The 43049-nt window shown below is 72.0% G+C and carries 32 protein-coding genes (1 of these 32 only partly in view); 17 read left to right on the top strand and 15 right to left on the bottom strand.

Translation table 11 applies throughout. The features are described 5' to 3' along the window. Positions 1-114: 114 nt before the first annotated feature. Positions 115-2820, bottom strand: a complete 2706-nt coding sequence (locus AB0I89_RS19270; RefSeq protein WP_357128225.1) for a glucosidase — start codon at positions 2818-2820, stop codon at positions 115-117. A gap of 42 nt (positions 2821-2862) precedes the next feature. On the opposite strand from AB0I89_RS19270, the gene AB0I89_RS19265 reads away from it, so the two are divergent. The 11 genes from AB0I89_RS19265 (at position 2863) to AB0I89_RS19215 (ending at position 19482) form a co-directional block, all read left to right on the top strand. Next, the gene (locus AB0I89_RS19265) at positions 2863-4806 is read left to right on the top strand and encodes an amylo-alpha-1,6-glucosidase (protein WP_357128222.1); all 1944 of its coding nucleotides are present in this window, start codon (positions 2863-2865) and stop codon (positions 4804-4806) included. Positions 4807-4943: 137 nt separating this feature from the next. After that, a complete protein-coding gene (locus tag AB0I89_RS19260; protein WP_357128219.1) occupies positions 4944-6278 on the top strand; it encodes a glycosyltransferase family 4 protein in 1335 nt (444 codons plus the stop codon). 83 nt (positions 6279-6361) lie between these two features. Next, positions 6362-8095: a serine/threonine-protein kinase gene (locus tag AB0I89_RS19255; protein WP_357128216.1), complete on the top strand. Its 1734-nt coding sequence runs from the start codon at positions 6362-6364 to the stop codon at positions 8093-8095. Between the two features lie 118 nt (positions 8096-8213). Then, the gene (locus AB0I89_RS19250) at positions 8214-9851 is read left to right on the top strand and encodes a serine/threonine-protein kinase (RefSeq protein ID WP_357128213.1); all 1638 of its coding nucleotides are present in this window, start codon (positions 8214-8216) and stop codon (positions 9849-9851) included. A 103-nt stretch (positions 9852-9954) separates the two neighbouring features. Further along, positions 9955-10764 (top strand): metal-dependent hydrolase, encoded by an 810-nt coding sequence (locus tag AB0I89_RS19245; RefSeq protein WP_357128210.1) that lies wholly within the window; start codon positions 9955-9957, stop codon positions 10762-10764. Between the two features lie 754 nt (positions 10765-11518). Beyond that, positions 11519-12544 carry a LacI family DNA-binding transcriptional regulator gene (locus tag AB0I89_RS19240; RefSeq protein WP_357128595.1) on the top strand — a complete coding sequence of 342 codons (1026 nt, stop codon included), beginning with the start codon at positions 11519-11521 and terminating at the stop codon, positions 12542-12544. 86 nt (positions 12545-12630) lie between these two features. Next, positions 12631-13935: an extracellular solute-binding protein gene (locus tag AB0I89_RS19235; protein ID WP_357128207.1), complete on the top strand. Its 1305-nt coding sequence runs from the start codon at positions 12631-12633 to the stop codon at positions 13933-13935. A gap of 67 nt (positions 13936-14002) precedes the next feature. Then, positions 14003-14971, top strand: coding sequence for a sugar ABC transporter permease (locus tag AB0I89_RS19230; RefSeq protein ID WP_357128204.1), 969 nt, complete (start codon positions 14003-14005; stop codon positions 14969-14971). A gap of 1 nt (position 14972) precedes the next feature. Next, positions 14973-15860, top strand: coding sequence for a carbohydrate ABC transporter permease (locus AB0I89_RS19225; protein WP_357128201.1), 888 nt, complete (start codon positions 14973-14975; stop codon positions 15858-15860). Next, a complete protein-coding gene (gene yicI / locus AB0I89_RS19220) occupies positions 15857-18082 on the top strand; it encodes an alpha-xylosidase (RefSeq protein WP_357128198.1) in 2226 nt (741 codons plus the stop codon). The genes AB0I89_RS19225 and yicI overlap by 4 nt, the downstream gene beginning before the upstream one ends. Beyond that, positions 18079-19482, top strand: a complete 1404-nt coding sequence (locus AB0I89_RS19215) for a GH1 family beta-glucosidase (protein ID WP_357128195.1) — start codon at positions 18079-18081, stop codon at positions 19480-19482. The genes yicI and AB0I89_RS19215 overlap by 4 nt, the downstream gene beginning before the upstream one ends. Positions 19483-19488: 6 nt before the next feature. Here AB0I89_RS19215 and AB0I89_RS19210 read toward each other — a convergent pair whose 3' ends face one another. Together AB0I89_RS19210 and AB0I89_RS19205 are read right to left on the bottom strand one after the other, a co-directional pair. Continuing rightward, positions 19489-20082, bottom strand: coding sequence for an NTP transferase domain-containing protein (locus tag AB0I89_RS19210; protein WP_357128592.1), 594 nt, complete (start codon positions 20080-20082; stop codon positions 19489-19491). A gap of 241 nt (positions 20083-20323) precedes the next feature. After that, a complete protein-coding gene (locus AB0I89_RS19205; protein WP_357128589.1) occupies positions 20324-22033 on the bottom strand; it encodes a bifunctional 3'-5' exonuclease/DNA polymerase in 1710 nt (569 codons plus the stop codon). A gap of 99 nt (positions 22034-22132) precedes the next feature. Between AB0I89_RS19205 and AB0I89_RS19200 the strand changes: the two genes are divergently transcribed. Both AB0I89_RS19200 and AB0I89_RS19195 read left to right on the top strand, forming a co-directional pair. Next, positions 22133-23857, top strand: coding sequence for an ABC transporter ATP-binding protein (locus tag AB0I89_RS19200; protein ID WP_357128586.1), 1725 nt, complete (start codon positions 22133-22135; stop codon positions 23855-23857). 50 nt (positions 23858-23907) lie between these two features. Next, positions 23908-25599, top strand: coding sequence for an ABC transporter ATP-binding protein (locus tag AB0I89_RS19195; protein WP_357128583.1), 1692 nt, complete (start codon positions 23908-23910; stop codon positions 25597-25599). Between the two features lie 6 nt (positions 25600-25605). Here AB0I89_RS19195 and AB0I89_RS19190 read toward each other — a convergent pair whose 3' ends face one another. The 5 genes from AB0I89_RS19190 to AB0I89_RS19170 are packed head-to-tail and all read right to left on the bottom strand — an operon-like array spanning position 25606 to position 30627. Further along, the gene (locus AB0I89_RS19190) at positions 25606-26535 is read right to left on the bottom strand and encodes a carbohydrate ABC transporter permease (RefSeq protein WP_357128193.1); all 930 of its coding nucleotides are present in this window, start codon (positions 26533-26535) and stop codon (positions 25606-25608) included. Continuing rightward, positions 26535-27443, bottom strand: a complete 909-nt coding sequence (locus tag AB0I89_RS19185) for a sugar ABC transporter permease (protein WP_357128190.1) — start codon at positions 27441-27443, stop codon at positions 26535-26537. The genes AB0I89_RS19190 and AB0I89_RS19185 overlap by 1 nt, the downstream gene beginning before the upstream one ends. 18 nt (positions 27444-27461) lie before the next feature. Further along, positions 27462-28901, bottom strand: coding sequence for an N-acetylglucosamine/diacetylchitobiose ABC transporter substrate-binding protein (ngcE, locus tag AB0I89_RS19180; RefSeq protein WP_357128186.1), 1440 nt, complete (start codon positions 28899-28901; stop codon positions 27462-27464). Positions 28902-28927: 26 nt separating this feature from the next. Further along, positions 28928-29677 carry an SIS domain-containing protein gene (locus AB0I89_RS19175; protein ID WP_355052754.1) on the bottom strand — a complete coding sequence of 250 codons (750 nt, stop codon included), beginning with the start codon at positions 29675-29677 and terminating at the stop codon, positions 28928-28930. Then, positions 29674-30627 carry a MurR/RpiR family transcriptional regulator gene (locus AB0I89_RS19170; protein WP_357128182.1) on the bottom strand — a complete coding sequence of 318 codons (954 nt, stop codon included), beginning with the start codon at positions 30625-30627 and terminating at the stop codon, positions 29674-29676. The genes AB0I89_RS19175 and AB0I89_RS19170 overlap by 4 nt, the downstream gene beginning before the upstream one ends. A 205-nt stretch (positions 30628-30832) precedes the next feature. Between AB0I89_RS19170 and AB0I89_RS19165 the strand changes: the two genes are divergently transcribed. After that, positions 30833-31819: a BadF/BadG/BcrA/BcrD ATPase family protein gene (locus tag AB0I89_RS19165; RefSeq protein WP_357128179.1), complete on the top strand. Its 987-nt coding sequence runs from the start codon at positions 30833-30835 to the stop codon at positions 31817-31819. A 536-nt stretch (positions 31820-32355) separates the two neighbouring features. Here AB0I89_RS19165 and AB0I89_RS19160 read toward each other — a convergent pair. The 4 genes from AB0I89_RS19160 to AB0I89_RS19145 form a co-directional block, all read right to left on the bottom strand. After that, positions 32356-33843 carry a CoA-acylating methylmalonate-semialdehyde dehydrogenase gene (locus tag AB0I89_RS19160; protein ID WP_357128580.1) on the bottom strand — a complete coding sequence of 496 codons (1488 nt, stop codon included), beginning with the start codon at positions 33841-33843 and terminating at the stop codon, positions 32356-32358. 68 nt (positions 33844-33911) lie between these two features. Then, entirely contained in the window at positions 33912-35210 is a 1299-nt protein-coding gene (locus AB0I89_RS19155) for an aspartate aminotransferase family protein (RefSeq protein ID WP_357128176.1), read from the bottom strand. A gap of 150 nt (positions 35211-35360) precedes the next feature. Next, entirely contained in the window at positions 35361-36089 is a 729-nt protein-coding gene (locus tag AB0I89_RS19150) for a hypothetical protein (protein WP_357128174.1), read from the bottom strand. After that, on the bottom strand, positions 36086-36970 hold the full coding sequence (locus AB0I89_RS19145; RefSeq protein ID WP_357128171.1) for a hypothetical protein: 885 nt from the start codon (positions 36968-36970) through the stop codon (positions 36086-36088). Before AB0I89_RS19145 ends, AB0I89_RS19150 begins: the two co-directional genes overlap by 4 nt. A gap of 85 nt (positions 36971-37055) precedes the next feature. Between AB0I89_RS19145 and AB0I89_RS19140 the strand changes: the two genes are divergently transcribed. Further along, on the top strand, positions 37056-38027 hold the full coding sequence (locus tag AB0I89_RS19140; protein WP_357128168.1) for a hypothetical protein: 972 nt from the start codon (positions 37056-37058) through the stop codon (positions 38025-38027). A 38-nt stretch (positions 38028-38065) separates the two neighbouring features. Here AB0I89_RS19140 and AB0I89_RS19135 read toward each other — a convergent pair whose 3' ends face one another. Both AB0I89_RS19135 and AB0I89_RS19130 read right to left on the bottom strand, forming a co-directional pair. Next, positions 38066-39508, bottom strand: a complete 1443-nt coding sequence (locus AB0I89_RS19135; RefSeq protein WP_357128165.1) for an MFS transporter — start codon at positions 39506-39508, stop codon at positions 38066-38068. A gap of 63 nt (positions 39509-39571) precedes the next feature. Beyond that, on the bottom strand, positions 39572-39976 hold the full coding sequence (locus AB0I89_RS19130) for an SgcJ/EcaC family oxidoreductase (protein ID WP_357128162.1): 405 nt from the start codon (positions 39974-39976) through the stop codon (positions 39572-39574). Between the two features lie 221 nt (positions 39977-40197). On the opposite strand from AB0I89_RS19130, the gene AB0I89_RS19125 reads away from it, so the two are divergent. Continuing rightward, positions 40198-41214 carry a sigma-70 family RNA polymerase sigma factor gene (locus AB0I89_RS19125; RefSeq protein ID WP_357128159.1) on the top strand — a complete coding sequence of 339 codons (1017 nt, stop codon included), beginning with the start codon at positions 40198-40200 and terminating at the stop codon, positions 41212-41214. Between the two features lie 43 nt (positions 41215-41257). On the opposite strand, the gene murD is transcribed toward AB0I89_RS19125, so the two are convergent. Next, positions 41258-42607, bottom strand: a complete 1350-nt coding sequence (murD, locus tag AB0I89_RS19120; RefSeq protein ID WP_357128156.1) for a UDP-N-acetylmuramoyl-L-alanine--D-glutamate ligase — start codon at positions 42605-42607, stop codon at positions 41258-41260. Between the two features lie 82 nt (positions 42608-42689). Between murD and AB0I89_RS19115 the strand changes: the two genes are divergently transcribed. Further along, a protein-coding gene (locus tag AB0I89_RS19115; RefSeq protein ID WP_357128153.1) for a hypothetical protein crosses the window boundary here: on the top strand, positions 42690-43049 show its 5' end (the start). Its footprint extends 990 nt past the window's final position; only the first 360 of its 1350 coding nucleotides appear in the window; the start codon lies at positions 42690-42692; its stop codon lies off the right edge, out of view.

Genomic DNA, 43049 nt, shown 5'->3' with positions numbered 1-43049 from the left:
GCGTGGGCGTGGGCGTGGGCGTGGGCGTGGGCGTGGGCGTGGGCGTGGGCGTGGGCGTGGGCGTGGGCGTGGGCGTGGGCGTGGGCGTGGGCGTGGGCGTGGGCGTGGGCTGGATCAACGGCGCAGGGTGAGGATCAGGTCGGCGACCAGAGCCGTCCAGCCGGTCTGGTGCCAAGCGCCCAGTCCGGCGCCGTTGTCGCCGTGGAAATACTCGGGGAAGGCGACCAGGTCCCGCCAGTCGGGGTGGGTCTGGAACAGCCGCGCCGCGCCGTAGATCGGTCGGCGACCCCAGTCGTCCTGGGTGAAGAGCGAGATCAGTCTCCTCGACAGGTCGTCGGCGATCTCGTCCAGCGAGAGCTTCACCCCCGAGCGCGTCGGATACTCCACCTGGAGGTAGTCCCCGAAGAACGCGGCGTAGTCGCGCAGCGCGCTGATCAGCAGGAAATTCGTCGGCATCCAGATCGGCCCGCGCCAGTTCGAGTTGCCGCCGAACAGGCCGCTCGTCGACTCGGCCGGCTCGTAGCCCACGGAGAACTCCTGCCCGCCGAGATTGACTGAGAACGGCTTGTCCAGGTGTGCGCGGGACAACGTACGGAGGCCGAAGTCGGAGAGGAACTCGTCGGTGTCGAGCATCCGGGCGAGCAGCCGGACCACCTGCTCCTGACCGACCATGGACAGCAGCCGCTGCTGGCGGCCGTCCGGGCCGATCCGTCGGGTGCCGATGACCTCGGCGTACTCCGGGCGGTTGGTGAGGAACCAGCGCAGCCGCGCGCCCAGCTCCGGCAGGTGGTGCAGGGTCTTGGCGGTGAGGCGGGTGGTGGCGGCCAGCGGCAGCAGCCCGACCACCGAGCGGACCTTCAGCGGCACCTTCGTGCCGTCGGCGAGCCGCAGCACGTCGTAGAAGAACGCGTCCTCGTCGTCCCACAGCCCCTGCTCGTACGCGGCGGCGGCGATGTAGAGGAAGTGCTCGAAGAACTTGGTGGCCGTGTCCACCCAGGTCCGGTCGTGTTCGGCCAGCACGATGGCCATGTCGAGCAGGTTGAGCGCGTACATGGCCATCCAGCCGGTGCCGTCGGACTGCTCCAGCACGCCGGCCACCGGCAGCGCCGCCGAGCGGTCGAACGGTCCGACGTTGTCCAGCCCGAGGAAGCCGCCCTCGAAGACGTTGTTGCCGCCGGTGTCCTTGCGGTTGACCCACCAGGTGAAGTTGAGCAGCAGCTTGTGCATCACCCGGCCCAGGAACTCGAAGTCCTTACCGCCGTCGATCTCGAACACCTTGAGCGCCGCCCAGGCGTGCACCGGCGGGTTCACGTCGCCGAACGCCCACTCGTACGCCGGGATCTGCCCGTTGGGGTGCAGGTACCACTCGCGTAGCAGGAGCAGGATCTGCTCCTTGGCGAAGCCGGGGTCGACCCGGGCGATGCTCACGCAGTGGAAGGCCAGGTCCCAGGCCGCGTACCAGGGGTACTCCCAGGGGTCGGGCATGGAGATCACGTCGAAGCTGGTCATGTGCCACCAGGCGCTGTTGCGCCCGTGCCGACGCCCGGCCGGCGGTGTCGACCCGGGGTCGCCGTCCAGCCAGCGTTTGACGTCGAAGTGGTAGAACTGCTTGCCCCACATCAGTCCCGCGATGGCCTGCCGGGCGACGAGCGCCTCGTCGGCGGTGGCGGCCTCCGGGATCACGTTGGCGAAGAAGCGGTTCGCCTCGGCCCGTCGGGCCCACACCACCGACTCGAAGCCGTCGCGCAGGTCGGCCGGGGGCGGCGGGGCGGCGGCCGGAGGCGACGCGGTACGGGTCAGCCGCAGCCGGATCTGGCGCTGACCGCCGGCCGGCACGTCGAGCACGTAGTGCAGCGCGCCCTTGGTGCCCTCGCGGGCCGGGTTGACGGTGGGCGCGCCGTTGACGACGTGGTCGTTGATGCCGTCCTTCGGGTACGGCGAGCGACCCGCCAGGCCCCAGAGCCGCTCGGCGTTGGTGTCGTTGTCGCAGAGCAGCGGCACCGGGCCGCCGTCGCCTTCGAGCAGCAGTTGCCCGAGCACCCGGTGCTCGCCGACCAGCCGGGTGCCCTCCCCGGTCAGCCGGGGAATCCGGTCGCCGCCGGGCAGCCCCCAGGCCCAGGTGTTGCGGAACCACAAGGTGGGCAGCACGTGCAGGGTCGCCGCCGCGTCGCCCCGGTTGGCGACGGTGATCACCATGCACAGGTCGGTCGGGGACGCCTTGGCGTAGTCGACGGTCACCGCCCAGTACCGGTCGTCGTCGAAGATCCCGGTGTCCACCAGCTCGTACTCGGTGTCGTCCCGGCCGCGCAGCGCGTTCACCGCGACGAGTTCGTCGTACGGGAAGGCGGCCTGCGGGTAGTGGTAGCGCCAGCGCATCCAGGAGTGCGTCGGGGTGCTGTCGAGGTACCACCAGTACTCCTTGGCGTCCTCCCCATGGTTGCCGCTGTCACCACCGAGGCCGAACATCCGCTCCTTGAGGATCGGGTCCTTGCCGTTCCAGAGCGCCAGGGCGAACGCGAACGTCTGTCGGTCGTCGCAGACGCCGGCCATGCCGTCTTCATTCCACCGGTAGGCTCTGGACCGCGCATGGTCGTGTGGGAAGTAGTCCCACGCCGTACCGTGCTCGCTGTAGTCCTCCCGTACCGTCCCCCACGCCCGTTCGGACAGATAGGGACCCCATGCACGCCAGTCCTGCTCCCCCGAGTCGGCCTGGGCGAGCCGAAGCCGCTCAGCGTCGGGTGGCGAGGCGTCGGAGGACGATCCGTCAGTGATCACGTGCACATCTTTGACGTCGCCGCGGTACTTCACCACAGCGGCCATTCTCGCCGTGGCGTGTTACACCTCGACGGCGGTGGAGGAAAGTTGATCGACATTATTTTCGGACCGCAGGTCTGCGGCGACCTGACCAGCGCGTCCAGCCGGGAGTGGCTGGTGCCCGACGGCCTCGGCGGGTACGCGATGGGCACCGTCGGCGGGTTGCGGACCCGTCGCTACCACGGCCTTCTGGTGGTGCCGGGCGATACGCCGGCGTCCCGCCAGGTGGGACTGGTCAGCCTCGACCCGGCCGTCACCCTGCCGTCCGGGGCGCGGGTACGCCTCGGCGCGCACGAGTGGTCCTCCGGCGACGTCGACCCGCGCGGATTCGAGCTGCTGGAGCGCTTCGAGCTGGTCGACGGGCTGCCCCGCTGGCGGTGGCGGATCGGCGCGGTCGTCATCGAACGCGAGCTGGCCATGCTGCCCGGCCGCTCCTGCGTGGCCGTGGTGCACCGGCTGGTCGCCGGCGGTCCGGTACGGCTGGAGCTGTCCGCCGCCTGCACCTGGCGCGACGCGCACGGCGAGCGGCGGGCTGACGGGCCGACGCCGCAGGTCGAGGCGGTGGCCGACGGCGCGGTGGTCGAGGGCGCATATCGGCTGGCCGGCCCCGGCTGGACGCCGGAGGGGCAGTGGTGGCTGGGCGTGCACCACCGCGAGGAGGCCAACCGGGGCCTGCACCCGGACGAGGACGTCTGGTACGCGGGCCGCTTCGCCGGCGATCTGGAACGCCCCGGTGACACGGTGTCGGTGCGGGCCTGGGCCGCTCCGCTGGACGAGGAGCCGCCGCCGGCCGTCGAGATCGTGGCGACGGCCCGGCGACGCAACCGGCAGGTGGTGGCGACGGCGAAGCCGGCCGACGACGTGGACGCGACGCTGGCGCTGGCCGCCGACGCGTTCGTGGTCCGTACCCGGCAGGCGGCGGTCGACGTGGTGGCCGGCTATCCCTGGTTCGGGGCCTGGTCGCGGGACACGATGATCTCGTACGAGGGGCTGTTCCTCTGCACGGGTCGGGCCGCCGAGGGGCGGGAGCTGCTGCGGGCGTACGCGGCGACCCTCTCCGAGGGGATGCTCGCCAACACGGCCGACACCGGCCGGGTGGAGTACAACACCGTCGACGGCACCCTCTGGTTCCTGCACGCGGTGAGCCGGCACGTGACGGTCACCGGCGACACCGATCTCGGCGACGAGCTGCTGCCCGCGCTGCGCGGGGTCATCGACGCGCACGTCGCCGGCACCCGGTACGGGATCGCCGTCGACCCGGCCGACGGGCTGCTCACCCAGGGCGCCCCGGGCACCGCCCTGACCTGGATGGACGCCCGGGTCTACGGCGTGCCGGTCACCCCGCGCACGGGCAAGCCCGTCGAGGTCAACGCGTTGTGGATCAACGGGCTGGCCGGGCTCGCCGAGTTGACCGAGCTGGCCGGGCAGGACGCGGGCGAGCTGTGGCGACTACACGGGCGGGCCACCACCTCGTTCCGGGAGCGGTTCCCCGCCCCGACCGGGTGGCTGCACGACGTGCTGGACGCGCCCGCGCCGGCGTACCCGCTGGGTGGGGCCGCCCTGCACGACGACGACGCGCTGCGGCCCAACCAGTTGCTGGCCTGGTCGTTGCCGTTCGCGCCGCTGGAGCCGGACGAGGCGACGCTGCGCCGGGTCGCGAACGGGCTGCTCACCCCGCTCGGGCCGCGCAGCCTCGCGGAGGATGCGGCCGAGTTCGTGGGTCGCCACCGGGGCGGCCCGGCCGAGCGGGACGGCGGCTACCACCAGGGCACGGTGTGGCCGTGGCTGCTCGGCCCGTACGTGGACGCCACTCGTCGGGGCAAGATGCCAGTCGATGACGCATTGATTGGCATTGAGTCCCATCTGACCGAATATGGGCTAGGATCGGTAAGTGAGACGGCCGACGGTGTCGCGCCGCACTCCGCGACCGGCTGCCCGTTCCAGGCGTGGTCGGTGGCCGAGTTGCTGCGGGTGCGCCGAAAAGGCCAGTAGCGCTTTACATGACCGCAACGGCGGTGTCTCCGCTGGTTATCTCGGCGCCGGCAGGATTGGCCCCGATCCAGACGCGACGGCGACATCGACTCCGGTGTCGGTCGGCGCGCGCCCGGGGACAACTCAAAGGGGGCCGCATGTCACCCGATGCCCACGTGATCGACATCAACCCCGCCCGCCAGCTACGGGTGCTGATGCTGTCGTGGGAGTACCCGCCGGTGCTCGTCGGCGGCCTCGGCCGCCACGTCCACGCCCTGTCCGTGGCCCTGGCCGCCGCCGGGCACGAGGTCACCGTCGTCACCCGCCACGCCGAGGGCGCACCCCTTGAGGAGTACGCCGACGGCGTCCGCATCCTGCGCGCCCCCGAAGACCCCGTCGCCTTCCCCCTGGCCACCGGCTCGCTGCTGGCGTGGACCATGGCCTTCAACCACACCCTCACCCGCACCGCCCTGCGCGCCACCCAGGCCGGCGCCTACGACGTCATCCACGCCCACGACTGGCTCGTCGCCCACACCGCCGTGACGCTGTCCGAACATCTCGACCTGCCGCTGGTCACGACCATGCACGCCACCGAGGCCGGGCGACACCAGGGCTGGCTGCCCGAGGAGATGAACCGCACCATCCACGGCGTCGAACACTGGCTCAGCGGGGCCTCCACCCGCGTGATCACCTGTTCGGGTTACATGCGCGACCAGGTCAGCTCGCTGTTCGACGTACCGGGCGGGCTGGTCGACGTGGTCCCCAACGGGGTCGACGACCGGGCGTGGCGGGCCCGACCACGCGCGGTCGCGTCGGCCCGCGCCCGGTTCGCCGCGGACGGTCCGCTGGTCGGGTACGCCGGCCGGCTGGTCTACGAGAAGGGCGTCCAGCACCTCGTGCACGCGGTACCCCGACTGCGCGAGCGGCACCCCGGGCTGCGCGTGGTGATCGCCGGCGACGGCCCGTACCGCCCCGAGTTGGAGGCCGAAGCCCGTCGCCTGGCGCTCGGCTCGACCGTCCGCTTCACCGGCTTCCTCGACGCCACCCAACTGCCGGCGGTGCTCGGCGCCACCGACGCGACGGTGGTCCCCAGCCTCTACGAGCCGTTCGGCATGGTGGCCCTGGAGGCCGCGGCGGCCGGAGCACCCCTCGCGGTGGCCCGTACCGGCGGCCTCGCCGAGATCGTCGAGCCCGGCGTCACCGGCGTGACGTTCCCGCACAGCGACCCGGTCGCCCTCGCGGGCGCGGTCGACCGACTGCTCGGCGACGAGGTCTTCGCCCGGCGGGTCGCCCGACGGGCCCGGACCATGGTCGGCGAACGCTACGGATGGGCCACCATCGCGGCCCGCACCGCCGCCAGCTACGCCACCGCCCGCCGCGAACACGGCCCGCTACAGGCTCGCCGGGCCGCCGCCCGACTGGCCGGCGGACGGCACCGGATCGCCATTCCGGAGGGCAATCTGCTCGCCGCCGCCGACCACGCCGCCTGCTGAGATTCGTCGGACGACCTATAGGTACCTTCCGATCCGCTGGTTAGGGTGTACACCGGACAGCGGCCGAGGAGGAGCGTGCGCAGGTGCTGATCGCCGGTCGGTACCGGCTGCTCGACCTGGTGGGCCGCGGCGGCATGGGTCGGGTCTGGCGAGCCCGCGACGAGATGCTGCACCGCGAGGTCGCGGTCAAGGAGGTCGTACCGCCGAACTGGCTGGCCGACCACGAGCGGGCCGAGCTGCGCTCGCGCACCCTGCGCGAGGCGCGCACCGCGGCCCGGCTCAACCACCCCGCCGTGGTCCGGCTCTACGACGTCGTCCAGGTCGAGGGCAGTCCGTGGATCGTGATGGAGTACGTCCCGTCGCGCACCCTGCAGGACGTCCTCGACGCCGAAGGACCCCTGGAGCCGGCCCGCGCCGCCCGGATCGGCCTGGCCCTGCTCGACGCCCTGGAGGCCGCGCACACGGCCGGGGTGCTGCACCGCGACATCAAGCCGCAGAACGTGCTGGTCGCCCACGACGGCCGGGTGATGCTCACCGACTTCGGACTGGCCACCTTCGACGGCGGGGACGGCGCGATGACCCGCCCCGGGATGGTGCTCGGCTCCCCGCAGTACGTCGCGCCGGAGCGGGCCGCGGAGGGAGTGTCCACGGTGGCCGCCGACCTGTGGTCGCTGGGCGCCACCCTGCACGCCGCCGTGGAGGGCCGCTCCCCGTACGCCCGCAGCAACGCGATGGCCACCCTCAGCGCGCTGGCGGCCGGTCCACCGGACCCGGCCCCGCACGCCGGTCCGCTCGCGCCGGTACTCGACGGGCTGCTACGCCGCGACCCCCACGACCGTCTCGACCACGACGAGGCCCGCCGGCTGCTCAGCGCCGCCGCGGGCCCGACCGGCATCTCGTCCACTTCCGGGGAGGTCGCCCACTCCACCGCCCCGCAGCCCGTGCCCGACCCGATCGGCTCCGGCGTCGACCCACCCGGAGACGCTCCTCTCGATGATCGCCCGAGCGACGAGCCGGACGTCCGGTACCCGCCGGACGCCGCCACCGGCACGACGGGGCGAGCGGCCCGCCGGCCAGCGGCCCGGCGGGCCGCGCTGGTCGTCACGGCACTGCTCGTGGCGGCCGCCGCCGGGGTGGGCACCGCGCTGGCCGTGGCCGGCGACGCCCCGACCGGCACCGCCGGGCCGACCACCACCCCGACCACGGGACAGGTGGACGACGGTCGAGGGCCGGACGGGGAGTACGGCGACGACCGGGGCGGCCCGCACCGCGGCGGTCCGGGTCGGCCGCCGCCCGGTGGCCGCGACGTGCCCCCGCCGCCGTTCCCGTGCGTCCGCCCGGACGTCGTCGGCGCGCCGGTCACGGTCGGATCACCCGCCGCGGGCGAGCGGTTCCGGCCGCCACCGGGATGGGTGTGGCATGCCGACACCACCGGCTTCCGGGTCTCCGTCCCGGCGACCTGGTACTACTCCCAGGAGGGCACGGTGGCCTGCTTCCAGGACCCGGCAACCGGCCGGGCGTTGAGCGTCGCCGAGGGCGGCGCGGCCGACCCGATGACCCGATTACGGGCGGCCCGCGACGAGGCCGCTCGGGCCGGCGCGCTGCCCGGCTACGACGAGATCCGGCTCGCCCCCGGCGACACCGGCGCGGAGTGGGAGTGTCGGTGGGACGCCCCGGACGGTCCGCGGATCCACGCCCGGCAACAGATTGTGGGTGAGTCGCGCTGGACGTTGGGTTGGATCACCGACGACCGCGACTGGAACACCGCGGACGGGGACTGGGCCATTCTGCGAAACAGTTTCCGACCACCCCGCTGACCTGCGCCGTATGGCCGTGCCCGGCCCCCCGTCCGGCGTGGATCGAGGCCGCTCAGCGGATGAGAAAATCGGCGACGGTGGCTATCGTGTAACGCAGGGTGACCGAGGGGGAGCGACCGTGCAGCAGTTGCTGATCGCGGGTCGGTACCGGCTGCTCGACCTGGTCGGCACCGGCGGGATGGGCCGGGTGTGGCTGGCCCGCGACGAGATGCTGCACCGGGACGTGGCGGTGAAGGAGGTCGTGCCGCCGGCCTGGCTGGCCGAGGCCGAGCGGGCGGAGCTACGGCTGCGCACGCTCCGCGAGGCGCGCACCGCCGCACGGCTCAACCACCCCAACGTCGTCCGGCTGTACGACGTGGTGCACGACGGCGAGAACCCGTGGATCGTGATGGAGTACGTGGCATCCCGGTCGGTGCAGCAGATCATCAACGCCGAGGGTCCGCTCAACCCCACCCGCACCGCCCAGATCGGGCTTGCGGTGCTCGCCGCGCTGCGGGCCGCGCACACCGCAGGTGTCCTGCACCGCGACGTGAAGCCGCACAACGTGCTGGTCGCCGACGACGGGCGGGTGGTGCTCACCGACTTCGGCCTCGCCACCTTCGACGGTGGTGACGGGGCGATGACCGGACCGGGCCTGGTCCTCGGCTCCCCGCAGTTCGTCGCACCCGAGCGGGCGCGCGACGGTGTGTCGGACCCGCGTACCGACCTGTGGTCGCTGGGCGCGACGCTCTACGCGACGGTCGAGGGGCAGTCCCCGTACGCCCGGTCCAGCGCGATGGCGACGCTCAGCGCGCTGGCCACCGAGCCGCCGGATCCGATGCGCCGGGCCGGCCCCCTGCGCCCGGTGATCAGCGGCCTGTTGCAGCGCGATCCCTGGCGGCGCTTGACCGCCGCCGAGGCCGAGCCGCTGCTGCGCGCGGCGGCAGCGGCGGCCGACCACGACCAGCCCCCGCCGGCACGGTCCACCGCGGTGGCGGCGGTCCGCGGCGCGGCCCGGGCCGCCGCGTCCGCCCCGGTCCGCGCTCCGGATCCCGCGCCGGACCCGGCGACGTCGATCCGTCGCCCGAGGGACCGCGCCGCGGGCCGACGCGGACGGGTCATCGCCTGGGGCGGGGCGGCGACCGCGGTGGCCCTGCTCGTCACCGGTGGCGTCACGGCGGCGCTGCTGCACCGTTCGGACGACCGCACGCCACCGTCCGGCTCCGGCGGCGGCGCGACCGCCACCCGACCGGCCGCGTTCGCCTGCGCCACGCCCCCGCCACCGACGGCCACGCCGGTGCCCTCGACCCCACCACCGAAGGACGCGCGGTACGGGCTACGGGACGGCTGGACCTGGCACACCGACCCGACCGGCTTCCGCATCGCCGCCCCGGTGGGCTGGGCACGCTGGACCGAAGGGGCGGTGACCTGCTTCCGGGAGCCCAGCGGTGCGCGCGTGCTCAGCGTCGAGGCGGGACCGGCACGGACCGATCCGCTGGCGCACCTGAGGGCCCAGGAGGAGCGGCTCGTCGCCGCCGACGCGCTCCCCGGCTACCGCAAGCTGGACATCTCCGCGCTGGACGTGTTCGACGGCGGGGCCCTCTGGGAGTGCAGTTGGGAGAACGCCGCCGGCGAACGGGTGCACAGCATCCGGCTGCTCGCCAACACCTCGGCCGGACACGCCTACACCGTCTCGTGGTTGACAAAGGAGTTCGACTGGCAGGTCAACGCGGCATACTTCGTGATGATCCGGCAGAGCTTCACGCCCACCCTCTGACACTGTCCGCTGTGGACGGGTCAACTGACGCCCCTGCGACACCGGTGCTGGCTACAGTGGCGTAGTTTTGGCGCTCAAGATCCCTGGGGAGGGTGAGCCGAAGATGATGGGACCGTCGCACGCGCTGTCCGGCGCGGCGGTATGGCTGGCCGGGTCCTGGGCGCTGGACCAGTTCGCCGACTACCACCAGTCGCCGCTGGCGCTGGCGGTGGGTACGGCGGTGTGCGCGGGTGGGGCGCTCTTTCCCGACCTCGACCTGTCCGGCAAGGTGACCCGCAACCAGGGTGGCGCTACCGTCGCCCGCACGTTCGGGGTCTTCTCGCTCTTCGTGGCCGAGGTGATGGAGAAGATCTCACTCGGCGTCTACTACGCGACGAAGCTCAGCAAGGACCCGCGTCGCAACAACGGGCACCGCACGCTCACCCACACGCTCCCGTTCACGCTGCTGGTCGGCTGGGGCACCACCGCGCTCTGCGCCGCGTACGGCAAGTGGGCGGTGATCACGATCCTGTTCTTCATGTTCGGCCTGGCCCTGCGCGGGCTCTTCGACGAGTGGGCCGAACGGGCCGGCTGGGTGATCGTGACGCTCGCGTCGGCCGGGGCCGCCTGGTTCACCTTCGCCAACCTGCCGGGCGGACGCGGTTATCCGCTGATCGGCACGGCCGTCGGGGTGGGCTGCCTCGTGCACATCCTCGGCGACATGATCACCAGGGCCGGGGTGCCGATCCTCTGGCCGATTCCGATCCGCCGCCGCATGTGGACGATGATCGGCCTCCCGAACAGCATCGCGCTGCGCACCGGCAGCAAGACCGAGGTCGTCGTCCTGCGCGCCGTGTTGACCGTGATCGTGGTGCTCTCCACCGCCGGCCTGATCGCGCCCTCAGTCCTACAACGCCTCAACATAGACGTATAAAAACCCACCCCGCACCCCACCGCGCTCACCGCGCTCACCGCGCTCACCGCGCTCACCGCGCTCACCGCGCTCACCGCGCTCACCGCGCTCACCGCGCCGATCTTGCACTTGCGGATGCCGATCCGTCCTGCTTCGCGCCCTATGTCGCCGCAGAAAGTGCAAGATCGACGCGATGCGGGGTGCCGCCGACGTCAAGATCGCACTCGATCCAGGATGTAGTGGCCTAACGTCGCGCTGACACCACCAGATCCTGGATCGAGTGCGATCTTGCCGCGCTGTCCGGGCGAGGGCCAGGCAGGACTTAACCGCTCGCGCCGATCTTGCAGTTACGGTCGACGGAGTGTTGAGGTTTGCGCGTTTTGTCGGCGCAGAAAACGCAAGATCGACGCGCCTCGCGCCTCGCGCCTCGCGCCTCGCGCCCCGCGCCCCGCGCCCCGCGCCCCGCGCCCCGCGCCCAAGATCCTCACAACATCACCGAAGTTGCTGCCTCAGCCTCGCCGGAGACAGCAACATCAGTGAAGTTGCTGCCCCGGCACGCCGAGGCGCGCCCAGACACGTGCTCCACACAGCGCAGCCGTGCCCTGGCGGGCATCTGCGGATCGCCGGTGCCAGCTCGCCGACTCCTTTTCGACATCGGCTATTGACGGTGCCGTAACACGTGACCTAGCGTCTGTCGAAACGTTTCGTCGAAACGCTTCGACGATCATCCCGAAGCGGTTCCACTCCGGGCCGGAGGAGGTGGGCGGTGGCCACGATGCACGACGTCGCCCGCCTTGCGCAGGTCTCGGTCAGCACCGTGTCGTACGTGCTCACCGGCGCTCGGCCGATCTCCCAGGCCACTCGCGCCAAGGTGCTCGCGGCGATGGCTGAGCTGGACTACCAGCCCAACGCCATGGCTCGGGGGTTGGCCAGCCGGCGCAGCCGCATCCTGGGTCTGCTGATGCCGATGGACGAGCGTGGTCTGGGCGCCACCGAGACCGCGTTCGTCACCGGTGCCGCCGCCGCGGCCAGCGCGGTCGGCTACCACCTCGTGCTCTCGCCGGTCGGCGGTGGCGACCTCGACGACCTGCGACGGCTGGCCAGTCAGCGGATGCTCGACGGCGTTGTGCTGATGGAGGTGCAGCTCGCCGACGAGCGGGTCACGGTGCTCCAGGAGGCGGGAGTGCCGCTGGTGCTGATCGGGCGTACCGGCGACGCCACCGGGTTGTCCTTCGTCGACATCGACTTCGACCAGACCGTGCGGGAGGCCGTCGCGCACCTGGTCGGCCTGGGGCACCGCCGGATCGTCTACGTCAACCACTCGGCGGCGACGCTGGCCAGCGGTTACGGCCCGGCGTTGCGTACCCGGGACGCGTTTGTCACGGCCATGACCGGCCACGGCCTGGAACCGATCATGATCCCGGCCGAGGACAGCGCCGCCGGCGGGCGGGCGGCCCTGGCCGCCGCGCTCACCCGGGCCCCGGAGCTGACCGCCCTGCTGGCGATGAACGAGACGGCGCTCTTCGGCATCCTCGGTGAGCTGACCGGGCGCGGACTGTCGGTGCCGGACGACGTGTCGGTGGTCTCCATGGTCACCTCGCCGCAGGTCGCCGAGTTGGCCACCCCGGCGTTGACCGCGATGACCTCGCCCGGATCGACCCTGGGCCGGATCGCGATCGAGGCGCTGGTACGCCACCTGGACGGCCCCGGCGACGAGCGCCACCAGCAACTGCTGCCGTGCTCGCTGGAGGTGCGGGGATCGACCGCGGCACCACGACCGGAGCGACCCCATGGGGGCTGACCAGTAAAAACGGCCCGCCGCCGCGCGGCAACGCGACGACGGGCCCAGTGAGATACCGGGCTCGATACTCAACGAGGAGGATAGCAATGCAGCGATTTCGCCGGATCGTCGCGGCGATCGCCCTGGCGGCGACCGCGACGACCACCGTGGCCGCCTGCGGCGGCGGCGAGAGCGAGGACGACAGCGGGGCCAAGACCCTCAAGCTCTGGCACTACGAGAGCGAGAACAGCGCGATGGGGGTCGGCTGGAACAAGGCGATCGAGATCTTCAAGGCCGAGCACCCGGGCGTCGAGGTGCGCTTCGAGCGCAAGGCGTTCGAGCAGATCCAGCAGAACGCCGGGATGATCATCAACTCGTCCGAGGGCCCGGACATCATGGAATACAACAAGGGCAACGCGACGGCCGGCCTGCTGTCGTCGCAGGGTCTGCTCACCGATCTGAGCGCCGAGGCCGACAAGCGTGGCTGGGCCGGCAAGCTCAGCCCCAGTCTGCAGACCACCGCGCGGTACAGCGACAAGGGCGTGATGGGGTCGGGCAACTGGTTCGGCGTGCCGAACTACGGCGAGTACGTCACGGTCTACTACAACAAGGACCTGTTCGACCGCAACGGCGTCAAGGTGCCGACCACGCTGGCCGAGATGACCGCCGCGATGGACACCTTCGTCAGCAAGAAGATCACCCCGCTGGGCATGGCCGGCGCGGAGTACCCGGCCGGGCAGCTCTTCTACCAGTTGGCGCTCTCCAAGGCCGACCGGCAGTTCGTCGACAACTACCAGCTCTACAAGAATCCGGTCGACTTCAAGGCCGACCCGCTCAAGTACGGCGCGGACACGTTCGCCGAGTGGGTGCGCAAGGGCTACGTCGCCAAGAACTCGGCGAGCCTCAAGGCCGAGGACATGGGCACCGCGTTCATCGCCGGCAAGACCCCCATGATCGTCTCGGGTAGCTGGTGGTACGGCCGGTTCAAGACCGAGATGAAGGCCAACTGGGACACGTTCCTCTTCCCCGGCAACACCCTCAACGCCGGGTCGTCGGGCAACATCTGGGTGGTTCCGTCGAACAGCAAGGCCAAGAGCTTGGCGTACGACTTCATCGACATCACCCTGCGCCCGGAGATCCAGGATCTGATCGGCAACAACGGTGGCGTTCCGATCGCCGCCGACGCCTCGAAGATCAGCGACCCGAAGGACCGCAAGCTGATCGAGGACTTCAACACGGTCAGCAAGCAGGACGGTCTGGCCTTCTACCCGGACTGGCCGGTGCCCGGCTACTACGACGTGCTGGTCGGCGGCTTCCAGGGCCTGATCAACGGGTCGAAGTCCCCGGACCAGGTGCTCGACACGATCGCCAAGCCGTACGCCGATGGCGTCAAGGAGATCACCGGCAAGTGACACGGCGAGCGGCGGGCGTGACCGGCACAACCGGAGCGCCCGCCCGCCCCGCCGGGAAGGATCTTCCATGGCAGTCTCCGAGACCGTCGCCGCCACCACACCGACGGCGACACCCACCCCGCCGACGCCCCGCCGCCGACCTCGCGGCCGTGACGCCGCGTACTGGCTCTATCTGATCCCCGGGGCGGCGCTGTTCCTCCTGGTGATCGGCGCGCCGCTGGTCGGCACCGGTTACCTGTCGCTGACCAAGTGGTCGGGCATCGGCGACCCCACCTTCGTGGGGTTCGACAACTACCAGCGGCTGCTGGACGACGAGGTGTTCTGGGCCTCGTTCCGCAACACCGTGGCGATGATCGTCGCGATGGTGGTGGTGCCGACCCTACTCGGGCTGCTGCTCGCCTCGGTGCTCTTCGACGTCATCGGCCGCCGGTTCCAGCCGCGTACGGCCGCCGGCCTGCGGGCCGCCTTCTACCTCCCGCAGGTGCTGCCGGTGGTGGTCGCCGGCATCGTGTGGGGCTGGATCCTGCGCCCCGACGGCGCGTTCAACAGCCTGCTCGACGCGGTCGGCCTCGGCGCGCTGCGCCACGACTGGCTCGGCGACCCGGACACGGCGCTGCCGGCCGTGATGGCGGTGATGATCTGGGTGCAGATCGGCTACCCGGTGGTCGTGTTCATGGCCGCGTTGCAGCGGGTGGACCCGGAGCTGTACGAGGCGGCCGAGGTCGACGGCGCGAACTGGCTGCACCGGTTCCGGGCGATCACCCTGCCGCAGATCCGGCCGGAGACCTTCGTGGTGGCCCTGACCTGCACCATCGCGGCGTTGAAGGTGTTCGGGCCGATCTTCGCGCTCACCCGGGGTGGCCCGGAGAACGCCACGAACGTGCCGTCCTACTTCGCCTACTACACCTTCTTCAAGAAGCTCCAGGTCGGCTACGGCTCGGCGATCTCCACGGTGCTCACACTGATCATCGTCGTGGTGGCCGGGGTTTTCATCTGGTGGCAGGCGCGCACCGAGCGCCGGGACCGGGGGTTCTGACATGGCCGTGACGCTCACCCCGGCCCCGGCCCCGACGCCGGTCCACCGGCACGCCCGCGACCGGCACCACCGTGGCGTCGGCCGCTGGGTCGTGCTCGCCCTGGTCACCGTCGGCGCGCTCGTCATGCTGGTGCCGTTCGCGTTCATGCTGCTCAACGCGTTCAAGTCGCCCGGTGACTATTCGTCGGCCGGGCCGCTGAGCTGGCCCAGCGAGTTCTACACGAAGGGCCTGCGGACGTACTGGAACGAGGTCGACTTCCCGCTCAAGCTGTGGAACTCGGCGCTCATCGCCGGTTCCGTGGCGGTGCTCGGCGTCCTCGTGTCCCTGCTGAACGCGTACGCCCTCGGCATTGGTCGGGTCCGTGGCCGACTGTGGATCGTCGGGCTGTTCCTGTTGGCCAACATGCTGCCGCAGGAGGCGCTGATCTACCCGCTGTACTACGTGGCGAAGGAGGTCGGCCTCTACAACACCCGGCTCGCGGTGATCATCATCTTCACCGTGATCCAGAGCGCCTTCGGCACGTACCTGCTGGCCTCGGTCCTGGGCACCTTCCCGCGCTCGCTGCTGGAGGCCGCCGCGCTGGACGGCGCGGGCAAGTGGACGGTGCTGTGGCGGGTGGTCTTCCCCAACCTGCGACCCACCCTGGCCGTACTCCTCATCTTCTTCTTCATCTGGACCTGGAACGAGTTCCTCATCCCGCTGGTCATGCTGATCGGCAACCAGACGCAGACCATTCCGGTCGCGCTCGCCTCGTTGCAGGGCGACCGTCTGATGGACGCCCCGACGACGAACGCCGGCGCGCTGATCAGCCTGGTGCCGGCCATCCTCTTCTTCCTCATCTTCCAGCGCACTCTGGCGCGCGGCATCACGGCAGGAGCCGAGAAGTGAAGTTCACCGACGGGTACTGGCAACTGCGCCCGGGGGTCAGCGTGCTCCGCCCCGGCGCGGTGGAATCGGTCGAGCCGGACCAGAGCGGCTTCACCGTCTTCGCGCCGGCCGGTCAGATCACCGGTCGGGGCGACACCCTGAACCGGCCCGTCGTCACCGTCCGGTTCTTCTCTCCCGCGCCGGGCGTCATCGGGGTGACCATCGGTCACCACAGCGGCGGGCTCCCCCGCGAGCCGCACTTCGAGTTGACCGCCGACAGCGGCCAGCCGGTCACCGTCGACATCACCGGCATCACCGCGTCGCTGACCACCGGCGAACTGACCGCGCGGGTCGCGCTGGTCGACGGCTGGCGGGTCCAGTTCCGGCACGGCGACCGGTTGCTCACCGCGTCCACCGCGCGCAGCGTCGGGATCGTCACCGACGGCCAGGGCCGGCGGCACGTGCACGAGCGGCTCGCCCTCGGCGTCGGCGAAACGGTGTACGGGCTGGGCGAGCGCTTCGGCCCGTTCGTGAAGAACGGCCAGACCGTCGACATCTGGAACGCCGACGGTGGCACCGCCAGCGAGCAGGCGTACAAGAACGTGCCGTTCTATCTGAGCAGCGCCGGCTACGGGGTCTTCGTGGACCACCCGGAGCACGTGTCGTTCGAGGTCGGCTCCGAGGTCGTGGCGCAGAACCAGTTCAGCGTCGAGGGCCAGTCGCTCACCTACTACGTCATCGACGGGCCCACCCCGAAGGACGTGCTGCGCCGGTACACGGCGCTGACCGGCCGACCGGCCCGGGTGCCCGCCTGGTCGTACGGGCTGTGGCTGTCGACGTCGTTCACCACGTCGTACGACGAGAAGACCGTGACCGAGTTCGTCGACGGGATGGTCGAGCGGGACCTGCCGCTGTCGGTGTTCCACTTCGACTGCTTCTGGATGCGCCAGTTCCACTGGGTCGACTTCGTCTGGGACCCGGCGACCTTCCCCGATCCGGAGGGGATGCTGCGCCGCCTGCACGAACGCGACCTGAAGGTGTGCGTCTGGATCAACCCGTACATCGCGCAGCGCTCGTACCTCTTCGAGGAGGGCCGCCGGGCCGGCTACCTGGTCCGCAACCCGGACGGCTCGGTCTGGCAGTGGGACAAGTGGCAGGCCGGGATGGCGCTCGTCGACTTCACCAACCCGGACGCGGTCGCCTGGTTCACCGGCAAGCTCAAGGTCCTGCTGGACATGGGCGTCGACTGCTTCAAGACCGACTTCGGTGAGCGCATCCCCACCGACGTGGTGTGGCACGACGGCTCCGACCCGCAGCGGATGCACAACTACTACTCCTACCTCTACAACAAGGCCGTCTTCGAGCTGCTGGAGACCGAGCGCGGCGAGGGCGAGGCGGTGGTGTTCGCCCGCTCGGCCACGACGGGCGGGCAGCAGTTCCCGGTGCACTGGGGTGGGGACTGCGAGGCGACGTTCGTCGCGATGGCGGAGTCGCTGCGCGGCGGGCTGTCCCTGGCGGCGTCCGGCTTCGGCTACTGGAGCCACGACATCGGCGGCTTCGAGGGCACCCCCGACCCGGCCGTGTTCAAGCGGTGGATCGCCTTCGGTCTGCTCTCGTCGCACTCCCGGCTGCACGGCTCCGGCTCGTACCGCGTCCCGTGGGCGTACGACGAGGAGGCCGTCGACGTGCTGCGGCACTTCACCCGGCTCAAGCTCAGCCTGATGCCGTACCTGGCGGCGGCGGCCGAGGAGGCGCACCGCGACGGAATCCCCATGATGCGCCCGATGATCGTGGAGTTCCCGGACGATCCGGCCGCCGCGTACCTGGACCGGCAGTACATGCTCGGCTCCGACCTGCTGGTCGCGCCGGTGCTCAGCGCCGACGGTCAGGTCACCTTCTACGTCCCGGCCGGGACCTGGACGCACCTGCTGACCGGCGCCCAGCTCACCGGTCCGGCCTGGGTGACCGAGAAGCACGAGTTCGACAGCCTGCCGGTGCTCGCCCGGCCGGGCGCGGTCATCGCGTTCGGCGCGCGCTCCGACCGGCCCGACTACGACTGGGCGGACGGTGTCCGCCTGTGCCTCTACGCTCCGGCCGAGGGGCAGCGGCGGCGGGTACGGATTCCGTCGCCCGGTCAGGGGGCCGGCGCGGAGTTCGAGGTAAGTTTCCGCGACGGCGTGGCCAGGGCGGACCTGGTGGCGGGTGAATCGTCGGCGTACCACTCGGAGGTGGCAGGACAGTGACGGCACATGCCTTTCCGGAGAGTTTCCTGTGGGGTTCGGCCACGGCGGCCTACCAGATCGAGGGCGCGGCCAGCGAGGACGGCCGGGGCCCGTCCATCTGGGACACCTACAGCCGCACCCCGGGGCGGACGCTGAACGGCGACACCGGTGACGTGGCCGCCGACCACTACCACCGCTGGCCGCAGGACCTCGACCACATCGCCGAGCTGGGCCTGGGGGCGTACCGCTTCTCGATCTCCTGGCCCCGGGTGCGGCCGGGCGGCTCCGGCCGGTTCAACCAGGCCGGCGTGGACTTCTACTCCCGGCTCGTCGACGGCCTGTTGGAGCGCGGCATCCGCCCGGTGGCGACCATGTACCACTGGGACCTGCCGCAGGAGCTGGAGGACGCCGGCGGGTGGCCGGTACGGGACACGGCGCTGCGCTTCGAGGAGTACGCGGCGGGGATCGTCGCCGCGCTCGGCGACCGGGTGCACACCTGGACGACACTCAACGAGCCGTGGTGCTCGGCGTACCTGGGTTACGGCTCCGGCGTGCACGCGCCGGGTCGGACCGAGCCGGCGGCGGCGCTGGCGGCCGTGCACCACCTGAACCTCGCGCACGGCCTGGCGGGTCGCGTGGTCCGGGAGACGGCGCCGGCCGCCGAGTTGTCGGTGACGCTGAACCTGCACGTCATCCGCCCGGCTTCGGACGCGGCGGCGGACGTCGACGCGGCCCGCCGCATCGACGCGCTGGCCAACCGGGCGTTCCTCGGGCCGATGCTGAACGGGGCGTACCCGGCCGACCTGCTGGCCGACACGGCCGGCGTCACGGACTGGTCCTTCGTCCGCCACGGCGACGAGAAGGTGGCCGCCGTGCCGCTGGATGTGCTGGGCGTCAACTACTACTCCAGCACCCTGGTCCGCGCCTGGGACGGGCACTCGGCCCGCTCGGACGCCGACGGTCACGGCGCGTCGGCGCACTCGCCGTGGGTGGGCGCCGACGACGTCGACTTCCTGCCGCAGCCCGGCCCGTACACGGCGATGGGGTGGAACATCGACCCGCCGGCGCTGACCGAGCTGCTGCTGCGGCTCCAGCGCGAACATCCCGGCCAGCCCTTGATGATCACCGAGAACGGGGCGGCGTTCGACGACGAGGTGGCTGCCGACGGACGGATCCACGACGACCTGCGGATCGACTACCTGCGTCGGCACATCGGCGCGATGGCCGAGGCCCGCGCGCAGGGCGCCGACGTGCGCGGCTACTTCGTCTGGTCGTTGCTGGACAACTTCGAGTGGGGTTACGGCTACGACCGCCGCTTCGGGATCATCCGGGTCGACTACGACACCCAGGAGCGCACCTGGAAGGACAGCGCGCACTGGTACCGACGCCTCGCCGCGACCGGCAATCTGGACCAGCCCTAGCGCCCGCTACACGCCGACGCGCTGCGGCGGGACGGTGAGGCCGTAGAGCTCCATCAACTCCGGGCTGTCGACCCGGCTGCCGTCGGCCACCGAGTCGCAGGCGATGTCGACGATCTGGTCCTTGTGCGCCAGCAGGTACGGCCGCGCGCCCACGTCGGCGCTGGCCAGGGTGGCGATGCCGGACCAGTGTCGGCGGCCGAACAGCATCGGGTAGCCGCGCAGCCCGTCGTAGGTGGCGCAGACCAGCACGTCCGGGTACGGCAGCGCGGCCACCCGGCGTACGGCCGCCGCGGTCAGGCCCGGCATGTCGACCGGCACCACCACCACCGCCTCGATGCCCGCGTCGTCCATCGCGGCCAGGCCGGCGCGGATGGACGAGCCGACCCCGGTGCCCCACGCCTTGTTGACCACCACGGTGGCCCTGCCCAGGTCGGCGGTCTCCCGGACCTGGTCGGCTGCGGCGCCCAGCACGATCACGATCTGCTCGCAGCCCGCCTCGGTCATCGTGTCGATCATCTGGTTGACCAGTGGCTTCTCGCCCTGGTGCAGCAGCGCCTCGGGACCGCCGATACGGCGTCCACCACCTGCGGCGATGATCATTCCTGCGATCCGGTTCAGCTGGGCCCCCTCAAGCACGGGACCGACCGTGACCGGCCGGCCCCTCCTACGGACACTGCAACGAGGAGAGCCGCGCACGGGTGGCGGGGCGAAAAGGGAAAATAGTGCAACCGTTACGCAACGGACGGGTGATCCACTCCCGATCGCCGAGGTGGCGGCATCCCGACGCCGGGAAACCCCCAGGTCGCCGATCTGGAGTCGATCATCAGCGCCAGGGGCCGCGTCAAGCGGCGTCCGCGTAGCAGTCGACGATGGACAGGTCGAGCGGGAAGCGCACCGGAGTCTCGCCGAACAGCAGCGCGGTGGCCCGCTCGCCCGCCCGGCTCACCGCCGCCGCCACCGCCTCGGCCTGCTCGGCGGGACAGTGCGCCACCACCTCGTCGTGCTGAAAGAAGACCAGCTCGGCGTCGGTGCCGGCCAATTCGGCGCGCAGGGTGGCCAGCAGCGTGGAGGCCCACTCCGCGGCGGTGGCCTGGATGACGAAGTTGCGGGTGAACCGACCCCGGGACCGCGCGGCACGCGCACGCGGGCTCTGCCGGTCAGCGGCGGCGTCCGGGTCGATCGGCCCCTCGTCCGGGTCGGCGGGCCCCACGCCACCCGGCGGGCACGTCCGACCCAACCAGGACCGCACCAGGCCGCCCGCCTCGCCGGTACGCGCCGCCGCCTCCACGTAGCCGAACGCGGTCGGATAGCTGTTTCTCAGCACCGCCAACGCGGGCACCGCCGCCCCGCCGGTCTGCCCGTACATGGCGCCCAGCAACGCCACCTTGGCCCGGGGACGGTCACCGCCGAACGACTCCCGCGCCAGCGCGGCATAGAGGTCACCGGCCCCACCCGCCGCCGCCAACCGCCCGTCCCCGGAGACCGCGGCCAGGACGCGGGGCTCCAACTGGCCGGCATCGGCCACCACCAGCCGCCAGCCCGGGTCGGCCACCACCGCCCGACGGATCACCTTGGGGATCTGCAACGCGCCACCGCCACGGGTCGCCCAGCGGCCGGAGACGACCCCGCCCGGCACGTACTCCGGCTGGAACCGCCCGTCGCGAACCCACTGCTCACGCCAGGACCAGCCGTGCGCCGTCCAGATCCGGTACAGCTCCTTGTATTCCAGGACCAACGGCACCGCCGGATGGTCCACGCCGCGCAGCACCCAGGCCCGGGTGTTGGGCAGCTCCACGCCGGCCCGGGCGAACGCCCGGAGCAACTCGGCCGGAGAGTCGGCGTGCAGCCGCCGGACGCCGAACGCGTCGGCGATCCGGGCCGCCAACTCGGCCAACCGGCGCGGCGGCCCGCCGACCGGGGACGGCTCACCCAGCAGCTCGGCGAGGATCTCGTCGTGCACGTCCGCACGCCAGGGCAGCCCGGCGGCACCCATCTCGGCAGCGATCAGGGCGCCAGCCGACTCGGCGGCCACCAGCAACCGGAACCGGCCGGGGTGCTCGGTCCGCAAGACCCGGGCGAGCTGATCGGCGTACACCTGGGTCAGTGCCTCAAGGCCCGGGCCCGGCGGGCCCGGCAGCGTGTCGAAGAGCGCGCCCTGGCCGTGCCCGGGCGGCGCGGCGGCACGCGGCGGCGGGTCGGCCGGCACCGGCCCGCCGGTCAGGCGGGCCCAGGCGGCGGCCAGCGCGCGGGGCTCGCCCCACCGACCGGCGTGCCCGAGCAGCAACGCCTCGGTCAACTCCACGTCGTGGCACCGCTCGACCCGCACCCCGGCCCGTAGCAGCGCCGGGTAGATCGTGCCCGCGCTCGCCCAGACCCAACGCGGGCGCGCGACCGCCTCCCGGGCGGCCACCGCGGACGCGAGGTCGGTGACGGTCTCGGTCGGGCCGGCGGGGCGGCCGGCGGCGTCGAGCGGGCACAGCTCTCCCCCGCCCTGCTCATCTGCCACCACCGCCACCAGCACGAATGTGATTCTGCCTGCACCCTCCGACAGGAAAACGGGTCGGTGGGTCGGCCCGCCGCTCGGTAGCGTTACCGAGTGCCCGTCCAGATCCCGCACCCCGACCCTGGCACCCCCGACACCCGTGGTCCGATGCGGTACCTGTGGTGGCTGGTGCGTCGCCAGCCCGGCCGGGTGCTGCGCGGCAGCCTGCTCGGCACGGCCTGGATGGTCGGGCTGTCGGTCCGGCCCTACCTGATCGCCCGGGCCGTCGACGACGGGCTGCGCGACCGCGACACCCCTGCCCTGGTCCTGTGGGTCGCGGCGATCGTCGTGGCGGGTGTGGGGTTGTCGTACCTGGGGATCATGCGGCACCGCACGATGACCTTCATCCGGGAGGACGCCAAGGCCCGCTCCGCCGAGGTGCTGTTGCGGCACCTGTCCCGGGTCGGCGCGGCGCTGCCGCGCCGCTCCGCCGCCGGTGAGGTGGCCACCGTCGGCGGGTCCGACATCGAGTGGTCGGCGCAGGTGCTGACGCTGACCGGCCCCGGGGTCGGGGCGGTCGTCGCGTACGGGGTCATCGCCGTGGTGCTCTGGTCAATCTCCCCGCTGCTGGCGCTCTGTGTGCTGGTGGGCGTGCCGGCGGTCGCGCTCGTCGTCGGGCCGCTGCTGCGCCGGCTCGAACGGGCGGAGTCGGTCTACCGCGGGCAGCAGGGCGCGCTGACCGCCCGGTCCGGCGACATCGTGGCCGGGCTCCGGGTGCTCGCCGGGGTGGGTGGCCGGGACCTCTTCGCCCGCCGGTACGCGGCCCGATCGCAGGCCCTGCGGGCCGAGGGCTACCGCGTCGGAGCGGTGATCAGTTGGATCGACGCGGCGACGGTCGCCATCCCCGGCCTCTTCCTGGCGGCGGTGGTGTGGCTGACCGCGCGGATGGCCGTCACCGGCGACGTCACGGTCGGCGAGCTGGTCGCCGTCTACGGCTACGTGGCGACGCTGATCGTGCCGGTCTGGTTCCTGCTGGAGGGCAGTCACCAGCTCATCCGGGGTCGGGTCGCCGCCCGACGGATCGCCGGCCTGCTCCGGCTCGCCCCGGACGACGTCGGTGGGCCGGGCCGCCGGTGGCCGGCCGGGGTCCCCGGCGCCCGCGACCCGCACGCCGTCCCCGCGCCGACCGGTCCCGCCAACCTGCACGACCCGTCGACCGGGCTCAGGGTACGCGCCGGCCAGCTGACCGCGGTGGCCGCCGACGACCCGGCCGACGCCGTGGCGCTGGCCGACCGGCTCGGCCGGTACGTGACCAGCGACGTCACCTGGGGCGGCGTACCGCTGACCGCAGTCGCCCTCGACGAGGTCCGGGCCCGGATCCTGGTCGCCGACCACGACTCGTACCTCTTCGCCGGCACGCTGCGCGACGTGCTGAGTTCGGGCGCCGACGACGCCGAGATCCGCGCCGCCCTGCGGACCGCGTCGGCCGACGACATCGTCGACGCCCTGCCGGCCGGGCTGGACACCCCGCTGGACCCCCGCGCCAGGACGCTGTCCGGCGGTCAACGCCAACGGGTACGGCTGGCCCGGGCGCTGCTCGCCGAGCCGGAGGTGCTGATCCTCGTGGACCCCACCTCGGCCGTGGACGCGCACACCGAGGCCCGGATCGCCGAGCGGCTCCGGACCGCGCGGGCCGGGCTGACCACCGTTGTGCTCGCCACGTCGCCCCTGCTGCTCGGCCGCGCCGACGAGGTCGCGTACCTGACCGGGGGCGGGATCACCGCCACCGGCACCCACGACGGCCTGCTCGAATACGTCCCCGGTTACCGGCACCTGGTGGCCCGGGGCAGCGATGACGAGCAGCACTCCGACGCCGAGGAGGCGTACCAGTGAGCCGCCTGCCGGTCGCCGACCGCGGCACCGTACGCCACGCCCTGCGGGACATGATCAGCAGACATCGCCGGGCGGTCGGCGTCGTGCTGGCGCTGCACAGCGCCGCCGCGCTCGCCGGGCTGGCCCCGCCGTGGCTGCTGGGCACCATCGTCGACCGGGTCACGGCCGGCGCGGGCGTGGCGACGGTGGACCGGCTGGCCCTGGCGATCGCCGGCTGCGTCGTGGTGAGCGCGCTGCTCGCCCGGTACGCCCAGTACGCCGGTCACCGCTTCGGCGAACGCGCCGTCGCCGAGCTGCGCGAACAGTTCGTCGACCGGACGCTCGCGCTGCCCGTGTCGGTCGTGGAGCGGGCCGGCGCCGGGGACCTGGCGACCCGCAGTTCGGTGGACGTGGCGACCGTCGGCACCACGGTCCGGGACGTGGCGCCCACCATCGTCATCGCCTCGGTGCAGTTGACGTTGCTGTTCGGCGCGGTGTTCCTGCTGCACCCCCTGCTCGGGCTCGCGGCGCTGGCCGGGCTGCCGTCGATCGTGGCGGCGACCCGGTGGTACCTGCGGCGGGCCAGCTCCGCGTACCTCACCGAGGGCGCGGAGGCGGCCGAGCTGACCGAGGCGTTGACCACGACCGCCGAGGGCGCCCGCACGGTCGAGGCGCTGCGGCTGGCCGACGACCGCGTCCGGTACGGCACCGCCCGCGTCGCCCGCGTGTGGCAGGCCCGCCGGGCGACGCTCGCCCTGCGTACGGTGTTCTTCTCGGTGGTCGAGGCCAGCTATCCCCTGCCGATCGCCCTGGTGCTCCTGGTCGGCGGCTATCTGCTCTCCGCCGACCTGGTGTCCCTCGGATCGGTGGTCGCCGCCGCGCTCTACCTGCAACAGGCCATCGACCCGATGGACCGCTTGTTGCAGTGGACCGAGCAGGCGCAACGTGGGTTCGCGTCGTACGCCCGGGTGCTCGGGGTCGGGCTGGTCCCGCCCGAGCCGCCCGGCGGCACGGCCACGTCGCGGGGCGAGCGGCTCGTCGTGACCGAGGCGCGGTTCTCGTACGCCGACGGCCACGACGTGCTGCACGGCATCGACCTGGAGGTGCGGCCCGGCGAACGGCTGGCGATCGTCGGCCCGTCGGGCGCGGGCAAGTCGACGCTGGCCCGGCTGCTCGCCGGGATCGACGCTCCCCGGCAGGGCGTCGTCAGCATCGGCGGTTGCCCGGTCACCGACCTGGACCCGGCCGAACGACGACGGCGGATCGCCCTGGTCACCCAGGAGCACCACGTCTTCATCGGCTCGGTCCGCGACAACCTCGCGTTCGCCGCCCCGGACGCCACCGACGACCAGATGCGCGCCGCGCTCGCCACGGTGGGCGCCGACTGGTTCGACGCGCTGCCCGACGGTCTGGACACGGCGCTCGGCGACGGCGCCCGGCAGCTCGGCGCGGCCGAGGCCCAGCAGGTGGCGCTGGCCCGGTTGGTGCTCGCCGACCCGCACACGCTGATCCTGGACGAGGCGACCGCGGCCCTCGACCCGAGCACCGCCCGGCGGACCGAGCGGGCCCTCGCGGCGGTGCTCGTCGGGCGGACGGTCATCGCCATCGCGCACCGGCTGAACACCGCGCACGACGCCGACCGGGTGGCCGTCCTGGCGGACGGCCGGATCACCGAGATCGGTAGCCACGACGACCTGGTGGCGGCCGGCGGGGCGTACGCGGCGCTCTGGCGCTCGTGGCACGCCCGCGCCGACGCGCGGTGACCGGAGTTACTTGACCGCGCCGGAGGTGAGCCCCGCCTGGATCTGCCGCTGGAACACCGCGTACACGATGATCATCGGGAGGATGGCGATGGTCAGCGCGGCGAACAGCCCGGACCAGTCGGCCTCGTAGCCGGCGTTGACCGAGATGTCGGCGATGCCCTGGGTGAGCACCCACTTGTCCTTGGCGTTGGAGAGCAGCACCAACGGAAGCTGGTACTGCGCCCACTGGCCGATGATGTTGAAGATCGCCACGCTGATCAGGCCCGGCTTCGCCATCGGCATCATGACCTGGAAGAACAGCCGGGTGTGCCCCGCGCCGTCGATCATCCCCGCCTCGGCGACCGAAGTCGGCAGCGTCTTGAAGAACGCGGCCAGGAAGAAGATCGTGAACGGCAGCGAGTAGGCGATGTAGACCAGGATGACGCCCTGGTAGGTGTCCAGCATGCCGAGCTGCTTGACCACGAAGAAGAGCGGCACCAGGGCCAGGAACACCGGGAACGCCAGCCCCGAGACGAACAGGTAGTAGATCGCCCGGTTGCCCCAGAACTTGTAACGGGCCAGCACGTACGCGGCCATCGAGCCGAGCAGCATGGTGCCGAAGGTGCTGCACGCGACCACGAAGACGCTGTTGAGGAAGTACCGGCCGACGTTCGCCTTGGTCCACGCCCGGCCGAAGTTCTCCCAGCGCAGCTCGGCCGGCAGGGTCCACGGGCTGCTGAAGATCTCGCTGGTGTTCTTGAACGCGGCGAGGAACGTCCACAGGATCGGGACGATCACGATCACCGCCCACACGGCGAGCGCGATGTGCCCGAGGCTGGCGAAGAGCCGTACCTCCGAACGGGGGCCCCTGCCCCGCCGGCCGCCGGTCGCGGACGGATCGCCGGTCTTCGGCGGTAGCGCCGCCGGCGTCGGCGGCAGCGTCGACTGCGGGTTCATCAGTACTCCACGCTTTCCCGCTTGGTGAGCCGCAGCGTCAGCGCCGCGAACGTGAGGGTGAGGAAGAACAGCGCCACGCCCATCGCGGAGGCGTAGCCGTACTTCGAGTAGACGAACGCGTTGCGGTAGATCTCCATGGCCAGGACGGTGGTGGCGCCGTCCGGGCCACCGCCGTCCACCGAGAGCACGGCCACGATGGCGAACGCGTCGAACGCCGCGATGCCCAGGTAGACCCACGCGACCTGGAGCGTGTCCCAGAGCAGCGGCAGGGTGACCCGGAAGAACAGCGTCACCTTCGTCGCCCCGTCCATCTCCGCGGCCTCGTAGATCTCGCCCGGGATGGAGGCCATCCCGGCCGAGAAGAGCACCACGTAGAAGCCGACGGCCTGCCAGACCAGCACCGCGATGATCGACCAGAGCGCCAGGTTCGGCTTGATGAGGAAGAGGATCGGCTCCAGGCCGAACTTCATCAGCACACCGTTGATCAGACCGGACTCGTTCGGCCGGTAGACCATCTGGAACAGCACCGCGATGATCGCCACCGCCAGGACCTGGGGGAAGAAGAACACCACCCGGTAGAACTTCGCCCCCCAGACCCCCTGGCGTTGACCGCCGCTGCTCTTGCCACCCACGTTGAGCAGGAAGGCGAAGAACAGCGCGATGGCGATCGTGATCAGCGGCAGGGCAAGCAGCAGTACGCCGTGGTGCTGGACCGCCTTCCAGAAGGCGCCGTCGTCGAGCAGCCTCCGGTAGTTGTCGAAGCCCACCCACTGCGGGGCGGAGAGCCCTCGCCAGTTGGTCATCGAGATCTGGAACGCCTGCGCGTACGGCCAGATCACGAATGTCACGTACAGCGTGACCGGGAGGAACAGGAACCCGACCACGAAGGGATACTTGCCGTGCCGCATGACCCTAGCTCCGATCGATCAGCGCTTGAACTTGGCGACCGAGCTGTCCTTCTTGATCGCGTCGGCGCGCTTCTGGATCCGCTCCACGAAGGCGTCCGCGTTGATCCGGCCGAACATCAGCTCGTTGGTGGCGCTGCGCGCCTCCGTGTCGAGCTCCTTGTACCAGCCGTCGAAGTACAGGTTGAACACGTCCTGACCGGCCGCCTTGAGAGCGGCCTGCGAGCTGGCCACACCGGGCGGGAAGGCGAAGCCCTCCGAACCGGCGGTGACCACGGTCGGGGCCTTGACCACCTCGGTGAAGCCCTTCGCGCCCTCCTTGGACAGCATCTGGCGCATGTACTCCAGACCGCCCTTGGGGTTCTTGCTCTTGGCCGAGACGAAGTAGCCCTCGCCCGCGGTCGCCCGCAGCGCGGTGGCCGGCAGCTTGTCCGACGCGGTGAGGCTCGGCACCGGCATGAGCTGGTAGTCGAAGCCGGCTGGGGTGTCCTTCTTCTGCTCGCCCTCCAGCCAGTCACCGCTGGGGTACAGGGCCACCTTGTACTGGTTCTGCCGCAGCTGCACGTCGGTGTGCTTGAGCCCTTCGAAGCTCTTGTCACTGAACTTCGCCCCGACCTCGGCCCACGCCGTGGCCGCCTGCTTGACCGCGTCCTGCTTCCAGGCGCCGTCCTCCAGGTTGTCGATGTTCTTCAGCACGTCGGTGCCGCCAATCTTGGCGGCCTGGGTGAGGATCACGTTCCACTGGTAGTAGGCCGCGTTCGCGCCCGCGTACCCGTACGGCGTGATGCCCTTGGCCTTGATGGCGGTGAGCAGCTTGATGAAGTCGTCCCAGGTCTTCGCCGGGGCCCAGCCGTTGTCCTTGAACAGCTTGGCCGAGTACCAGATGCCGAAGACGGTGGAGACGTAGTAGAGCACGTACGGCTTACCGTTGAACGAGCCCGCCTCGACGGTGCCCGGCACCACGGTGTCGCGGACCTTCTTGGCCGGGTCGTCGACCGACGGGGCGTCCCACAGCTCGGTGAGGTCCTGGAGCTGACCGTCGGCGACCAGCGAGCCGAAGTCGATCAGCTTCTCGCCCGAGTTGTTGACGAACTCCGGCGGGTTGCCGGACGCGAACCGCGGCTGGAGCACCGTGGAGACGGCCTGCGTGGACTGGTGCTTGATCTCCGCCTTGGGGAACGCCTTCTTGTACAGCGGCTCGTGCACGTCGGTCGCGTACTTCTCGCCGTAACCGCCGTTGAAGATGATCACCTCGATGGGAGCGTCTTCCTTGACGCCCAGCGGGTTCTTCTCGCTCTTGGTGCCCTCGGCGGCCTTCTCACTGTCCTTGTCACCGCCGCTGCTCGTCGCGCAGGCGCTGAGCAGGCCGATGGCCGGGGTGGCGAGCATGCCCACGGCGGCGGCGCGACGCAGCACCGTGCGGCGGTCGAGCGCGGCCGGGTGCTCGGGGGTAATCGACATCGTCGTCTCTCCTTGTGGAATTCGGGTCAGGCGGTACGCCGGAGACGTCCGGCGTACCGCGACTCGAGGGCGATGTTGTGCTCGTCCCCACCGGGGACGTTGGCGGAGAGGTAGATAGGGGGCACCTCTCCGGCCTGGTGGAACCGTCGTACGACCTCAGCGGTCAGCAACTGCGCCAGCAGCGCGGTGGTGACCGAGGAGACCGCACAGACCGCGCCGCCGCCCTCGAGCGGCAGCAGTGCGTCACCGTACGGCGCGCCGTTGTCCAGCACGACGTCGGCGAGGTCGGCGAGCCGTTGACCGGACGGGTGCCGTGGCGCCACCCGCGCGGTGTGCTCGACCGAGGTGACCGCGATCAACGGGTGACCGCGCTCGGTGACCAGCGCCGCCAGCTCGACCACCGAGCCGTTGATGCCGGACTGGGACGCCACCACGAACACGTCGCGCGGCTGGGGCGCCGCGAGCGCGTAGATCTGGTGGGCGATGGAGGGATCACGTTCCAGCTTCGGGTCGGCGAGCACGTCGCGTGGGGCGTCGCCGTGCACCACCAGGTCCCGTACCGAGAGCCGGTTCGTGGGGACCAGCCCGCCGGCACGCGCGACCAGCTCGGCGGCGAACGCCTCGGAGTGCCCGGCCCCGAACGCCTGGAGCACGCCGCCGGCACGCAGGCTGTCGGTGATCAGGTCGGCGGCCCGGGTGATCCCGTCGGCCTCCGAGTCGAGCAGGCGGTCGAGCACCGGCCGGACCGCGTCCGCGTACCCCTGTGCACTGATCATGAGAGGACCCCCTTGGCGGCCTTGTGTCCGTCGACGGCCTGCGCGGTACGCCGGAAGGCCGCGTGGGCGCGGTCGTGGGTGCGCTGTGCGACGGCGATGTAGAGCAGGTCGAGCACCACCAGTTGCGGGTGGCGGGCGGAGAGCGCGTCCGGCCGGAAGGTGGTCGCCTGGCTGGCCGTGAGCAGCACGATGTCGGCTAGCTCGGCCAACGGCGAGCGGGGGAAGCCGGTCAGGGCGAGGGTCGTGGCGCCCCGGCTGCCCGCCTCGGCGAGCATCTCGATGGTCTCCCGGGTCTGGCCGGTGTGCGAGATGCCGAGCGCGACGTCGCCGACGCCGAGCAGCGCGGCGCTGGCCAGCCCCTCGTGCACGTCGCTCCACGCCCAGGCGGCCACCCCGATGCGGTGCAGGCTGAACTGCATCTCCTCGCCCACCAGGGCGCTGCCGCTGGCCCCGAAGATGTTCACCCGGGTGGCGCCGGCGATCGCCACGGCGGCGCGTTCCACCTCGCCGAGGTCGAGCAGCGCGGCGGTGTCGTGCATGGCCCGGGTGTCGGCGGCCATGATCTGGTCGAGGACCCGACCGAGGGGGTCGTTCGGCTGGATCTCGCGGCCGATGTCGACGGTCCAGCCGGCCGAGCGGGCCCGCCCGGTCTCGGCGGCGATCCCGAGGCGCAGGTCGGCGTACCCCTCGAAGCCCATGGCCCGGCAGAAACGGGTGATGGTGGCCGGTGAGGTGCCGCTGCGCTCGGCCAGCTCCACGATGGTCGAGCGCGCCGCGGCCTCGGGGTCGCTGAGCACGTGCTCGGCGACCCGGCGTAGCGCGCCGGTCAGCTCGCCGAGCCCGTTGCGCACCCGGGCCAGCACCCCGTCGGAGGCCGCGCTCCTTCGGTCGATCGCGTGGGCGTCGACCACCGCGGTCCCCGCGGCGGTGTCCACCTCGTGATCAACCATGGGACGCCTCACCTTTCCGAAAAGACTGTTAACTGTTAGTGGTAAAAGTTCTTACTGAACGGCCCTCCGTGTCAAGACTGTGGGCGAAGTTTTCAAACTGTTACCTGGCGCACAGCCGTCCGGGCCCTCCCGGAGTTGCCCTCCACGGCCGTGCCGACCAGCATGAACAGGCCCGTGACCGCGCAGCGCAAGGAGGCCCGTGCCGATGTCCGACACCGTCGTGGTCGGTCTCGACGTCGGGGGTACGTCCACCCGGGCGACCGCCCTGACCCTCGCCGGCGAACGCCTCGGCACCGGCAAGGCCGGGGGTGGCAACCCCACCAGCCACGGCGCCGAACGGGCCGCCGCCGAGGTGTTGACCGCGCTGCGCGCCGCGCTCGCCGACGTCGACCCGACCCGGGTGGCCGCCGGCACCATCGGGCTGGCCGGCGCACCCCGTCTGCTCGCCGACCCCGCCGGACGCGCCGCCTTCGACTCCGCCTGGCACGACGCCGGCCTGCGCTGCCCGTACGCCGTGCACGGCGACGCCCTCGTCGCCTACGCCTCCGGCACCGCCGAGCCCAACGGGACGATCCTCATCGCCGGCACCGGCGCGATCACCGCGCAGGTCGTTGACCTGCGGCTCGACCGGGTCGCCGACGGGCACGGCTGGCTGCTCGGCGACGCCGGATCGGGCTTCTGGCTCGGCCGCGAAGCGGTCCGCCGACTCCTCGCCGACCTGGACGCCGGTCACACCCCGGGTAGGCTGGGCGCGGCCGTGCTCACCGAACTGCTGGGCAGCGCCGACGTGGCCCCCCGCCCCCGCGACACGGTGGACGCCACGATCCAGGCGGTCACCCAACGACCGCCGATCGACCTCGCCCGGCTGGCGCCGCTCGTCGTCACCGCGGCGACCGACGGCGAGCCGGTCGCCACCGCCCTGATCGCCGAGGCCGCCGCCCACCTGGCCGAGAGCGTCACCCGCATCCGCTCGGCGGAGTCGACGACGCCGGTCGTGCTCGGCGGTGGACTGCTCATCGCGGACACCCCGCTCGCCAGCGCCGTCCGCGCCGAGATCGGTCGACGCTGGCCGACGGCGCCCCTGCGTACCGCCGGCGACGGCGCGGCCGCAGCCGCCTGGCTCGCCGCCCGCGACCTACCCGAGGTCACCGACCCGGCAGCCCTACACACCCTCCTCTTCCCCACCCCCTGACCACCCGCGCCGCCACGCCGCCGTGCCCGCACGCGCGGCCCCGCCGCCACACCGTCCCGCCGCTACGCGACCGTGCCCGCACACGCCGTCCCGCCGCCACGCCGCCACACCGCTGTGCGACCGTGCCCGCACGCGCGGCCCCACCCCCTTGATCGCGCTCGAACCAGGATGTAGTGGCCTCACACCGCGAGGAGGGGACTACATCCAGGATCGAGCACGATCACCGACCCTCCAGATGCGCCTCGACGCGCTCACCCCTACGCCCGCCCCCTCCGCCCGCCCCCTCCGCCCGCGCCGCACAAGATCCGCGCACTTTCTGGGAAACTGCTGCCTCAAGACGCGCTGAGGCCGCAGTTTCCCTGTAGTTGCGCGGATCTTGACAGAGGCTGGCCGGCCCCTGGCCTCCAACCTGGTGATCAAGAGATTTGCGTCAGCAGGAGCGCGTTCCATGACGCAAACCTCTTGATCACCGAGATCGGGCGGTGGGTGGGGGTGGGGGTGGGGGGAAGGGCAGGGGGGTGGGTGATCGGGATCGGTCAGGTTTGGGTGGGGAAGCCGAGGTTCACGCCACCGTGGCGCGGGTCCAGCCACCGGCTGGTGACCACCTTGCTCCGGGTGAAGAAGCGCACCCCGTCCTCGCCGTGGGCGTGCAGGTCGCCGAAGAGGGACGACTTCCAGCCGCCGAACGAGTGGTACGCCATGGGCACCGGGATGGGCACGTTGATGCCGACCATGCCGACCTCCACCTCGTGCTGGTAGCGGCGGGCCGCCCCGCCGTCGTTGGTGAAGATCGCCGTGCCGTTGCCGTACGGGCTGGCGTTGACCAGTGCCACGGCCTCGTCGTACGAGCCCACCCGTACGACGCTGAGCACCGGCCCGAAGATCTCGTCGGTGTAGATCGACATGTCCGGGGTCACCCGATCAAAAAGGGTCGGGCCGAGCCAGAAGCCGTCCGGGTCGCCGTCGGGCGTCACCTCCCGCCCGTCGACGACCGGTACCGCCCCGGCGGTCACACCCGCGTCCACATAGGACCGCACCCGCTCGGCGTGCGCGGCGCTGACCAGCGGCCCCATGTCGCAGCCCCGCCGGCCGTCACCGGTGCGCAGCCCGGCCATCCGGGCGGCGATCCGCTCCACGAGGGCGTCCGCGACCGGCTCCACTGCCACCAGCACGGAGATGGCCATGCACCGCTCCCCCGCCGAGCCGAACCCGGCGTTGACCGCCGCGTCGGCCGCCAGGTCCAGGTCGGCGTCGGGGAGCACCACCAGGTGGTTCTTGGCCCCACCGAGCGCCTGCACCCGCTTACCGGCGGCGGTGCCGCGTTGGTAGACGTGCCGGGCGATCGGGGTGGAGCCGACGAACGACACCGCGCGCACCTCGGGATGGTCCAGCAGCGCGTCGACCGCCTCGGCGTCACCGTTGACCACGTTGAACACCCCGTCCGGCAGGCCGGCCTCGGCGAACCACTCGGCCAGCAGCAGCGCCGCGCTCGGGTCCTTCTCGCTCGGCTTGAGCACCACCGCGTTCCCGCAGGCCACCGCCACCGGCACGAACCACAGCGGCACCATCACCGGGAAGTTGAACGGCGAGATCACCGCCACCACGCCGACCGGCTGCCGGATCGTGTACGAGTCGACCTCGGTGGACACGTTCTCGCTGAACGCGCCGCGCAGCGCCGCGGGCATTCCGCACGCGTACTCGATGACCTCCAGGCCGCGCTGCACCTCGCCGGCGGCGTCGGCGAGCACCTTGCCGTGCTCGGCGGTGATCACCTCGGCGAGCCGGTCCCGGCGGGCGTGCACCAACTCCCGGAAGGCGAACAGCACGGCGGACCGCCGGGCCAGCGACGCGTCGCGCCAGGTGCGGGCCGCCTGGGCGGCGGCCCGCACCGCGACGTCCACGTCCGCGGTCGAGGCCAGCTCGACCTCGGCGGTACGACGACCCGTGGCCGGATCGAAGACGTCACCCCGTCGCTCGGACGTGCCGCCGACCCGCTTGCCGTCGACGAAGTGGCCGATGCTCACGCCACCCAGACCGCCCGTGCTCACGCCACCCAGACCGCCCGTGCTCACGCCACCCAGACCGCCGGTGCTCATGCCGTCACCTCCGCCGACGAGCGGATCGCGTCGACCAGGATCGCCAGGCCCTCGCGGGCCTCGTCCTCGGTGAGCGTCAACGGTGGACCCATCCGCAGCACGTTGCCGTAGAGCCCGCCCTTTCCGGTGAGCAGACCACGGTCGCGGCACGCCTCGAAGACCCGGTTGGTCAACGCCGGATCCGGCTCGCCGCTGCCCGGCCGGACGAACTCGACGCCGAGCATGAGCCCCTTTCCCCGTACCTCGGCGACGCAGTCGAGGCCGCCCACGGCGGACCGCAGGCCGTCGGCGAGGATCGCGCCGACGCGGGCCGCGTTCGCCTGGAGGTCGTGCGCCACCAGGTAGTCGAGCACCGCGTTGCCGGCCGCCGTCGAGATCGGGTTGCCGCCGAAGGTGGAGAAGCTGATCCCCGGCACCGCCTCGAGCACCTCGGCCCGGCCGACCACCCCGGCCAGGGCGAAACCGTTGCCGATGCCCTTGGCGAAGGTGAGCAGGTCCGGGGTCACACCGTGGGCCTGGTAGCCCCAGAAGTGCTCCCCGGTACGCCCCCAGCCGGTCTGCACCTCGTCGGCGATGAACAGGATGCCGTGCTCGTCGAGGACCTTCTTCCAGGCGGCGAAGAGCCCGTCCGGTGGGTGCACGAACCCGCCCACGCCCTGGATCGGCTCGGCGATCAACGCGGCCACGTCGCCGGACGTCTGGGTGGCCAGCACCTCGCGCAGATCCTCCACGGCCGCGTCGAGGCGCTCGTCGGCGCTCAACCGGGCCAGCAGGCCGCGTACCCGGTCACCGGAGTGCAGCCAGGCCACCTGCAACGGGTTGAGCGCGCTGGCCGACCAGGTGCGGTTGCCGGTGACGCCCATCGCCGCGTACGACCGGCCGTGGTAGCTGTTGCGCACCGCCAGGACCTGGTGCGAGCGGCGGTAATTGGTGGCGACCAGCAACGCCGCCTCGTTCGCCTCGGTGCCCGAGTTGGTGAAGAACACCCGGGCGTCCGGGATACCGGAGCGCTGGGCGATCTTCTCGGCCAGCTCGACCTGCTGACGGATCAGGTAGAGCGTCGAGGTGTGCACGATGCCGGTGGCGAGCTGCCGCTCGACGGCCTCCCGGATCTCCGGGATGTCGTACCCGAGCATGTTGGTCAGCACGCCGCCGAAGAAGTCCAGGTAGCTGCGGCCCTGCGCGTCGGTGACCCGGCGGCCGGAGCCGGAGACCAGCTCGATCGGCTCGGCGTAGTACAGCGGCATCCAGGGTGGGAGAACGGCCCGGTGCCGGGCCAGCAGGTCGTCGGTCATCGTGGCACCCTTCAGCGGCGTTCGTGGATACCGCACGCTCCCACCGGCGGCGAGCGCGGACAACTGGCAGGGTGTAGCGCAGAGCGGGTACGACCTGACAGGTACGTCCGCCGTCGCGCGGCCGACTGTCCGGGCTGGCCCGTGCCCGGCTCAGGACCCGCGCGGACGCGGCGGCAGGTGCAGGGCGGTGGCGACCACCGCGAAGGCCAACCAGCCCGCCCCCAGCGCGCCGGCCGACGAGACGTCCTGGACGTAGTGGTACGCGGTGAGGAAGCCGACGAGCGCGAGGCTGTTGCGGGCGAAGTGCCCGCTGAACTCGGACAACTGGTGTCGGGCCTCGACGGCGACCAACACCCCCGAGTACGGGAACGTCACCACCATGCCCCGCAGCACCGCGCCGAGCAACGCGGTGAGGATCGCCCCGACGAGGATGACCACCAGCTTGAGCAGCGCCGGCAGTCCGGCGGCACGCCCTCCTGCGGCTGCCTCGTCGGCGGCGACGGTGGGCGGGCGGGCGCGACGGCGACGCAGCAGCATGGCCGCCAGCCAGAGCGCGACCGTGCCGGCGAGGGCCGCCTCGAACGGGATGTGGACGGCCACCAGGCCGGCGCTCAACGCCACGTACGCGGCGATCCCCGCGCCGTCGGCGAGCAGGATGGGCCAGCGCAGCCGCTGGTAGGTGACCGCCACGATGCCGAAGAAGAGGTTCAGCCCCAGCACACCGAGCACCTGCGCGCCGTCCACGCCGTAGGGGGTGCTGACCAGGGCGAGCGTCATCGGCAACGGGAGGCTGTAGACCAACGCGCGGAGCCGCACCGAGCGGATCACGCTGACCGCCCAGACGACGGCCGTCACCAGCAGGACCGCGCTCCACGTCATGGGGTCGCCGTCGTGTCCTCGAAGGTCGCCGCGCCCACGCAGGCGTCGAACACGCGGGTGAGACGCTCGACGTCCGTGCGGTTGACCGAGAACTGGTTCTCACCGATCTCACCGTGGGCGGTCATCCGGGCCTCCCAGCAGCTCACGGAGTCCCAGAGCGTCAGGTTGACAAGGAGGTGCGGACCCACCGCGCCGAAGGGCAGCAGGCCCACCCGGGCCCCGGCCGCGCGTTGCCGGCCGACCAGGTCGGACAGCTCGTCGGTCAACGTGGCGTACACGAAGACCCGGGTGATCCGGACGCCGCGTCGCAGGGCATCGACGTTCGCCTCCCAGTAGCGGCGGCCGATCTCGCCACGCCACCAGCTCAGCTCCCCGCTCGCCCGGGGCATCACGTTCGTCAACGCGTCCAGCCGGTGCGCGCAGGTGCGGGTAGCGCCGACCAGATCCTCGTCCTCGTCGCCGCGCCGGATGATCCGCCCCTGCGCGAGATGCTCGGCCTCCAGCCGGAACTGCTCGTAGCGTCGCTGCGCCTCCACCGCCACCCGGGTGCCCGCGTGCTGTTCGGCCGCCGCGCGCATCGCGGCGGCCACCTCCGTGGTGGTGTGGACGAGCCACGGCGGGCCGTCCAGCAACGTCCGTAGGTGAAACCGGCGCTCCGCGCGGGCCAGCGAGTCCACCAGCAGCGAGATGGTGATGCCCATCAGGCCGGCCAGCAGCGACTCCACCCCGGAGGCCGCGTTGGTGAGGTCGAGCAGGACGCTGAGGCTGATCGACAGTGTGATGCCGACCAACGCCACCGGGTCGGTGTGCGCCACCAGCCGGAGGAAACCGCCCGCGGAGGTGCCGCCCCATCCCCGCCGACGCGCACCGTCACGGGTCATCGGAGTCCCCCCTCAGCCGCTGCCGCCAGCGTAAACAGCGGCTACAACCGCGGACGCCGCCGCGGCGGCCGGTAGCATCCGGCAGGTGCAGGAAGCGGAGACGGTCCCCTGGGCAGGTTCGGCCGCCGAGCGGATCATGCCCGACGTCGAGGCCTGGGTCTGCTCCACCGCGCTGCGCGGCCTGGTACGGAACTTCGGCGGCGACTGGCCCACCGGCGACCTCGCCGAGGTACTGCGGTTCCTGGACGACTTCTCCGCCCGCCACTGGGACTTCCGGGGCGGGCGGGAACGACCCGACGCGCGCGAGCCGGACCTCGATCCGGCCACCGCGACGCTGGTCCTCGACGCGGCCGCCGCGCTCGGGCTCGTCCACCCGGTACCGCCGGCCCGGTCGGCGTACGCCCATCTGGTCGTGCTCGGCGGCCTGGCGCACGCCTGCGTGCGGCGCGTCGGGTACGCGGCGCACCTGCTGCGCGCCGGCCTGACGGTACGGGGCGAGGTCGCCGTGCTGGGCAGCTTCCGCCCACTGTCCGAGTGGGAACGGGCCACCCTCGCCGACGCGGGTCTGCCGGCCGACGAGACCGAGGTCGACGTGCTGGACACCGCCGTCCGGCGGGTGTTCGGGGTGGCCGCACCGGCGGAGCAGGCCGGTGTCGACGCCGGCCACCCCCACCACTCCTGGTCGTCGCGGACCTACCGGCCGGCAGGCCTGCCACCGGTACGGGTGCTGGCCGCGCCGTCCAGCGAACCGGACCGGCGGCGGGCGCACACCGCCGACACCCAGCGGTTCTGGGCCGGGCACGTCCGGCTCGCGCCGGGCGACGAGGTGCTGACGGTCACCGCGCCCATCTACGTGCCGTTCCAGCACTGCGACGCGCTGCGCACCCTGGCCCTGCCCTACGGCTGCGACATCGACACGGTCGGGGTGGATCCGGCGGTGGCCGACGTGGCGGTGCTACCCGAGCAGACCCTCACACCGGGCCGCTACCTCCAGGAGATCCGCTCGGCGATCCGCTCGATGCGCGCCCTGCACGAGAGCCTGGTCGCCCAGCGGTGACCCGACCGACCTGCCTCATCATCCTGTTGCCCGCCGGGTCACCCCGTCGCGGATTCGGCGGGTGCGGCACGCCCGGTGGTCGTGGCCGGCGCGAGGCGGCGGTGCCGCGGTAGCACGACGCCGGCGGCGGTGGCCGCGAAGGCGAGCGCGGCGGAGACGCCCATCGCCGGGACGTAGCCGTCGCTGAACACGCCAGCGGTGGCGTAGCCGCCGGCCGTGGCGAAGACGGCACCGGTGAGGGCGACCCCGAACGCGCCGCCGAACTGCCGGAGGGTGCTGAAGGTGCCCGATGCCCGGCCGATGTCCTGCGGCGCGACACGGCTGACGACCGATTTGGTGACGGCGGGAAGGGCCAGCGAGAACCCGAGGCCACCGACGGTCATCGCCACGGCGGTCGTGGCGTAGCCGATGCCGGGCTCGGAGATCAGCGCGATCCAACCCATGCCGACGCCGAGCAGGAGAGTGCCGGCGATGACCAGCGCCCGTTCGCCGATTCGATCGGTGAGCGCGCCCGCCCGTGGCGCGATCAGGAACGGTGCGATGCCCCACGGCAACAGCCGCAAGCCGGCCTGTACCGCGCCGTGGCCGAGGGCGACCTGCTGGAACTGAGCGGTGAAGAAGATCGCGCTGGTCAGCGACGCGTTGATGAAGAACACTGCGGCGTTGCCGGCGGAGAAGGCCGGTGAGCGGAACAACCCCATCGGCAGCATCGGGGCGGGGGTCTTCAACTCCCTGACGACGAACAGGCCACCGAGCACGATCCCGCCGACCAGCGTCGACCGGGTCTCGGCGCTGCTCCATCCGGCCGCGTTGCCGCGTACCAGCGCCCAGGTGACGCCCAGCGCCGACGCGGCGGCCAGGGCCAGACCCGGGAGATCGAGTGTGCCGCCGGGCCCGCGGGCCTCGACGATCCGGCCGAGCACCAGCGGTATCGCGATGAGTGTGAGCGGAACGTTCAGCCAGAAGATCCACTGCCAGGCGAGGTTCTGGGAGATGACGCCGCCCAGAACCGGTCCGGCGATCGCGGCGAGCCCGGTGACGCTGCCGTAGACGCCCGTCGCCCAGCCACGCCGCTCGGGCGGGAAGGCGCCGTTGAGCACGCCCAGCGCGACCGGCATGATCATCGCCGCTCCGGCCCCCTGCACCACCCGCGCCGTGATCAGCGGGCCCGCCTGGGTGGACAGCGCGCACGCGGCCGAGGCCACGGCGAACAGGCCCAGCCCGATCGCGAACATTCGACGCCGCCCGTAGCGGTCGCCCAGCGCCGAGCCGGTCATCAGCAGGACCGCGAAGCTGAGCGTGTAGGCGTTGACGGTCCACTCGAGCTCTTCGAGCGAAGCGCCGAGGTCTCGCTGAACGGCGGGCAGCGCGGTCGCCACCACCAGCATGTCCAGCACCACGACGAACGATGCCAGTGAGCTGAGGGCCAGAGCCCACCGCTGTGCCGGCGTGGAGCGCGTTCTTGTTCCTGCCTTGTCCACGTTCTTCTCCAGAGTTGTTCGGGGTGTTCCGCCTCGCTGTCAGGGGCGGACGAGGCGCAGCGGTCAGGCCGCGGGGCAGTCGTGGTACGCCTCGACGAGCCATCGCCCGGAACGACCGGACAGGACCCACGTGGCGATCGACCAGCGCTCGTCGCCTGGCTCGTTCTCGCCGACGGCGATGGTCACGCTGCGGCTGACCACGATCGCGGTGACGTCGTCGAGGAACCGCACGCCCCGCACGCGATGGACGCGCCGGGTGCCCTTGAGCTGGTCGGCGAACGCCGCCGCCATCGCGGTTCGGAGCACCGCCTTGCTCAGCAGGGCCACCCCGGGCAGTACCGCGGTCGCGTCGTCGGCATAGTGGGCGACGAAAGCGGCCACGTCGTTGTCGACCCACGCGGCCGAGACGGCGTCGATCACCGCTCGCACCGGTTGCTCCGCGGTGTCCGGGCTCGTCGTGGAAGTCATCGGTCGTCCTCTCCTCGGTGTGGGAGGTGCCTCGGGTGACCTGGGGACCAGGCGGATTCGGCAGCTCACCGGTCAGGAATGGAGACTCGGTGGAGGGATCGGACTGGTCGGCCGCCGACGGCGACGTGGGCTTGGCCACACCGCAGCCGCAGCCGATCAGTTCCCGACGGATCGCGGGTCCTTACCAAGACAGGTCAGACCGCAGACGGGTGGAGTGACACATGACCCAGGCAGCGCAGGCTCCGGCGCAGGGGACGGGCGACGAGGAGTTCTCCCGACTCACCGAGCCGTTCCGCCGCGAACTTCTGGCGCACTGCTACCGCATGCTGGGCTCGACGCACGACGCCCAGGACGTCGTCCAGGAGACCTACCTGCGGGCCTGGCGCGGCTTCGCCGGTTTCGAGGGTCGATCGTCGCTGCGGGTCTGGCTGTACCGCATCGCCACCAGCGCCTGCCTCACCACACTGAAGCACCGCAGTCGACGGGTCCTGCCCTCCGGGCTGGGCCCGTCGGGCGACCCGGACCAGCCGTTGACGGTGGCCGGCCCCGACGTCGCCTGGGTCCATCCGCTGCCGGAGGCGGAACTGCCCGGCGCGGATCCCGCCACGATCGTCACCACCCGCAGCAGCGTCCGGCTCGCCCTGGTGGCGGCTCTGCAATATCTTCCGGCCCGACAGCGGGCCGTACTGATCCTGCGCGACGTGCTCGCCTGGCACGCCTCCGAGGTCGCCGACCTGCTCGACACCACTACCGACGCGGTCAACAGCGCGCTCGCGCGGGCCCGCGCGCACCTGGCTCGCACCGGCCTTACCGAGGACATGTTCACCGAACCGGTCGATCCGGCCGACCGGCTGCTGCTCGACCGGTACGCACGGGCCTTCCAGAACGCGGACACGGCGGCGCTGCTACAGGTGTTACGCGAGGACGTCACGATGGAGATGCCGCCACACCTCACCTGGTTCGCCGGACGCGACGCTGTCACTCGCTTCCTCGCCACGACCGTGTTCGGCCGCGCCGGCACGGTCCGCACAATTCCGGCGAGGGCCAACGGTCAGCCGGCGCTCGCCACGTACACCCGGAGCACCGCAGGGCTCTACCACCCGCACAGCCTCCAGGTGCTCACCCCCACCCGAACAGGCGTCTCCCGGATCGTCTCCTTCCACGACCCGAGCCTCTTCGCACCCTGCGGTCTCCCGCCGTGTGTCGACGAGACCGGCCGACCCGTCGCAGGACGGTAGTCCCGCCGGGCCGAGCATCCGTGGGAGGAGAAGCCGCCGGACCCTACGCCCCGGCGGTGTCGGCGACGGCCTGGGCGAAGACCTCGGAGCGGTGCTCGAAGTTGCGGAACCGGCCGTAGCTCGGGGCGGCCGGCGACAGCAGCACCACCCCGCCGGTCGGGGTGACCTCCCGGGACAGTCGCACCGCTTCCACCAGGTCGTCGACCAGTTCCGTGCGCACCTTCGGCAGGTTGGCCAGCGCCTCGACGATCCGCGCGCCGCTGTCCGGGATGCCGATGACGGTCAGCTCGCGCTCGGCCAGGTGCTCGGCCAACGGGGTGTAGTCCAGCCCTCGGTCGTTGCCGCCGACGATCACCGTCAAGGGCCGCCCGTCGTACGCGTCGATGGCGTGCATGGCCGCGTACGGGCTGGTGGCCAGCGTGTCGTCGACGAAGGTCAACCCGGACGGGTCGGTGATCTCGGTGAGCCGGTGGGCCAGCCCCTGGAACTCGGCGACGGCGACGGCGAGGTGGTCCTTGGCGGCCACCACGTCGACACCGAGCGCGTCGAGCACGGCGAGCGCGACGCAGAGGTTGCCCTCGTTGTGCCGGCCCACCAGGGGCAGCACGGCACGCGGGAAGAGTGGGTGGTCACCGAGGTGGAACCAGGGCGTGCCGTCCGCGCCGGTGGCGACGTGGGTGGTGTCGGGCCGGCCGGCCCGGGTCGCGGGCAGGTCACCCAGCTCGGCGGCGAGCCGCGGGTCGCCGCCGTTGACCACGATCGTCTGCGGGTCGTGGGCGAGCAGGTTGAGCTTGTCGCGGTAGTACTCCCGCTCGCCGCCGTGCGCGTCCAGGTGCTCGGGGAACAGCGCGGTGACCACGGCGAGCCGGGGCGAGTCGGTGAGGTCGCTGCACTGGTAGCTGGACAGTTCCAACACGTACAGCTCGGCGTCGGGCAGGTCGAGCGTGGGCACCCCGATGTTGCCGCCGAAGACGTTGGGTCGGCCCATCGCGGTGAGCAGATGGCTGATCAGGCTGGAGGTGGTGCTCTTGCCCTTGCTGCCGGTGACCCCGACGGTGCGGGCGGCGTGGTCGGCCATCCACAGGGCGGTGCCCTGGGTCACCGGGACGCCACGTCGCCGCAGCTCGACCAGCCACGGGTGGGTCTGCGGCACCCCCGGCGAGCGGACCACCACGTCGGCTGCGGTCAGCCGGGCGAACCCCGCCTCGCCGGTCACCAGGGGGGCCGCCTCGGCCAGCGGACCTTCCCACGGCAGCGACAGGAAGTTGGCGCTGTCGTCGACGGCGACCAGATCGGCGGGGCCGTGCGCCGCGATGGCGGTCACAGCAGCCCGGCCCTCCCGACCGGCGCCCCAGACGGCGACGGTACGTCCGCGCAGGTCAGACAGGCGCACGGGGCTCTCCTCGGGGGTCACGGCGGCGGCTGGCGGGGCCCGGTCCGGACACGGCCGGACGAACCAGGGCCTAGTATGGCGTGTGCCCAACGAGCAGCTCCGGCGGATGGACGCCTTCACCTTCCCGTCCTACTCGATCGACTTCGCCACCGGCGAGGTGTTGTTCGACTACGCGCTGACCGGCCCGGCCGGTGAGCAGCGGTTCACCGAGGTGATCACACTTCCGCTGCCGGCGGAGCCGCCGTCGGACGAGACGGTGGCGACCCTCGACCGGGTGCTGGAGGTGCTGCACCTCGTCGCCGGGGTCAGCTACTACAAGGCCGCCGCGCCTCCCCGGCTGGTGCTGCCGGCGCCGCTGGGCGCGGCCACCGTCGACTACGTCACGGCCGTCTACACCAAGGGCCTCGCCGAGTACGCGTACCGCAACGAGCTGCCGTACGTG

The organism is Micromonospora sp. NPDC049801 (genome assembly GCF_040656575.1).
Lineage (GTDB): Bacteria > Actinomycetota > Actinomycetes > Mycobacteriales > Micromonosporaceae > Micromonospora.
The sequence above is the reverse complement of the archived record's forward strand: the minus strand, read 5'-3'. Positions and strand labels throughout refer to the sequence as shown.

Coding starts and splice junctions, on each gene's coding strand:
- AB0I89_RS19175 (WP_355052754.1), bottom strand. CDS start 29,677: ATGATCAGTGCACAGGGGTACGCGGACGCGGTCCGGCCGGTGCTCGAC.
- AB0I89_RS19150 (WP_357128174.1), bottom strand. CDS start 36,089: ATGACGTGGAGCGCGGTCCTGCTGGTGACGGCCGTCGTCTGGGCGGTC.
- AB0I89_RS19185 (WP_357128190.1), bottom strand. CDS start 27,443: ATGCGGCACGGCAAGTATCCCTTCGTGGTCGGGTTCCTGTTCCTCCCG.
- AB0I89_RS19260 (WP_357128219.1), top strand. CDS start 4,944: ATGTCACCCGATGCCCACGTGATCGACATCAACCCCGCCCGCCAGCTA.
- AB0I89_RS19145 (WP_357128171.1), bottom strand. CDS start 36,970: ATGACCCGTGACGGTGCGCGTCGGCGGGGATGGGGCGGCACCTCCGCG.
- AB0I89_RS19235 (WP_357128207.1), top strand. CDS start 12,631: ATGCAGCGATTTCGCCGGATCGTCGCGGCGATCGCCCTGGCGGCGACC.
- AB0I89_RS19195 (WP_357128583.1), top strand. CDS start 23,908: ATGATCAGCAGACATCGCCGGGCGGTCGGCGTCGTGCTGGCGCTGCAC.
- AB0I89_RS19225 (WP_357128201.1), top strand. CDS start 14,973: ATGGCCGTGACGCTCACCCCGGCCCCGGCCCCGACGCCGGTCCACCGG.
- AB0I89_RS19170 (WP_357128182.1), bottom strand. CDS start 30,627: ATGGTTGATCACGAGGTGGACACCGCCGCGGGGACCGCGGTGGTCGAC.
- AB0I89_RS19155 (WP_357128176.1), bottom strand. CDS start 35,210: ATGACCGACGACCTGCTGGCCCGGCACCGGGCCGTTCTCCCACCCTGG.
- ngcE (WP_357128186.1), bottom strand. CDS start 28,901: ATGTCGATTACCCCCGAGCACCCGGCCGCGCTCGACCGCCGCACGGTG.
- AB0I89_RS19130 (WP_357128162.1), bottom strand. CDS start 39,976: ATGACTTCCACGACGAGCCCGGACACCGCGGAGCAACCGGTGCGAGCG.
- AB0I89_RS19210 (WP_357128592.1), bottom strand. CDS start 20,082: ATGATCATCGCCGCAGGTGGTGGACGCCGTATCGGCGGTCCCGAGGCG.
- AB0I89_RS19245 (WP_357128210.1), top strand. CDS start 9,955: ATGATGGGACCGTCGCACGCGCTGTCCGGCGCGGCGGTATGGCTGGCC.
- AB0I89_RS19270 (WP_357128225.1), bottom strand. CDS start 2,820: ATGGCCGCTGTGGTGAAGTACCGCGGCGACGTCAAAGATGTGCACGTG.
- AB0I89_RS19190 (WP_357128193.1), bottom strand. CDS start 26,535: ATGAACCCGCAGTCGACGCTGCCGCCGACGCCGGCGGCGCTACCGCCG.
- AB0I89_RS19165 (WP_357128179.1), top strand. CDS start 30,833: ATGTCCGACACCGTCGTGGTCGGTCTCGACGTCGGGGGTACGTCCACC.
- AB0I89_RS19125 (WP_357128159.1), top strand. CDS start 40,198: ATGACCCAGGCAGCGCAGGCTCCGGCGCAGGGGACGGGCGACGAGGAG.
- AB0I89_RS19200 (WP_357128586.1), top strand. CDS start 22,133: ATGCGGTACCTGTGGTGGCTGGTGCGTCGCCAGCCCGGCCGGGTGCTG.
- AB0I89_RS19230 (WP_357128204.1), top strand. CDS start 14,003: ATGGCAGTCTCCGAGACCGTCGCCGCCACCACACCGACGGCGACACCC.
- AB0I89_RS19240 (WP_357128595.1), top strand. CDS start 11,519: ATGCACGACGTCGCCCGCCTTGCGCAGGTCTCGGTCAGCACCGTGTCG.